General features: G+C 63.8%; 36 protein-coding genes (2 of these 36 cut by a window edge). 18 read left to right on the forward strand and 18 right to left on the reverse strand.

What is annotated here, in order from left to right; all coding sequences use genetic code 11:
- The 3 genes in view from ptsP to CXQ80_RS03700 are tightly spaced (each overlapping or abutting the next) and all read left to right on the forward strand, a layout consistent with a single transcriptional unit that may run on beyond the window.
- On the forward strand, nucleotides 1–1,787 hold the 3' portion of the coding sequence (ptsP, locus tag CXQ80_RS03690) for a phosphoenolpyruvate--protein phosphotransferase (RefSeq protein WP_101316596.1). The gene continues 1,066 nt to the left of window position 1, outside the view; 1,787 of the gene's 2,853 nt are visible here — the last part of the coding sequence; its start codon lies beyond the left edge, outside the window; its stop codon occupies nucleotides 1,785–1,787.
- Nucleotides 1,787–2,734, forward strand: a complete 948-nt coding sequence (pfkB, locus tag CXQ80_RS03695; protein WP_101316598.1) for a 1-phosphofructokinase — start codon at nucleotides 1,787–1,789, stop codon at nucleotides 2,732–2,734. The genes ptsP and pfkB overlap by 1 nt, the downstream gene beginning before the upstream one ends.
- A complete protein-coding gene (locus CXQ80_RS03700) occupies nucleotides 2,731–4,467 on the forward strand; it encodes a PTS fructose-like transporter subunit IIB (protein ID WP_101316600.1) in 1,737 nt (578 codons plus the stop codon). Before pfkB ends, CXQ80_RS03700 begins: the two co-directional genes overlap by 4 nt.
- Before the next feature lie 34 nt (nucleotides 4,468–4,501).
- Here CXQ80_RS03700 and CXQ80_RS03705 read toward each other — a convergent pair whose 3' ends face one another.
- Nucleotides 4,502–4,723 carry a DUF3820 family protein gene (locus tag CXQ80_RS03705; RefSeq protein WP_101316602.1) on the reverse strand — a complete coding sequence of 74 codons (222 nt, stop codon included), beginning with the start codon at nucleotides 4,721–4,723 and terminating at the stop codon, nucleotides 4,502–4,504.
- A gap of 199 nt (nucleotides 4,724–4,922) precedes the next feature.
- Between CXQ80_RS03705 and CXQ80_RS03710 the strand changes: the two genes are divergently transcribed.
- Complete coding sequence (locus CXQ80_RS03710) at nucleotides 4,923–5,399, forward strand: PA2169 family four-helix-bundle protein (RefSeq protein ID WP_101316604.1); 477 nt, start codon at nucleotides 4,923–4,925, stop codon at nucleotides 5,397–5,399.
- Here the strand turns inward: CXQ80_RS03710 and CXQ80_RS03715 are convergent.
- The 15 genes from CXQ80_RS03715 to norR form a co-directional block, all read right to left on the reverse strand.
- A complete protein-coding gene (locus CXQ80_RS03715) occupies nucleotides 5,396–6,892 on the reverse strand; it encodes a sensor domain-containing diguanylate cyclase (RefSeq protein WP_101322943.1) in 1,497 nt (498 codons plus the stop codon). The two genes, CXQ80_RS03710 and CXQ80_RS03715, sit on opposite strands and share 4 nt — an antisense overlap.
- 203 nt (nucleotides 6,893–7,095) lie before the next feature.
- A complete protein-coding gene (locus CXQ80_RS03720; RefSeq protein WP_101316606.1) occupies nucleotides 7,096–8,418 on the reverse strand; it encodes an OprD family porin in 1,323 nt (440 codons plus the stop codon).
- Between the two features lie 205 nt (nucleotides 8,419–8,623).
- Nucleotides 8,624–8,848, reverse strand: a complete 225-nt coding sequence (locus CXQ80_RS03725) for a hypothetical protein (protein ID WP_101316608.1) — start codon at nucleotides 8,846–8,848, stop codon at nucleotides 8,624–8,626.
- A gap of 130 nt (nucleotides 8,849–8,978) precedes the next feature.
- Entirely contained in the window at nucleotides 8,979–10,391 is a 1,413-nt protein-coding gene (locus tag CXQ80_RS03730) for a heavy metal sensor histidine kinase (RefSeq protein ID WP_101316610.1), read from the reverse strand.
- A complete protein-coding gene (locus CXQ80_RS03735; RefSeq protein ID WP_101316612.1) occupies nucleotides 10,366–11,040 on the reverse strand; it encodes a heavy metal response regulator transcription factor in 675 nt (224 codons plus the stop codon). The genes CXQ80_RS03730 and CXQ80_RS03735 overlap by 26 nt, the downstream gene beginning before the upstream one ends.
- A 9-nt stretch (nucleotides 11,041–11,049) precedes the next feature.
- The gene (locus CXQ80_RS03740; protein WP_101316614.1) at nucleotides 11,050–14,142 is read right to left on the reverse strand and encodes a multidrug efflux RND transporter permease subunit; all 3,093 of its coding nucleotides are present in this window, start codon (nucleotides 14,140–14,142) and stop codon (nucleotides 11,050–11,052) included.
- Nucleotides 14,139–15,302, reverse strand: coding sequence for an efflux RND transporter periplasmic adaptor subunit (locus tag CXQ80_RS03745; protein WP_101316616.1), 1,164 nt, complete (start codon nucleotides 15,300–15,302; stop codon nucleotides 14,139–14,141). The genes CXQ80_RS03740 and CXQ80_RS03745 overlap by 4 nt, the downstream gene beginning before the upstream one ends.
- Nucleotides 15,303–15,463: 161 nt before the next feature.
- Nucleotides 15,464–16,198: a YkgJ family cysteine cluster protein gene (locus tag CXQ80_RS03750; RefSeq protein ID WP_101316618.1), complete on the reverse strand. Its 735-nt coding sequence runs from the start codon at nucleotides 16,196–16,198 to the stop codon at nucleotides 15,464–15,466.
- On the reverse strand, nucleotides 16,195–16,506 hold the full coding sequence (locus CXQ80_RS03755; RefSeq protein WP_101316620.1) for a hypothetical protein: 312 nt from the start codon (nucleotides 16,504–16,506) through the stop codon (nucleotides 16,195–16,197). Before CXQ80_RS03755 ends, CXQ80_RS03750 begins: the two co-directional genes overlap by 4 nt.
- A gap of 104 nt (nucleotides 16,507–16,610) precedes the next feature.
- Entirely contained in the window at nucleotides 16,611–17,510 is a 900-nt protein-coding gene (locus CXQ80_RS03760; RefSeq protein WP_101316622.1) for a chemotaxis protein, read from the reverse strand.
- A gap of 246 nt (nucleotides 17,511–17,756) precedes the next feature.
- Nucleotides 17,757–18,941 (reverse strand): HlyD family type I secretion periplasmic adaptor subunit, encoded by a 1,185-nt coding sequence (locus CXQ80_RS03765; RefSeq protein ID WP_101316624.1) that lies wholly within the window; start codon nucleotides 18,939–18,941, stop codon nucleotides 17,757–17,759.
- Nucleotides 18,938–21,130 (reverse strand): type I secretion system permease/ATPase, encoded by a 2,193-nt coding sequence (locus CXQ80_RS03770; RefSeq protein WP_101316626.1) that lies wholly within the window; start codon nucleotides 21,128–21,130, stop codon nucleotides 18,938–18,940. The genes CXQ80_RS03765 and CXQ80_RS03770 overlap by 4 nt, the downstream gene beginning before the upstream one ends.
- A complete protein-coding gene (locus CXQ80_RS03775; RefSeq protein ID WP_101316628.1) occupies nucleotides 21,127–22,560 on the reverse strand; it encodes a TolC family outer membrane protein in 1,434 nt (477 codons plus the stop codon). The genes CXQ80_RS03770 and CXQ80_RS03775 overlap by 4 nt, the downstream gene beginning before the upstream one ends.
- A gap of 58 nt (nucleotides 22,561–22,618) precedes the next feature.
- Nucleotides 22,619–35,152 carry a BapA/Bap/LapF family large adhesin gene (locus CXQ80_RS03780; protein ID WP_101316630.1) on the reverse strand — a complete coding sequence of 4,178 codons (12,534 nt, stop codon included), beginning with the start codon at nucleotides 35,150–35,152 and terminating at the stop codon, nucleotides 22,619–22,621.
- Between the two features lie 168 nt (nucleotides 35,153–35,320).
- A complete protein-coding gene (gene norR / locus CXQ80_RS03785; protein ID WP_101316632.1) occupies nucleotides 35,321–36,871 on the reverse strand; it encodes a nitric oxide reductase transcriptional regulator NorR in 1,551 nt (516 codons plus the stop codon).
- Between the two features lie 150 nt (nucleotides 36,872–37,021).
- On the opposite strand from norR, the gene hmpA reads away from it, so the two are divergent.
- The 12 genes from hmpA to CXQ80_RS03845 all read left to right on the forward strand — a co-directional run bounded on the left by hmpA (nucleotide 37,022) and on the right by CXQ80_RS03845 (nucleotide 48,791).
- Nucleotides 37,022–38,194: an NO-inducible flavohemoprotein gene (hmpA, locus tag CXQ80_RS03790; protein ID WP_101316634.1), complete on the forward strand. Its 1,173-nt coding sequence runs from the start codon at nucleotides 37,022–37,024 to the stop codon at nucleotides 38,192–38,194.
- A gap of 281 nt (nucleotides 38,195–38,475) precedes the next feature.
- Nucleotides 38,476–38,982 carry a disulfide bond formation protein B gene (locus CXQ80_RS03795; RefSeq protein WP_101316636.1) on the forward strand — a complete coding sequence of 169 codons (507 nt, stop codon included), beginning with the start codon at nucleotides 38,476–38,478 and terminating at the stop codon, nucleotides 38,980–38,982.
- A gap of 559 nt (nucleotides 38,983–39,541) precedes the next feature.
- Nucleotides 39,542–40,486 (forward strand): ubiquinol oxidase subunit II, encoded by a 945-nt coding sequence (gene cyoA, locus CXQ80_RS03800; protein ID WP_101316638.1) that lies wholly within the window; start codon nucleotides 39,542–39,544, stop codon nucleotides 40,484–40,486.
- 3 nt (nucleotides 40,487–40,489) lie between these two features.
- Nucleotides 40,490–42,508, forward strand: a complete 2,019-nt coding sequence (cyoB, locus tag CXQ80_RS03805; protein WP_101316640.1) for a cytochrome o ubiquinol oxidase subunit I — start codon at nucleotides 40,490–40,492, stop codon at nucleotides 42,506–42,508.
- A 3-nt stretch (nucleotides 42,509–42,511) separates the two neighbouring features.
- Nucleotides 42,512–43,135, forward strand: coding sequence for a cytochrome o ubiquinol oxidase subunit III (locus CXQ80_RS03810; RefSeq protein WP_101316642.1), 624 nt, complete (start codon nucleotides 42,512–42,514; stop codon nucleotides 43,133–43,135).
- Nucleotides 43,135–43,467: a cytochrome o ubiquinol oxidase subunit IV gene (cyoD, locus tag CXQ80_RS03815; RefSeq protein WP_101316644.1), complete on the forward strand. Its 333-nt coding sequence runs from the start codon at nucleotides 43,135–43,137 to the stop codon at nucleotides 43,465–43,467. The genes CXQ80_RS03810 and cyoD overlap by 1 nt, the downstream gene beginning before the upstream one ends.
- An 11-nt stretch (nucleotides 43,468–43,478) precedes the next feature.
- Nucleotides 43,479–44,366 carry a heme o synthase gene (gene cyoE / locus CXQ80_RS03820; protein ID WP_101316646.1) on the forward strand — a complete coding sequence of 296 codons (888 nt, stop codon included), beginning with the start codon at nucleotides 43,479–43,481 and terminating at the stop codon, nucleotides 44,364–44,366.
- A 134-nt stretch (nucleotides 44,367–44,500) separates the two neighbouring features.
- The gene (locus CXQ80_RS03825; protein ID WP_101316648.1) at nucleotides 44,501–45,625 is read left to right on the forward strand and encodes a hypothetical protein; all 1,125 of its coding nucleotides are present in this window, start codon (nucleotides 44,501–44,503) and stop codon (nucleotides 45,623–45,625) included.
- Between the two features lie 191 nt (nucleotides 45,626–45,816).
- Complete coding sequence (gene alaC, locus CXQ80_RS03830) at nucleotides 45,817–47,025, forward strand: alanine transaminase (protein WP_101316650.1); 1,209 nt, start codon at nucleotides 45,817–45,819, stop codon at nucleotides 47,023–47,025.
- Between the two features lie 149 nt (nucleotides 47,026–47,174).
- Nucleotides 47,175–47,549, forward strand: coding sequence for a YkgJ family cysteine cluster protein (locus CXQ80_RS03835; protein WP_101316652.1), 375 nt, complete (start codon nucleotides 47,175–47,177; stop codon nucleotides 47,547–47,549).
- Between the two features lie 86 nt (nucleotides 47,550–47,635).
- The gene (locus tag CXQ80_RS03840; protein ID WP_101316654.1) at nucleotides 47,636–48,199 is read left to right on the forward strand and encodes a GNAT family N-acetyltransferase; all 564 of its coding nucleotides are present in this window, start codon (nucleotides 47,636–47,638) and stop codon (nucleotides 48,197–48,199) included.
- Between the two features lie 52 nt (nucleotides 48,200–48,251).
- Nucleotides 48,252–48,791 carry a hypothetical protein gene (locus tag CXQ80_RS03845; RefSeq protein WP_101322944.1) on the forward strand — a complete coding sequence of 180 codons (540 nt, stop codon included), beginning with the start codon at nucleotides 48,252–48,254 and terminating at the stop codon, nucleotides 48,789–48,791.
- Nucleotides 48,792–48,802: 11 nt separating this feature from the next.
- Here the strand turns inward: CXQ80_RS03845 and CXQ80_RS03850 are convergent, their stop codons facing one another.
- Entirely contained in the window at nucleotides 48,803–49,276 is a 474-nt protein-coding gene (locus tag CXQ80_RS03850; RefSeq protein WP_101316656.1) for a DMT family transporter, read from the reverse strand.
- Nucleotides 49,277–49,366: 90 nt separating this feature from the next.
- Here CXQ80_RS03850 and CXQ80_RS03855 point away from each other — a divergent pair, with 90 nt between their 5' ends.
- Both CXQ80_RS03855 and CXQ80_RS03860 read left to right on the forward strand, forming a co-directional pair.
- Nucleotides 49,367–50,275, forward strand: coding sequence for a LysR family transcriptional regulator (locus CXQ80_RS03855; RefSeq protein WP_101316658.1), 909 nt, complete (start codon nucleotides 49,367–49,369; stop codon nucleotides 50,273–50,275).
- 95 nt (nucleotides 50,276–50,370) lie between these two features.
- A complete protein-coding gene (locus CXQ80_RS03860; RefSeq protein ID WP_256585688.1) occupies nucleotides 50,371–50,763 on the forward strand; it encodes a lysozyme inhibitor LprI family protein in 393 nt (130 codons plus the stop codon).
- Between the two features lie 14 nt (nucleotides 50,764–50,777).
- Here CXQ80_RS03860 and CXQ80_RS03865 read toward each other — a convergent pair whose 3' ends face one another.
- Nucleotides 50,778–50,791 carry the final stretch of a bestrophin family protein gene (locus tag CXQ80_RS03865; protein WP_101322946.1) on the reverse strand. It continues 880 nt past the right edge of the window, so 14 of the gene's 894 nt are visible here — the last part of the coding sequence; the start codon falls outside the window, past its right edge; its stop codon occupies nucleotides 50,778–50,780.

The raw sequence follows: 50,791 nt of genomic DNA on the forward strand, positions 1-50,791 counted from the left end.
ATGCCCTGCCGGTGTTGCTGGCGGCCATCGCCGACGGCCTTGGTGAAACCGTTGAAGCACTGCCCCAAGCTTGCACCGAAGAGGTCGTAGTGGTTGCCGAACCGCTCTCGGCACCTGTGCCTGGCAGCCTGATTCAAGGCGTGCCTGCGGCCCCGGGGATTGCCTGCGGGCCGGCGCATATCTGCGTCGAACGTGACATCGACTATCCGCTGCGCGGTATCTCGCCAAGCCAGGAGCGAGCGCAATTGCGCGCTGCGCTGGAAACCGTCAATGCAGAATTGCAGGCACTGGTGCAGCGCAGCGACAAAGCCATCGGCGAGATCTTCATCACCCATCAGGAAATGCTCGCCGACCCGGCCCTGATGGACGAAGTCGAGCAACGCCTGGGCCAGGGCGAAAGCGCTGCCGCCGCCTGGATGAGCGTTATCGAGGCCGCCGCGCGCCAGCAGGAAGCCCTGCACGACGCACTGCTCGCCGAGCGCGCCGCCGATCTGCGTGACATTGGTCGGCGCGTGCTGGCGCAACTGTGCGGCGTCATCGATACCCCTGAGCCAACAGAGCCGTATGTGCTGGTGATGACCGAAGTCGGCCCGTCCGACGTCGCCCGGCTCGATCCGCAGCGGGTCGCCGGCATCGTCACCGCCCAAGGTGGCGCTACTGCCCATAGCGCCATCGTTGCGCGTGCGTTGGGCATCCCGGCGGTAGTCGGTGCAGGCGCGGCGATGCTGTTGCTTGCCCCCGGCACGCCGCTGCTGCTCGACGGCCAGCGCGGCCGGGTCAGCGTGGCGCCGGCCGCCGATGAGCTGCAACGCGCGTTGACCGAACGCGACCAGCGTGAACAGCGCCTGCAGCAAGCCTGGGCCAGCCGCCATCAACCCGCCGTCACCCGCGACGGCCATGCCATCGAAGTTTTTGCCAACATCGGCGGCAGCCAAGGCATCGACAAAGTGGTCGAGCAGGGCGCCGAAGGGGTTGGCCTGCTGCGCACCGAGCTGATCTTCATGGCCCACCCGCAGGCGCCCGACGTGGCAACCCAGGAAGCCGAATACCGGCGCGTACTCGATGGCCTCGACGGGCGGCCGCTGGTAGTGCGCACGCTGGATGTCGGCGGCGACAAACCGCTGCCATACTGGCCGATCGCACGCGAAGACAACCCGTTCCTTGGCGTACGCGGTGTGCGCCTGACCTTGCAGCGCCCGCAGATCATGCGCGACCAGTTGCGCGCATTGTTGCAGGCCGCCGACGGCCGCCCCCTACGGATCATGTTCCCGATGGTCGGGCAGATCCACGAGTGGCGCGAAGCCAAGGCCATGGTCGAGCAATTGCGCGAGGAGATCCCGGTCGCCGACCTGCAACTGGGGATCATGGTCGAGGTGCCTTCCGCGGCCTTGCTGGCGCCACAGCTGGCGCGCGAGGTGGACTTCTTCAGCATCGGCACCAACGACCTGACCCAGTACACCCTGGCCATCGACCGCGGCCACCCGAGCTTGTCGGCCCAGGCCGATGGCCTGCACCCGGCAGTGCTGCGCCTGATCGACATGACCGTGCGCGCCGCCCATGCCGAAGGCAAGTGGGTGGGGGTCTGTGGCGAGCTGGCCGCCGACCCGCAAGCGGTAGCCATATTGCTTGGGCTTGAGGTCGACGAGCTCAGCGTGGCCTCGCGCAGCGTCGCCGAAGTCAAGGCGCTGGTGCGCCAGCGTGATTACCAGACGGCCCGTGCGCTTGCGCTCGAGGCCCTGCAACAAGACAGCGCCGCCGCCGTGCGCGCGTTGGTGGAGCACTACTGATGGCCAAGATCCTGACCCTGACCCTGAACCCGGCGCTGGATATCACCGTCAGCCTCGACAGCTTGCGCGCAGGCCAGGTCAACCGCAGCCAGGCGCAGCACAGCCACGCCGCCGGCAAGGGCCTGAATGTCGCCCAGGTGCTGGCCGACCTTGGCCACAGCGTGACCGTCGGCGGGTTTCTTGGCCGCGACAACCTGCAGCTGTTTGAAGCGCTGATCCAGTGGCGCGGTTTTGCCGACTGCTTTGTCCGCGTGGCCGGCGAGACGCGCAGCAACATCAAGCTGGTCGAGGCCAACGGCTGCGTGACCGATGTCAACGGTCAGGGCCCGGAGGTCGATGCCGCTTCACGCAGCGCGCTGATGCGCAAGCTGCTGCAGATTGCGCCAGGCCATGACGCGGTGGTGGTCGCCGGCAGTCTGCCGCGCGGCATCGACCCGCAGTGGTTTGCCGAGCTGCTCGGGCAGCTCAAGGCGCAAGGCTTGAAGATTGCTCTGGACAGCAGCGGCGAGGCCTTGCGCGCCGGCCTTCAGGCAGCGCCCTGGCTGGTCAAGCCGAACACCGACGAGCTTGCTGAGGTACTCGGCCACAGCGTCACCGGCCGGGCCGAACAGCAGCAGGCTGCCAGCCAACTACTGGCAAGCGGCATCGAGCATGTAGTGGTGTCGCAAGGCGAGCACGGCGTCAGCTGGTACCGCGCAGGTGCCGTGCTGCACGCACAACCGCCGCAGGTGCGCGTGGCGAGCACGGTCGGTGCCGGCGACTCGCTGGTGGCCGGCATGGTCCATGGCCTGTTGCAGGGCGAGGCGCCAGCACAGACGCTGCGCCGCGCCACCGCCATCGCCGCCCAGGCGGTGACGCAGGTCGGCTTTGGTATCCGCGACCGCGCGCAGCTGGAGCAACTGCAAGCAGGCGTACACATCACAGAACAACAAGAGGCTTGCCGATGAACATTGCCATTGTCACCGCCTGCCCCAACGGCCAGGTTTCCAGCGTACTCAGCGCGCGCCTGCTGGCGGCTGCAGCGCAGCGTCGCGGCTGGAGCACCAGCGTCGAGGTGCAGGATGCCGAGCACCCCGAGCGCAATTTGAGCGCCACGCAGATCGCCGAGGCCGACTGGGTGCTGGTGATCAGTACCGGCGCGGTCGATCTGTCGCGCTTCGTTGGCAAACGCCTGTACCAGAGCACACCGGCTCAGGCGTTGGCCGATCGCGAGAGTTTTCTCGATGAGGCAGCTGCCCAGGCGCAGGTCCACAGCGCCAGCGCCGTGGTCGATGCACCGGCCGCGCTGGGGCCGCCGAAGATCGTCGCGGTCACGGCCTGTCCAACCGGCGTGGCGCACACCTTCATGGCTGCCGAAGCCTTGCAGCAGGCGGCGCAGCAACTGGGCTACCAGCTCACGGTGGAAACTCAGGGTTCGGTCGGTGCGCGCAATCCGCTGTCGGCGCAGGCCATTGCCGAGGCCGATGTAGTACTGCTGGCGGCCGACATCGAAGTGCCCACTGCGCGCTTTGCCGGCAAGCGGGTATACCGTTGCGGCACCGGCATTGCTCTCAAGCAAGCCAAGGCCACCCTCGACAAGGCCCTGCTCGAAGCCAAGCAGGAAAGCGCTGCCGATGCCGCCGCGGGGGCCACGGCCAGCAGCGAAAAAAGCGGCGTGTACAAGCACCTGCTGACCGGTGTGTCGTTCATGCTGCCCATGGTGGTAGCTGGCGGTTTGCTGATCGCCTTGTCCTTCGTGTTCGGCATCAATGCCCACGAAGTGCCCGGCACCCTGCCGGCGGCGTTAATGCAGATCGGCGCTGAGGCAGCCTTCAAACTGATGGTGCCGCTGCTGGCCGGTTACATCGCCTGGTCGATTGCCGACCGCCCTGGCCTTGCGCCGGGGATGATCGGCGGGATGCTGGCGACCATTCTTGGCGCGGGCTTTATCGGCGGCATCGTAGCCGGCTTTCTGGCCGGCTACAGCGCCAAGGCGATCAGTCGCTGGGTGCGCTTGCCGAGCAGCCTCGAGGCACTCAAGCCGATCCTGATCATCCCGCTGCTGGCCAGCCTGTTCACCGGCCTGGTGATGATCTATGTGGTGGGCCAACCGGTCGCCTCGATGCTTGCGGGCCTGACCCAGTTCCTCGACAACATGGGCACCACCAATGCCATTCTGCTCGGGCTGCTGCTGGGCGGGATGATGTGTGTGGACCTTGGCGGGCCGATCAACAAGGCGGCCTATGCGTTCTCGGTCGGCCTGCTGTCGAACCAGAGCTTTGCACCGATGGCCGCGACCATGGCTGCCGGCATGGTGCCGCCGATCGGCCTGGGAATCGCCAGCCTGATCGCCCGCAGCAAGTTCGCCCAGAGTGAGCGCGAGGCAGGCAAGGCAGCCTTGGCATTAGGCCTGTGCTTTATCTCCGAAGGGGCGATCCCGTTTGCTGCCAAGGACCCGTTGCGGGTGATTCCAGCGAGTGTTATCGGCGGCGCGCTGACCGGGGCGCTGTCGATGTACTTTGGCTGCAAGCTGATGGCGCCGCATGGCGGCCTGTTCGTGTTGCTGATCCCCAATGCGATCAACCATGCGCTGTTGTACTTGCTGGCGATTGCCGCCGGCAGCCTGGTCACGGCGCTGATCTATGCCGTGCTCAAGCGTAAAGAGCAGGTCGAGCTGGCGATAGCGCCGGTCAAGGCCTGAGACCTGAGCGTCAGGCCCCTTCGGGTGAAGGGGCCTAGCGTTTGTGCTTGTGCCGCAATGGCACCAGCAGTTCACCCAGCCCGTTGTGATCAATCTCATGCATCAAAGCCAGCAGCGCCCCTAGCTCACCTGGCGGAAAGCCCTTGCGCGCAAACCAGCCAAGGTAATCGCCAGGCAGATCGGCCAACAGCCGGCCCTGGTACTTGCCGAATGGCATGCTGCGGGTCACCAGCAGTTGCAGGTATTCAGGTTTCATCGCCAGCCGCCTCCGGATAAAGCGCCGACGATACTGCAATCTGCACGAGGGCCCAAGCGGTGATCATGCAGAACGCCGTTTACAAGGGTTAAGCATTAATCCGTAAGCTAATGATTTATAAGTATTTTTTGTTGCTCGATAAATTGGCACGAAGCCTGCTCTGTATATAACCACTTCCCACTGCCAAGGAGTTTGAGCAATGAGCAATCCAAACAAAGATGTAATCGACGTCCTCAACGACCTGATCGAATACAGCAAGGATGGCGAGAAAGGCTTCAAGACCTCTGCCGAGGACGTGAAGAATCCTGAGTTGAAAGCGTTCTTCGTCAAGCGCGCTGCTGGCTGCGCTACCTCGGCTGCCGAGCTGCAGAGCGAAGTGCGTCGTCTGGGCGGCGATCCAGAAACCTCTACCAGCGTCAGTGGTGATCTGCACCGCGGTTGGGTCAATCTGAAGTCGCTGCTGACCGGCAAGGACGACGAAGCGATCCTCAATGAAGTCGAGCGCGGTGAAGACCACGCCCTCAAGGCTTACAAAGAGGCCCGCGAGAAGCTGGTCAAACTCGGCCGTACTGCTACCGATAGCAGCTACAACCTGGTCGAAACCCAGCTACAAGGCGTACAGCGCAATCACGATGAAGTGAAGGTCCTGCGCGACGCAGCACGCGCCCGCTCTTAATCGAGCGGTCCCTCTACCCGGTTACGGCCTTTGGCCTTGGCCCGGTAGAGGGCCTCGTCCGCGGTGCTCAGCAGACTGGCCAAGTCTTGCTGGGTACCGGGGATGTACAGGCCGATGCCTATGCTCACCGTCACCGAGTGGGTATCTGCGCCAAATGGCGCCAAGCCCTCCACCCCCTGCTTGATCCGCTGCGCCAGCAGCAGTGCGCCAGCCTGTTCGGTTTCCGGCAGCACGATCTGAAATTCCTCGCCGCCATAGCGCGCTGCCAAGTCTGAAGGCCTGCGAATACAGCCTTCTATGGTTTTCGCGACCTCTCGCAATGCATGGTCACCACCGGCATGCCCGTGGCGTTGATTGAACGCCTTGAAATGATCGATATCGACCATCAGGATCGCCAACGGCCTGCGGTTGCGCTGTGCCCGTGCCCATTCCAGACGCAGCACCTGATCCAGCCGCCGGCGGTTGGCAAGGCCGGTCAAGCTGTCGGTTGCCGCCAGTTTTTCCAGGCCTAGTTCGAGCTCCTGACGACGGCGCAGCTCGCGTCCGAGCAGCACCGTCAGCCACAGGATGGCGATGCACAGCACGCCCGTGGCGATGCTCACCACAGCGGCGGTACGGCGCCATGACTGGAATACTTCATCGCTCGAGTGCGCTACCACCACAACGAGTGGCTGGTCGGCAACCTGGGCGAAGGTGTACAGGCGCTCGACCCCGGACGCACTGGACTTGGCAGTAAAGCTGCCACTGCGTTGGCTGAGGATGCGCTGGAAGTTGGGCCGGCTGCTGAAGTTGCTGCCGATCAGCGTACTGGGTGCCGCACTGGGATGGCGCGCCAGCAACTGACCGTCGGTGTTGAACAGGCTGATGCTGCTGTCGACACCGATATCCAGGCGCTGGAACAGCTCGCTGACGTAACCCAGGCGCAGTGCGCCGGCAGCAATACCTGCGAACTCACCATTCAGCCCGTTGATACGCCGGCTGAAACTGATGCACCAGTCCAGGTCGCCAAGCCTGGCCTTGAACGGTGGGCCGATCAACATGCCCAGGCTGGGGTCGGCCTGGTGGGCCTTGAATACCTTTGTGTCGGCGAAGTTGGCCTTGCGCGGGACAGCGCTGGTGGAGTCGCCAATCACGTTCCCCTGCGCATCGATCCACAGCACGTCACCGCGCCGGCGGTCGATGAAGGCTTCGTTGAACAGCAGCCGCTGGCGCAGCTCGCTCGGCACGCCAGTCAATTCCTTGCGCCCGACTGCCCAGATCAGCCCTTGCAGGGACTGGTCGTAAAGCTCGATGTTGCGTAGCACATCGCTCTCGATCAGCTGGACGATGTTGCTCGACGAGCGGATTGCCGACTGCTCGACGCTGTCGCGTTCGCGGGCGAGCAAGAACACCACTATCGCCAAAATCGCGAGCACAGCCAGGCAGCTGCCTAGATTGAGCAACAGTTCGGGGTGCGACTTGAGCGGGGCATTCCCCGGTGATCGATTGGGCAACATGAGGCTCGCAACTGCGTAAGTCCCTCGTGTCCTTGAGGGTAGGGCCAGGGCGGGGCGGCGGTAGTGTAGGGAAGCGGTGATTGTCGGACAAGAAGTTATCTGGCCATCCGACGAGTGCGTGCAGCGCTGGCGGGGCTGATACGGGGCGCTCTGCAGCGGCAAAGCCGCATTGCAGAGTGCCCCGTGCTTGCAGGCCGCGATCAGAACAGGTTGAGCGGATAATCCACGATCAGGCGGATTTCATCGTTGTCCTGCTCGGCAGCGTAGGCCTGGTTGGCGCGGTGGCTGGCATAACGCAGGAGTACCGACAGGTCTTTGAAATCGCCCTGCTGGAATACGTACTTGATGTCCAGGTCACGTTCCCAATGGGTGGCGTGCTTGCCGTCGGCATTGTAGTAGTCGTAGTAGGCGTTGTTTTGCGCTGCCTTGGTCAGGTCTGCTTCACCGCGTGAGTACGACAGCTCAGTGCTCAGGCCATCGACGCCTAGGCCGGCAAAATCATAACCGTAGGCCAGCTTCCACGAGCGCTCGTTCGGTGCGTTGAAGTCCGAGTACATCCGCGAGTTGTCGAGGAACACGCTGTCACCCAGATTGATGTAGTCGAACGGCGTGTTGCCGTTGACCCGCTGATAGGCGGCGGTAACGCTGTGATGACCGGCGTTGACCGTGAAGTGCAGGCTGAACGTGTTGTTGTCGATGTCGCCCAGCAGCGCCTGGCCGGTGTCCTGGGTGTGATAGAAGTGCAAACCCGGGTTGAGGCTGACCAGGTCGTTGACTGCATAGGTGTAGTCAAAGTCGAAGTAGTACTGGTTCCAGATGTCCTTCAGCTCGGCTGCATAGAGGTTGCTGGTGATCGCTTCGCTGCCGCTCCAGGAGGCGCCGGCCCAGCTCAGGTGCTGACTGTCGCGGTTGTCCTGCAAGGCGCCGTAGTAAGTGTCGATGCGGCGGTGGCCGCTCTGGTTGTACGGCTTGGTGAAGCTGACCTGGCCGCCTTCGAGGAGCAGGCCGTCGATGCTGTTGTTGCTCAGGCTGACGCCGCGAAAGGTCTGCGGCAGCATGCGCGTTTCGCCGCCGGCGATGACCGGGTTGCTGAGGAACAAGTCACCGGCCTTGAGCTCGGTGTCGAACGCCTTGAGCTTGAGCGCGGCACCGGCAGTGGAGAAGGCGTGCGGCGCAGCGCCCAGCTCGCCGTTGGCCTTGGTGTGTTCAGGCAGGATGCTGGTGCCGGCATAGCCGCCACCGCCATCGAGCTTGAGCCCGAGCATGGCGTGCGCATCCAGGCCGAAGCCGATAGTGCCCGGGGTGTAGCCGGACTCGAAGCGGGCGACGAAACCCTGGCCCCATTCACGGTTGTCGCGCACGCCGCTATTGAGGTTGTTGCGGTTGAAGTAGGCGTTGCGCAGATGCAGGTTGAACGAGGAGCCTGCGACAAAACCTTCAGCGGCTTCGTCGGCGTGGGCAACGCTTGGCATCGTTGCGGCGAATGCAATGAACAGTGGGGTGAAACGGAAAGCGGAAGACACCGGTTAGAGCTCCTTTGGTCTGACGGTGGGGCAATTTTTATTGTCGAAAAACGCAGTGACTGCAGTGAGTCAAGGTATCTGCGTGGTGCAAATTTTGGACATAAAAAAAGCCGCTGATCAGCAGCGGCTTGAAGAGGCTAACATATCGGCGCGCAGGGCGCCCACGTGCAGGCCTTGGGAAGAGGGGCAGATGCAGGCAGCTCGATCAGCTGTCGCTGGCAGCATCCTGGTCAGTCTTGGCAGCTGTCTGCTGCGCATCTTTGCCGGCCTCAGCCGATTGCGCGGCATAGCCTTCGCGGGCTTCTTGATGGGCCGCGGCAAGGGCTGCGTTACGGGCGACAAAGGCCGGCGATTCTTCCGCCATGGCCAGCGGTGACAACAACAGGGAAGAGGCAACGAACAGGCTCGCGATACCCATACTGTTGGACATTTGAAACAACCTTCTTGCGCTGCAAGTGTGAGTGAGGACAGGCGCCAAATTAGTCCTGTTCAGCCCGCAGAAACAGCATCCGCTTGGAGATGCACTGTTGCGAAAAAAGTAATGATAACCGGCGAAACCATCAGCTATCAGCGGCAAACCCGCTGGCTTGAGCGCTCGGCAGGCGTATGCCGAAGGTGTTGCTGCCGTGGTTGCTGCGCACAAATACTTCACCGCCGTGCATCAGCGCGATTGCCTTGACGATCGCCAGGCCCAGGCCATGATTGCCAGCGCCGTTGTTGCTGCGCGCGGCATCGACCCGGTAGAAACGCTCGAACAACAGTTGCAGGTGCTCGTCGGCGATGGCCGGGCCGGGGTTGCTTACGGCAATGCTGACCTGCTCAGGCTGCGCATCGATGCGCACGGTGATCACCTGATGGGCCTGGGTGTGCTGCACGGCGTTGTTCAACAGGTTGATCAGCGCTCGGCGCAACTGCGCGGTTTCGATCGGCGCGATGGCATCGCCGCTGACCCTGACCTGCACCTGGGCGTCTTCGAGGATGTAATCCAGGTAGTCGAGGGTGGTGGCTACTTCAGCGGCCAGCGACGCCTGGGTCAGCGCGGTGGCCTTGCTGCCCTGATCGGCGCTGGCCAGGAACAACATGTCGTTGATGATGCTGCGCAGCCGTTCCAGCTCTTCAAGGTTCGATTGCAGTACTTCAAGGTAGTGCTCGGCGCTGCGTCCGCGGGTCAGTGCCACCTGGGTCTGGCCGATCAGGTTGGTCAGCGGCGAGCGCAGTTCGTGGGCGACATCGGCGTTGAACGCCTCGAGTCGCGAATAGGCGAGGGTGACCCGCTCCAAGGTGGCGTTGAAGGCGCCGGCAAACTGCGCCAGCTCAGGGGCCAGTTGCTCGGTCGGCAGCCGCCCGTCCAGGCGCGGCACGGCCAGCGCCTGGGCTTTGCTGGACAGCGCTGACAGCGGCCGTAAGCCGATGCGTGCCACCCAGTAGCCCAGCAGGGCGGCCAGCAGCACGCCCAGCGCGGCCAGGCTGACGATGGCCACCAGCAAGCTGTGCTGCGCCTGCCAGAAGGTTTCGGTGTCGATGCCGATAATGAAGCGCAGCGCCGGCCGCTGTGCCAAGGGCGGCAGCTCACTGACCAACATCTTGTACGGGTAGGGGCTGCCGTTCAGGCGCAGGTCGCGCATGCCCTCGGCGCCTTCGGCGAAGGCGCGGATCTGTTCGCTGGGCTTGCCGTATTCGAACTGCGGGTCGCTGCTGACCGCCCAGAAGCGGATGCGCCGATCTTCTTCACTGAGCAGATTGAGCTTGTTGCTGACCTTGAGCCAATGCTCGTGGGTGCCGAAGCGCTTCAAGGTCGACTCGAGCACGCTGTAGCGGGCGTCCAGTTCGGCCGCGGGCAGCAGGTCGAGGCTGCGGTCGACCTGGCGATACAGCGCAGCGCCGATCAGCAGGAATACCGCCAGCGCCACCAGCATGAACAAGCCGGCCAGGCGCAGCGCGATGGAATTAACCGGCACGGTTTTCCAGGACATAACCCATGCCTCTGATGGTATGCAGCAGCTTGTTGGCGAACGGCCCGTCGAGTTTGGCCCGCAGGCGCTTGATCGCCACCTCGACGACATTCGCGTCGCTGTCGAAGTTGATGTCCCAGACCAGTTCGGCAATGGCGGTCTTGGAGAGGATTTCGCCCTGGCGTCGGGCCAGCACGCTGAGCAGCGAAAACTCCTTGGCGGTCAGTTCCAGACGCTGCCCGGCGCGGCTGGCCTTGCGGCTGATCAGGTCGATGGAAAGGTCAGCGACCTGCACCTGCAGCGGCTCATGATTGCTGCTGCGACGGGTCAGCGCCTGCAGGCGGGCGACCAGTTCGAGAAACGAAAACGGTTTGCCGAGGTAGTCGTCAGCGCCCTCGCGCAGGCCATGGATACGGTCTTCGACACGCTCGCGGGCAGTCAGCATGATCACCGGCGTCTGCTTGCGTGCGCGCAGGCCACGCAGCACGCCGTAGCCATCCAGGCTGGGGAGCATGACGTCGAGCACGATCACGTCATAGTCGCTGTGCAGGGCCAGGTGCAGGCCGTCGGTGCCATCGCGGGCGACGTCAACGGTGAAGCCTTGCTCGCTCAGGCCCCGATGCAGGTAGTCGGCGGTTTTTTCTTCGTCTTCGACGATCAGTACTCGCATGGTCTGCTCTCAGCTGATACGTGGCGCGGCGGCGTCGGTGCGGTGGCGGCGATGGAACAGGCGCTCCAGCGCCAGGTAGATCACCGGCGTCGTGAACAGGGTCAGCGCCTGGCTGACCAGCAAACCGCCGACCACGGCGATGCCCAGCGGCTGGCGCAGTTCGGCGCCGGTGCCAAAGCCGAACATCAATGGCACCGCGCCCAGCAGCGCGGCCAGGGTGGTCATGATGATCGGCCGAAAGCGCGTCAGGCACGCCTGGTGAATGGCCTGCTCCGGGCTCATGCCGTGTTTGCGCTGAGCCTCCAGGGCAAAGTCGATCAGCAGGATACCGTTCTTCTTGACGATGCCAATCAGCAGCACCACGCCGATCAGGCCCATGATGCTGAAGTCCTGCCCCATCGCCCAGAGCAGAATCAGCGCACCGAGCCCCGCCGAGGGCAGGGTCGAAATGATCGTCAGCGGGTGGACGAAGCTCTCGTAGAGCACGCCGAGGATGATGTACACCGCCACCAGCGCAGCGAGGATCAGCCACGGCTGGCTCGACAACGAACTCTGAAAGGCCTGCGCCGCGCCCTGGAAGTTGCCGCTGATCGAATCGGGCATGCCCAGTTCGCGCTGGGTCTGCTCAAGGATGCGCACGGCATCGCCAAGGGCCACTCCCGGCGCCAGGTTGAATGACAGGTTGGCGGCCGGGAACAGGCCGTCATGGGCGATCGACAGCGGCCCGGTACTCGGCGCAGCGACATGCGCCACCGCTGCCAGTGGCACCATTTCGCCGGTCAGCGGCGAGCGCAGATAGAAGTAGTTGAGGCTTTCGGCCTTGCCACGCTGGCGCGCGTCCAGTTCGAGGATCACCTTGTACTGGTTGGTCTCGGTCTGGAATTCGCTGATCTGCCGCTGGCCGAAGGCGTCGTACAGTGCCTGGTCGATATCGGTGGTGGTCAGGCCGAAGCGTGCCGCCGCCTGACGGTCGATGTCGATGCGGGTGACGCTGGCGCCCAGCTGCAGGTCATTGGACAGGTCACGCAGGGCCGGCACCTCGCGCAGGCGCTCGGTCAGGCGTTGGGTCCAGAGGTTCAGGGCAACGCCGTCGTTGCTCTTGAGCACGTATTGATACTGCGTGCGCGACGGCCCGGAGCTGAGGTTGATGTCCTGGCCGGCGCGCATGTACAGCACCACCCCAGGCACCTTGGCCAGTTGCGGGCGCAGCCGGTCGATCAGTTCGCTGGCGGTGACGTCGCGCTCGCCGCGGGGTTTCAGAGCAATCCAGAAACGGCCGTTGGCGATGGTCTGGTTGTTGCCGGTCACGCCCACTGCGTGGGAGAACGCGCGCACGGCCGGGTCAGCCTCGATGATCTTCGCCAACGCCTCGTGCTTGGCGACCATCGCCGGGTACGACACATCCGCCGCCGCTTCGCTGGTGCCAAGGATGAAACCGGTGTCTTGCAGCGGGAAGAAGCCTTTGGGGATGGCCACGTAACCGACTACCGCCAGCGCCAGGGTCAGGCCGAACACGCCGAGGGTAAGCCGCTGGTGGGCGAGGGCGCGATTCAGGCCCTTTTCGTACCAGCGCAGCAAGCGCTCACCGAAACCGCCATGCTGCTCGGCACTCGGCCTGCGCATGAACAGGGCGCTGAGCGTGGGTGCCAGGGTCAGCGAGACCAGCACCGAAATCAGGATGGTCGCGGTGGCAGTCAGGGCAAATTCCTTGAACAGCCGGCCGACCACACCGCCCATGAACAGCAGCGGGATGAACGCGGCAATCAACGAAAAGCTGATCGAAATCACCGTGAAGCCGATCTCGCCAGCGCCTTTGATCGCCGCTGTACGGCTGTCATCGCCGGCTTCAAGGTGACGGTGAATGTTCTCGACCACGACGATGGCATCGTCGACCACAAAGCCGACCGAAATCACGATCGCGACCAGGGTCAGGTTGTTCAGGCTGAAGCCCATCACGTACATCAGTGCGCAACTGGCAATCAGCGACACGCCAAGCACGCTGGACACCACCAGGGTCGCCGACCACTGGCGCAGGAACAACGCCATCACTCCGATCACCAGCACCACCGCAATCAGCAAGGTCAGCTCGACCTCGTGCAGCGAGGCGCGGATGGTCTGGGTGCGGTCCTGCAGTACTGACACTTCGACCGAGGCCGGCAGCATCTCCTGCAAGCGCGGCACCGCCGCCAGCACGCGGTCGACGGTGTCGACGATATTCGCCCCCGGCTGGCGGAACACCACTAGGTTCAACCCCAACTGATTGCCGGCCCAGGATTTGACGTAAGCGTTCTCGGCGCCCTCGATGACCTTGGCGACATCGCTCAGGTAGACCGGTGCGCCATCGCGATAGGACACGATCAGCCGGGCGTAATCCTCGGGATGAAACAGCTGATCGTTGGCGCTGATGGTCGACACGCTGTGCTCACCGTACAGAGCGCCTTTGGCCAGATTGAGGCTGGTCTGCTGGATGGCCAGGCGGATGTCGGCCAGGGTCAGGCCGATGGCGGCGAGTTTTTCCGGCTGCGCCTGAACCCGGATGGCCGGGCGCAGCTGGCCGGAAATATTGATCAGGCCGACCCCGTCGATCTGGCTCAGCTGGCGCGCGAGCAAGGTCTCGACGTAGTCGCTCAGTTCGTTGCCGGGCATTTGTGCCGAGCTGACGGTAAGCACCAGCACCGGACTGTCGGCCGGGTTGACCTTGCGCCAGGTCGGCGGGTTGGGCAGGTCCTGGGGCAGTTTCGAGGTGGCCGTGTTGATCGCCGCCTGGACCTCCTGGGCGGCGGTGTCGATGTTCTTGTCGAGGCTGAACTGCAGGATCAGGTTGGTCGAACCCAGTGCGCTGCTGCTGGTCATCTGGGCCAGGCCGGGGATGGCGCTGAACTGCACCTCCAGAGGCGTGGCTACCGATGAAGCCATGGTTTCAGGGCTGGCCCCGGGCAGCTGGGTGGTGACCTGAATGGTCGGAAAATCCGCCTCCGGCAGCGGCGCCACTGGCAACCTGGGGAAGGCAATCGCGCCGAGCAGGATCAGCGCGAAGGTCAGCAGCAGGGTTGCCACCGGGTGATCGATGCACCAGGCCGAGAGGCCGTTGCGGCTGTTCATGGCTGTAGCCTGGGCTCGGCCAGCTCAGTGCTGGCGGGTGGATCGCCGAGCACTTCGACGCGCGCGCCAGGTTTGAGCCGCGACTGGCCATCGACTACCAACTGGTCGCCGGCGGCTACCCCGCTGATGATGGTCAGGTCGCTGTCTTGAAACAGCACCTTGACCGGCACGCTGGTGACCTTGTCGCCGTCCAGGCGATAGACGTAGTGGCCATCGATGCCGCGTTGCACCACCGGCGGTGGCACCACCAGCGCGCCGCGATCAAGCCCTGTGCGCAGTTTGACCGTGACCAGTTGGCCGGGCCAGAGCAGGCCGTACTTGTTATCGAACTCGGCCTTGATGCGCAGGGTGCCGGTGTTGGCTGATATCTGGTTGTCGATCAAGGCCAGGCGGCCTTCACCGAGCAGCGTGCGCTGATTGTCGGCATCCATGAACGCTTGCACCAGTGCCGGCTCGGGTGCCTTGAGCAACTGCTGCAAGGTGGGCAGCAGTTGCTGCGGCAGGGCGAACTCGACTGCAATCGGATCGATCTGGGTCACGCTGAACAGGCTCTGGGTATCGCTGCTGCGCACCAGATTGCCGGGGTCGACATTGCGGATACCGACTCGCCCGGTCACCGGCGAGCGGATCTGCGTGTACGACAGCTGCACCTGCGCGTTGACGATGGCCGCCTGATTGCCTTTAGCGGTTGCCTGCAGCTGCTTGACCAGCGCTTGTTGCTGGTCAAAGGTCTGCTTCGATACGCCGTCATCGCTGCTGAGCAAGCGATAGCGTTTGAGATCGACCGCAGCCACCTGCAACTGCGCCTGGCTCTGCTCGAGCAAGGCGCGGGCCTGATCGAGACTGGCGCGGATGGCCCGGTCGTCAATGACCGCGAGCAGATCGCCCTGCTTGACCCACTGACCTTCCTTGACCAGCACCTGGGTGAGAATGCCGTCGACCTGCGGGCGGATCTGCACGTTGTGCAGCGACAGCACGCTGCCGATCGCCGTGGCGAAGCGCGGCACGTCCTGCTGCGCCACCTTGGTCACCCGCACCGGCACTGCGCTGGGCGCGTGATTCTGCGGCGCTGGCTGGCGCTGGCTGAACCACCAGGCAAGCGCGAGCAGGACGATCAGCGCAATACACAGCACAATCACAGAGCGGGACGGACGTCGCATCGGGTCGGGTACCGTAGCCGAAGGGAAGGGGGAAACGCTTTGGTCTACTCACAGCTTATAGCCCGGCAACCGGGTCGCCAGGGTGACAGCCAGCTGTCAGCCCTGACAGTTTTGCCCGGCACAGCGGCGCGCTCAATGCCTGCGCCGCACTGCAGTGTCGTTCAGAAACCGATAAAGGCGTAGTACTGCGGCGTCTCGGCGGTGGTGCGCAGGCCATGTTCGAGCAGCTCGGCGCTCAGCGCCGGGTCGATCACATGCACGCTCCAGGCAGCACGCTCAGCGCTGGCGACCTGCTCCAGCGCTGTGCTGAATGCGCCCATGTCCGGCAGGTACGCAGTGAAGCCGTTGCCTTTCAGGGCACTGGTGTTCATCCCCAGCGCTTCGCAGATGGCCACCTTGGTGGCGATGTCATCGCGGTCGGCCTGGCGTGACGCGGCGATCAGTGCGACCAACTGCGGATCGGCCAGCACCTGCCCATGGATCAACTCAGGGCCTTGTTGCCATGCCTCGGGCGGGCAGTCCTTGTTCTCCGGCCGCAGCGGCAGATGCGGATTGATCTCGGCGGGATAGATCCGGCACACCAGCGGCCGTGTTTCATAGATGCGGCACAGGTCGTGTTCATCGAGGTTGCGGCAGCGGCCAGGGTTGAACGCGGCAAAGGTCACCGACACGCGCAGCTCAGCTGCGCCGCAACTGACCGGATATGAACGCCCCAGCACATGTTCGCGCTGGTCCAGCGGCATGCCTGGGCCATCGCTGACGAAGCCTTCGATCAACACCACTACCTGCCCCTCTGCGGCCACCCATTGGCGGGCCTCGGCGAGGGTCAGTGGCACATGGTGGCCGGTGCAGCATTTGCCACAGCCGGTGCAGGCAAAACGAATGGGTGGATTCACTTGGCGCTGGGGTTCCACTCGCTGACGTAGGCCTGCTTGTGCGCACGGTCATACAGGCACAGCTCGGTGCCGGTGCGCTTTTTCATGTGCTTCTGCGGGTAGATGCCTTCGATCAGCAGGGCGCTGTAGCCGACCCGATCATCGAACTCGGTGGGTTTGCCGCGGGCGTGGGCGTCTTTCAGTTGGCTGGCGGCCAGGCAGTCCTTGAGCATCTGCTGGCGATATTCGTTCCAGGCTTCACTGCTGGAAGCCTGGGCGACACCGCTGCTCAGGGCGCAGACAGCGAGGAGGTAGCGCAAACACTTCATACAGGGTACCGGTAACAATTGCCCAGGGAGCGCCGATTATGCCTGACTCGTCACCCGCTGGGCATGCAGCTGGCGGTGTGCGCCGGGCAAATGGCAACCAGGTGTTACCGTTCGGCGAATACCACGGTGCGCGCTGCGGTGACCAGGCACTCGGTGAGGTCGGGCGAGGAGAACTTGGTGAGGATCGCATTGGCGCCGGCATTCTTCGCCTTCTCGCTGCTCATGGCGCTATCCAGCGAGGTGTGCAGGAGGATGTACAGGTGCTGGAAGTCGGGCGTCTCGCGCAGGGTACGGGTGAAGGCGTAGCCGTCCATCTCGGACATCTCGATATCCGAGACGATGATGTTGATCTCGCGTTCGGTGCCTTGCAGCTCGAGCAGGACGTTGATCGCATCCTTGGCACTGCGCGCGGTGTGGCACTCGATACCGAGGCCGCGCAGGGTGTGCACCGACTGCTGCAGGGCAACCTGGCTGTCATCGACCACCAGGATGTTGGCGGCCGCGAGCAGGCTGGCGTCTTCCTCGCCGAGTTCGCCCGGCAGCGGCTCGGCTGGCGCCGGGGCGATGGCGTGGATGACCTTTTCGATATCCAGTACCTGCACCAGGGTGTTGTCGACCCGGGTCACGCCGGTGATGAACGAACGGTTGCCCGAGCCGAATGGCGGCGGTTTGATGTCGGTGCTCAGGCAATGCACGATGCGGCTGACGGCCTGTACATGCAGGCCTTGGCGCGAGCGGCTGATCTCGGTGACGATCAGGCAGCCGCCATCGGGGTCGGCCAGCGGCCGTTCGCCGATGGCCAGCGACAGGTCGATCACCGACAGCGAGTTGCCGCGCAGAGTGGCCACGCCTTTGACGTGCGGGTGCGACTCGGGCAGCTTGGTCAGCTGTGGACAGGTGATGATTTCACTGACCTTGAGCAGGTTGATCGCCATCAGCTTGCCGCTGCGCAGGGTGAACAGCAGCAGCGACAACGAGTCCGCGCGGGCATTTTGGGTGGCCATGGGCAACCTTCGGCTAAGTCAGAATAGGGAGGATGCCGGGTTATCGGCCTGCCCGGCCCAGGCTTTAGCACCATCCTTTATCAACTGCGCACGCGTACTACTGTAGGAGCGGCCTTGTGTCGCGAAAGGGCTGCGTAGCGGCCCCAGGATCTGCGCAACACCACATAATCGCCGGGCCCGCTTTGCGGGCCTTTCGCGACGCAAGGCCGCTCCTACGGGGACCGTGTTGGTCTTGGGGCAACCGGTTCAACGTTCGCGCAGGGCCTCCTTGGCTCGATTGAGTGGCTTGATCAGGTAATCGAGGATGGTTTTTTCGCCGCTGCGGATGTCCACCGTAGCGATCATGCCCGGGACAATGGCGAAATGTTTGCCGGCCTTGTTCTGCAGGCTGTCCTGTTCGGTGCGGATGAACACCCGGTAGTAATAGATCTCGGGTTTGAATTCGTCCTGCAGGGTATCTGGCGAGATACCCACCACCTTGCCTTCGAGGCCGCCATAGATTGAGTAGTCGTAGGCGCTGATCTTGACCTTGGCCGCCTGATCGGGGTGGATGAAGGCGATATCGCGCGGGGCAATGCGTGTTTCGATCAGCAGGCGCTCGTCCATCGGTACGATTTTCATCACCTGGCCGCCTGGCTGGACCACCCCGCCAAGGGTATTCACTTCGATATCCTTGACGATGCCGCGTACCGGCGAGCGCAGGGTCAGGCGGGACAGCGAGTCGTTGCGGCCGCGGATCACCTGCTCGAGGCTGTCGGCTTCGGCGCTGGCCCTGGCCAGGTCTTCGCGGGCGCGCACCAGGTAGTCCGAGCGCGCTTCGTTGGCCTTGAGTTCGAGCTCCGAGCGCTGGCGGTTGAGGCGGATCACTTCGACCCGGCTGGAGGCGCCCATCTTGGCCAGGTTTTCGGTGATTTTCAGTTCGCTGCGCACCAGCCGCAGCGAGTCCTCGATGCCGGCCAGGGTCTGCTCGAGGCCGCGGCGGCGGGTCTGGTACAGCGCGGTTTCGGTCTCGATCAGCTCCGGCGACTTGCTCAGGCTGGGCGGGAAGTTCAGCGGCTTGCCGGTGACCTCGGCGCGCAGCCGGGCGACGCTGGCCAGCGCTGCCCAGTACTTGGCCTCGCTCTCGCCGACGCTGGATGAGGTCTTGGTTGGATCGAGCTGGGCCAGCACCTGGTCGCGCTCGACCAGATCGCCTTCGGCGACGTTCATCTGCGCGACGATGCCGCCTTCAAACGACTGGATCACCTGCTCGCGCGAACTGGGGATGACCTTGCCGGTGCCGGTCGACACCTCGACCACCTCGAACCACGCCGCCCAGGCCAGAAACGCCGCCAGCATCAAGGCGCAGACCATGATGATGCGCCCGGCGCGCAGCACGGCGTGGTCGTCTTCTCCATCCAGGTATGATGCCGGAAGTTCGTGGCTGCTCATGCTTTGCCTCCCTGGCTTGGCTGACCGCCCTGACTCAAACGTGACAGGGCAGCGTCACGTTTGTCGTCGATGATGATCCGCCCGCCATCGAGCACCAGCACCCGATCGACCCGTTGCAGGACGCTCATGCGGTGGGTGGCGATGATCAGCGTGCGGCCCTGGCAGAAGCGCTCGAGGTTATCCAGCAGGCGCCGTTCGCTGATGTCATCCAGCGATGCGGTCGGCTCATCGAGCAGCAGCACCTGTGGCTGGCGCACCAGCAGCCGCGCCAGGACCAGGGCTTGGCGTTGCCCGCCGGACAAGCCTGCGCCGCCTTCGAGCACCAGGTGGTCCATGCCCTTGGGCAATTGCCGGACGAATTCCAGCGCGCCACTGGCAGCCAGGGCGGCGAGCAGTTCCTGGTCGCTGGCCTGGCCGGCGCCGAGGGTGAGGTTTTCCCGCAGGGTGCCGTGGAACAGCCGCGAGTACTGCGCCAGCAGGCCGACGTCGCGGCGCAGGTCGGCCGGGTCGAGGTGGGCCATGGCGATGCCATCGAGCGTGACCTCGCCCTCGACCAGATCCATCGCCCCGCCCAGTGCCTGCAGCAGGGTCGACTTGCCAGCACCATTGCGGCCCAGAATCGCGATGCGTTCGCCAGGCTGAATGTTCAGCTTGCTGATGCTCAGGGCCGGCGGTGCTTCAGGGCTGTAGCGGAAAGTGGCCTGGCGCAGCTGATATTCGCCACGAATTGCCGGCAGGTGCACGCGTGCTTCGCTTTCGGGGTGATCGACTGGTGACTGCATCAATTTGTCCAGCCCTTGCAGGGCGACCTTGGCCTGTTGCCAGCGGGTCAGCACGTGGGTCAGTTGGGCCATGGGCGCCATCATCCGCGACGACAGCATGGATGCCGCGACCAGGCTGCCGGTGGTCAGGTCACCCGCAATCACCATCGGCGCGCCGACCACGATGACCACGGCAAACACCGCGCCCTGGACGTTCTGGGTCCAGGTCACCAGGCCATTGGTCAGCGTGCGCAGTCTCAGGTTGCTGTGGGCGCAGGCGGCGTTGTACTGGTTCCATTGGCGCTCGAAGCGGGCCTCGGCCTGCAGCGCCTTGATCTCGTCCATGCCCTGGATGCTCTCGACCAGCATGGCGTTGCGCAGCGCCGACTCGCGCATCGACGCATTCGCCAGGCGTGCCAGCCGCCGTTGCGCGAGCAGGCCGGGCAGGAGCATGGCCACCAGCGCTGCCAACGGGATCACCACCAGCACGCCGCCGATCAGCCAGAACACCAGCAGGAACAACAGGAAGAACGGCAAATCGGCCAGCGCCGTGGTAGTGCTCGAGGTGATCAGGTCGCGGATCTGTTCCAGTTCGCGCAACTGTGAGATGAACGAGCCGGTAGATTTTGGCCGCACCGAGTTGCGCAGGCGCAGGGCATGGCCGAAGACCAGGTCGGAGATGCGCAGGTCGGCGCGCTTGCCGAGCAGGTCGGTGACCTTCAGGCGCAGCAGGCGCATGCTGAAGTCGAACACCAGCGCCAGCACTACGCCGCCGAACAACACGTACAGGGTCGGCAGCGATTCGGCCGGGATCACCCGGTCGTATACCTGCATCGAGAACAGCACCCCGGCCAATGCCAGCACGTTGGCCACCAGTGAGGCGAGCATGACCTGGCCATACGGGCGCAGGTCGCGCAGGACGATGCGGGCGAACCAGTGGCGGTCATACGGCGCGGTGTAGTCGTCGGTGCGCACATCGCGCAACGGCCGCGCCGGACGCAGCAGGGCCACCCGCACGATGCGGCCGGTCAGCGCCTCACGGGGCAGCCGTGAGGTCAGCCCCTGATCACCGGCGAACACCACTGCCAGATCGTTTTCTTCGGTAACCGCCTCGACCGTGGCTAACTGGCCGTCGTCGAGTTCCAGCACCATCGGCGTGCGCCACTGGCGCAGGCCTTTGGCATCGAAGCGCACGAAACGCAGGGTCAGCCCGGCCTGCCGCGCCATGTGCCGCAGGATCTCGTCCAGCGGCCGCGCATCCTCGATGGCGGCCAAGCGGATGCGCTGCGGCGAGACGTCCAGGCGGTAGTGGTGGGCGACCTGCAGCATCACCTCCAGCCACGGTCCGAGGTCAGCCCGGGGCGGTGCGTCCGGCGCAGCCGCGGCCTGTTGCGTCTGCTGCAGATCAAGGTTGACGGTGTCGCTCATGGTTGAATCTCCACGCCTTGCAGGCTGCGGCCTTCAAGAGCGAAGGCCGAGCGCAGCGCACTGCTGTTGTAGAGGCAGTCGATATCCAGTCGGAGCAGGTCCGAGCGAGTGCCGGCCAGTTCGAAGCGTGACTGGTAGATCTCCTGCTCGGCGTTGAGCAGGTCGAGCAGCGGTCGCGTGCCGAGGTCCAGGTACTGCCGGCCATAGAGCATGCGCGCCTCCTGGATGCTGACCTGGCGCGCTTCCAGAGAGTGCAGCCGCCGCGCCAGGCCGGCGGTCTGCGCCTGCGCCTCAGCCAGGCCGCGGCGGGCCTGCAGGCGAGCGGCGTCTTCAGCAGCGTCGGCCGAGGTCAGCGCATATCCCGCGGCGCGGCTGCGGGCACTGACGGCGCCGCCTTGATAAATCGGCACTTCGAGGTTGAGGTAAATGCCGGCCTGGGTGCGGTCGAGGCGCGAATTGTCGCGGTCGTATTCGTTGTCCAGGTAGTGATTGACCTGCGGCTGCAACGACAGGGTCGGGTAGGCTTCAGCCTTGGCCTGGGCCAACTCGGCCTGAGACTGCGCACGCAATGCCAAGGCCATCAGCACCGCTGGCAAACGCTCGTCGCCGTCTTGGGTGCGGCTGCAGGCACCCTCCAGTTGGCGCGGTGACTCCTCGGCCAGCGCCGGTGGCGAGATGCGCCCGAGCAGCGCCGCCAGGGTCGAGCGCCAGCGTTGGTGCTGCGCTTGATATTCAGCGAAGGTGGCCCGCGCGCTTTCGACCCGTGACTCGGCCTGCACCGTGTCGGAACGGGCGCTGGCGCCCATGTCGCTGCGTTGCCGGGCGAGCTCGACGATGTCGCCGACGCCGCGGATCTGCTCGCGGGCGATCAATGTCAGTTGCTCGTAGCGGCGGGTTTCGATCCAGGCATAGGCGGTGTCGCGGGCAAGGTCATCGAGCACCAGCAGGATGTTGGCCTGGGCCCGGGCGGCAGCGGCGCGGGCGGCGCTGACGGCGTTGTCGACCTTGCCGAAGTCATACAGCATCTGCTTGAGCGACAGGTTTAGTGCCTGGCTGCTGCGGTCGGCGCCGTTGCCGGTGTCGTAGCCGCCGCGCAGGCCGCCGGAAATCTGCGGGTAATAACCAGCGCGGGCGACGTTGATGCCTTCGCCCTGTTTGTACAGGTTGCCTACCGCTTCGGCGATGCTGGGGTGCCATTGCGCGGCCATCAGCACCGCCTCGTCGATGCCGAGGCGGTCGCCAGCTATTGCCGACTGGCCGACCGGCGCGCGCGCCGGTACGGCATCCGGAGCATCGCGCAACAACGACGGGCCGATCTGGCGCAGTTGCGGGTCTATGTCATCGGCCGCCATGGCGACCGGGTAGAGGTTGCACGCGAGGAGCCCGAGGGCTCCCAGTAACAGCGGTGACAGCTGACAGCCTCGCTTCACAGGTTTCCCTTACTGCTGGTCGTCCTTGCCGCCGGTTGCCCGGCGGGATTCATCAGCTTCAAACAACGTGGATGCCGTTCTGTACCCACAAGTGGTGGCTTGGATCCTCCTGAGCGGTGTACTGGGTATAGTCGATACCGTCGGCATTCTGCTGGCCGGTCAGGGTCCAGTTGTCGCTGAGCTGCACGGTATCGTTGCTGTCACCCTTGATCAGCAGAGTGTCGTTGGCGCTTTCGGTCACCGCCACCACGTCGGCCAGGCTCAGGCTCAAGGTCACCGAACTGCTGTCATTGAGGTCGATCACCTCGATGTCGTGCAGGCGCCCAACCAGGCTGCCGAGGTCGATACTGGCATCGCCGCCGGCCCACAACAGGGTGTCGGTACCGCTGCCGCCGTCGACGTTGGTGAACTGCTGATCGACGATCACCAGGGTGTCGTCACCGGCGCCGCCGGTCAGGCTGATTGCCCCACCCTGACTGCCGTCGAGGTGGTCGTTGCCATCGCCGCCGTGCAGCCCTTCGACCGCAGTGGCGGCGGCCACACTGAACAGCGCGCCGGCGTCATCGTCGCCGCCGGCCAGCAGTGCCGAGGTAGCGGCAAAGGCCCCGGCATTGTTCAAACCGATGGTCAGGGTGGCGGTGTCGGTGGTGCCGTTGGGGTGGGTCAGTTCGTAGGTGAAGGTGTCCTGCTGGCCAATCACGGCAGCGCTCAGGCCGGGCTTGAGGGTATAGCTGTAGCTGCCATCTGCCTGCACCAGCAGCGTGCCGTAGGTGCCGGTGACACTGATGCCGTTGTAGCCGGGGATGGCATAGGTGTTGGCCGCCACCAGCACGCTGAGCACGGTCAGGCTGGAGCCGAGGGTATCGCTGCCGGTACCGGTGGTGTCGTTGAGCAGGTTGCCGCTGACCGGGGTGTAGCCACTGACTACGAATTCCTTGGTGTAGGTGGTGGTGGTGTTGATCGTGGTGGCAATCGAAGCGGCCAGGCCAATGCCGCCGGCGCTGACGCGAATTTGATACGAACCTGGCCCCTTGTCCTGGAAGGTGTACGCCGCGCCGCCGCCGAGCAGGCTGACCAGTGAGCCGCCATTAACGGTTTGCTCAACTACATACAGACCTGTTGCCGGATTGAGCTTGAGCAGCTCGATCTTGGTGCCGTTGAGCAGCCCGAGCAGATTGCTCGAGTTGAGCACTACCTGCAGATCGGCAGTGGTGTCGACCGCAACCGTATTGGTTGCCGACGTCACCGAGCGGCTGCCAATCAGCGGCAAGCTCAGGTTGGCCAGGTTGGCGCTGCCGCTGGTTTCACGGTTGACCAGGCTGATACCGGTGCTGTCGAGGTCGTTGACCGCGTCGACCACGGTGGCTGGCGCGCTGTAGTTGTTGTCGTTCCAGATCTCGGTGGCTTGTGGGCTGTCGATGCGCACGTAGAGATTGGCGGTGTCTTTGAGGCCGTTGGCATGCAGCAGCTGATAGCTGAACACATCGACCTTGCCCACACTCGACGGGCTGCCGTTGGGGGTATAGCTGTAGCTGCCATCGGCGCGGATCAGCAAGGTGCCGTACAGACCCTGCACTTCGGTGGCGGCGCCGGCGGAGACGTAGCTGCCGTTTTTCAGGACCTGCACCACCGCGCCGTTGTCCGGACCGGTCTGGTCGACGCTGCCGTCGGTGCCAGGGTCGCTGAGGACGTTGCCGGTGGTCGGCGTGCCGGTGCCGGTGAACTGGGTCAGGCTGGTGGACTGCACGTCCAGACTGGTGGTGACTGTGGTCAGCAGACCGATACCGCTGCTGTTGACCGTTAGCCGATAGTCACCCGCCAGCAGTTCGCCGATATTGACCTGCAGACCCTGGCCCAGCGGCAGCAGGATCAGGTCGAGCAGCCCCTGGCTGTTGCCGGTGGCGAGGGTGACCCAGGCGCCGGCAGCATTCTTGACCTGCAGGGTGTAGGTCGCGCCGTCGAGCAAGGCCAGGGCGCTGCTGGTGTTGAGGGTCAGGGTCGGATCGGCAGTAGTGCCGGCGGCGACCGTCCAGGTGAAGGTTTTCGAGAAGCCGGACACCACCGTCAGGAAGCTGTCGGCGAATGTCTTGGTGGTGACGACCGGGGCCAGGTTCACCGTGGCTACCGCCAGGTTGTCGCTGGCCGAGACTGGCGCGTTGGCGTCGACGTCCGGCGCGATCAGCGCAACCCCGGCGGAGACATTATTGCGCGGGTCGGTAAGGGTGATCGAAAGGGCTTGGCCGTTATCCTGGGCAGGGCTCAGGGTGACCGTGAAGGTGCCGTCCGGATTGACCGTGGCAGGCTGCGAAACGACCCCGCTGGGACCGCGCACCGTCACCGTCGCGCCAGGCTCGCCGCGCCCGGTGATGACGCTGCCGTCGGCATTGATCACCAGATTGCTGGCGATGGCGGGTGGGGTGATGTCCGGGGCAGTCAGGGCCACCCCGGAGGTATTGCCCGCGGCATCGCTCTGGTTGACCGTCAAGGCCTGGTTGTCGACCTGCGCCGCCAGCAAGCTGACCACGAACAGGCCGTTGGCGCCGACGATGGCGCTGCCCAGCACTACGCCGCCGGCGCCGAGCACGGTGATCTTGTTGCCGGCGATGCCGGCGCCGCTGACCAAGGTACCAGCAGCATTGATGGTGGCGGTGGGGGCGGGCGGTGGCGTGGTGTCCGGCGCGCCGGTGGTGGTGGTGCCGGAGATATTGCCAGCGGCGTCGGCCTGGCGCACGGTCAGCACCTGGCCGTCGTTCTGGGTAGCGGTGAGGTTGACGGTAAATTGCCCGTTGGGGCCGACCACGGCGGTGCCCAGCGGTGTGCCTGTAGCCGAGAACACGCTAACGGTGGCACCGATTTCGCCGGTGCCACTGAGCTGGGTGCCCAAGCCATTGACCAGCAAGTTGCCTGGCGGGTTGGGCGCCTGCACGTCAGGGGCGATGAAGCCCACGTTGTCGGACAGATTGAGGGCAGCGTCGCGCTGGCTGACCTCAAGGATCTGACCGTTGAGCTGTGGCGCATTGAGATTGATGCTGAAGGCGCCGCCAGCGTTGACCTGGCCACTGCCGAGCAGATTGCCCTGGGTATCCCGTACGAACACGGTGGCTCCCGCCTCACCGGTGCCGGTCAGGACCAGACCGTTGCTGGACAGTGCGCTGACTACCGGTATCGCAGGTGGAGTGGTATCACCGGCCTGGACAATGACCGGGGCCGATTCGCCGGCGTCGGCCGCGTCGGCGGTTACCGAGAGCACCTCGCCGTTGCGTTGCGGTGGGTTCAGCGTAACGCTGAAACTACCGTTGGCTTGAACGACCAAGGCCTCGCCGATGACCTGACCGGCCGCGTTGTAGACGGTGATGCTGGCGCCGAGGATCGAGGTACCTGTCAGGGTTTCGCCATTGGCAATCAGCGCGACATTGAGCGGCGCGGCGGTCAGCGGTACCAGCGGCGGGGTGTAGTCGGCCGGCAGCGAAGGGTTCTGCGCGGCATCGGTCTGCACCACGCTGAGTTCTATACCTGGCAGGGCCAGGGTATCGAGTTCGATCTGGAACGTGCCGTTGGCGAGCACAGTGCCCTCGCCGATCTGCACGCCGTTCTGGCTGACGATCACACTGGCGCCGGCTTCGCCGCGGCCGCTGAGTACGCTGTAGGTCGCATCGATCACCAGGTTGCTGACCGGTGCCGGTGGGCTGGTGTCTTCAGCCGTGACAGTCACCGCCAGCGCGGCGTTGCCGGCAGCGTCAGTAGCAACCACGTCGAGTATCTGGCCGTTGTTTTGTGGCGGGTCGAGGGGCACGCTGAAGTTACCGCCTGGGGGGACCTGGATGGAACCGACCACGGTGTTGTCCGGGGCGCGTACGGTGATGAAGCTGCCGGGCTCGCCAGTGCCGATGAGCAGTGTGCCCTCAGGGTTGATGGAGAGGGCAGTGGGTTGCGCTGGCGGGGTCAGGTCAGGTGCCGTGACGGCAAAGGCCGGCGACGGATTGCCGGTAGCATCCTGGGCAACGATGCTCAGCACCTGGCCGTCAAGTTGCGCCGGTGACAGGTTGAGGACGAAGGTGCCATCGGCGGCGATGCTGCCCTGACCGACCAGGTCGCCCTTGTCGTTGAGCACGGTCAGCCGTGCGCCGGCCTCACCGGAGCCTTTGAGCTGGGTGCCGCTGGCGTTGATGGTAGCGTCGACGGCAGGCGGTGGAGTGGTGTCCGGCGCGGTCGCCGGGGTGCTTGGCGACAGGTTGCCTTTGGCATCCTCAAGGGTCACCTGCAGTTGCTGGCCGTTGTTCTGCGGCGGGTTCAATGCCACCACGAACCTGCCATCGGCGCCAACCTGCACGGTGCCGATCTGGCTGCTGCCAAGGTAGACCCTGGCGGTACTGCCTGGCTCGCCGACGCCGCTGAGTTGGCTGCCATCGGCATTCAGTTGCAGTTGCGCAGGTGCCTCAGGTGGGGTCAGGTCAGGTGCCTCGACGTTGACCGGCTGGCTGATGTTGCCGGGCGGGTCGGCCTGTTGCACCGCGAGCACTTGCTGGTTGATCTGCGCGGGCGTGAGCATGACCTCGAAGCTGCCGTCGGCAAGCACTTTGGTAGTGCCCAGCAACGTGCCGTTGGCATCGGTCACGGTGACGGTTGCGCCGGCTTCACCACGGCCGGCGATCATGCTGCCGTCGGTACTGATAGTCACCGCAGTGAGCTGCGCCGGCGGGGTGAAGTCAGGCGTATCGAGAGTTGCTGGCGCAGAGACGTTGCCGGCCAGGTCGGTCTGGGTCAGGCTGAGCCGTTCGGCATTGCCCAGGGCAGGGTTGAGGGTGAGGGTAAAGAAGCCGTTGGCATCGACCAGTGCTTCGCCCAGCGGCGCGCCATCCGGGCCGCTGACCTTGACCGTGGCCCCGGCCTCGCCGCGACCAGTCAGGGTCGCGCCGTCGCTGGCAATCGCCAGCGCCGTCAGCGCATCCGGTGCGGTGATATCGGCCGCGGTGGTGCTGGCCGCCGGCGATTGGTTGCCGGCGTTGTCAGTGAGCACGACCTGCAGGCTTTGGCCGTTGGCCTGGATCGGATTGAGCGAGACCTGGAAACTGCCGTCATCACGCACGATGCCGCTGCCGATGACGCTGCCGTCAGCGGCCAGCACAGTGACTTTGCTGCCAGCTTCGCCGGTGCCGTCGAGCAGGGTGCCGCCGCCGGTGACGGCGAGGTTGCCTGGTGCGTTCGGGGCGAGCAGATCGGGTGCGGTCAGGCTGACGCTGTTGGATTCGTTGCCGGCGGCATCGGTCTGGCTGGCGTTGAGCGCCTCGCCATTGCGCTGCGGAGCAGTCAGTTGCAGGCTGAACCGGCCGTCGGCGCCGACCACCCCTTCGCCCAGATCGACGCCTCCAGGGCCGCTGATGCTGACCCGGGCGCCGGGTTCGCCACGGCCGGTCAAGGTCAGCCCATCACTGGCCAGTTGCAGTTCGCTGAGCGGCTGCGGCGCAGTGGTATCCGGCGCCTGCAGGGTGGCCGGCAGCGAAGCGCTGCCGTCGGTGCCGACTGCGCCGACCTGCAGGGTTTCACCGTTGGCCTGGACGCTGTTGAGCGCCACCGTGAAGGTGCCGCCTGCCGCTACCACCGCAGTGCCAAGCACTACGCCGCCTGGGCCGTACACCGTGACCGTGCTGCCGGGAGTGCCGCTGCCGGTCACGCTGAGGCCATCTGCGGCCAGCAGCAGATTACCGGGGATATCCGGCGCCAGGCTGCCTGGGGCAGTGACGGTTTCGGCGGGCGAGGCGTTGCCGCTGGCGTCGCTCTGGACCACGCTGAGATTGCTGCCGACGATTGCCGCCGGGCTCAGATTGACCGTAAAACGGCCGTCCGCAGCCACTGTAACGGTCCCCAGCAAGGTGCCATCGGCTGCCCGCACTGCCACCGTTGCGCCAGCTTCGCCGGTGCCGGCCAGGCTGGCGCCATTGGCGGCCACGGCGAGGTTGGCGACGGCGGCGGGCGGGGTAGTGTCAGGTGCGGTGAAGTTACCGGGTTGGGACACGTTGCCGGCGGCGTCGGTGGCGGTCACTTGCAGGGTTTGACCGTTGGCCTGGACGCTGTTGAGGGTGACCTGGAAGGTGCCATTGCTGGCCGCGACCACGCTACCGAGAACATTGCCGGCACTGTCGCGGACAGTGACCGTACTGCCCGCCTCGGCGGTGCCGCTCAGTTGCACGCCGTTACTGGCCAACAGCAGATTGGCAGGCTCTGCGGGAGGGGTCAGGTCCGGAGCTGTCACGGCCACAGGCGCTGAGATGTTGTTGCTGGCGTCGCTCTGGGTCACGCTCAGGCGCTGGGCGTTGAGTTGTGCGTTATCCAGGGTCAGGGTAAAGCTGCCGTTGGCGGCGACGTTGCCGCTGCCAATGATGGTGCCGTCCGGGCCGCGCACCGTGACGCTGGCGCCGGGCTCGCCCAGGCCGGTCAAGGTCAGGCCATTGTTGTTGAGCATCAGGTTGGTCAGCGGTGCCGGTGGGGTCAGGTCAGGCGTGTTGACCGAGGTCGCGGGTGAGGTATTGCCCGCGGCGTCCTGCTGGGTCACGCCGATCGGCTGGCCGCTGGCCTGTGGGCTGTCGAACGTCACGCTGAAGCGTCCGTCGGCACCCACTGTGGCTGTGCCAAGCAAGGTGCCGGCACTGTTGCGCACCTCGACACTGGCACCGGCTTCGCCCAGACCGGAAAGCTGACGGCCGTCGGCGCTGAGCACGGTTTGGGTGACCGCCGCAGGTGGCGTGCGATCGGGTGTGGCCAGGCTGGCGGGAGCAGAAACATTGCCAGCCGCATCGCTCAGGGTGACCTGCAGGGGCGCGCCGCTGGTTTGCGCTGCCGGCAGGGTGATCTGGAACTGGCCGGACGGGTTGACGGTACCGCTAGCCAGCACCGCGCCACTGGCGTCGCGCACGGTGACGATGGCCCCGACTTCGCCCTGGCCGCTGACCACGGTAGCTGCGCTATTGAGGCTGACGCCGCTGGCCGCCAGGGGCGCCTGCAGGTCTGGCGCAGTGGTCGTCGCTGCCAGCGAAACGTTGTTGCTGGCGTCGCTCTGGGTGACGGTCAACAACTGCGCATTGGCTTGTGGCGGAGTGAGGCTGATGCTGAACAGGCCGGTACTGCCGACCGTCGCCGAACCGAGCAGGGTGCCATTGGCATCCACTACCGAAACGGTCGCGCCGACCTCGCCGCGACCCGTCAGCAGGCTGCCGCTGCGGTCAATCGCCAGTTGTGTTGGCGCATCAGGCGCCGTGGTGTCCTCAGCCGTGACGATAGCCGGTACCGAAGGTTTGCCTGCGCCAAAGCGCGCGTTGACCTGCAGGGTCTGGGCGTTGAGTTGAGCGTTGCTGAAGAACACCCGGAAGATACCATCGCTGCCCACCGTCGCAGTGCCCAGGGTGGCGCCGGCGGAGGTCACAGTGATCAGTGCACCGACTGTGCCCATGCCGGTCAGGACGAAGCCGTCAGCGCTGAGGTCGAGGTCGGTCGGTGTTGCGACTTCGCTGCCATCCGGGCCGGCCAGCGGTGTGCTGGCTTCGCCGCCCGGGTCCTTGACCACTACAGTGGCGCTGTCGCCGCTGGCCAGCGGCGGGTTGATCGGCACCACGAAGCTGCCGTCCGGGCCTGCCACCACGCTGCCTATGTCATTGCCGTCAGCGTCACGCACGATCACCGTGCTGCCGGGCTCGGCGTTGCCGCTGACGCTGGTGCCATCAGGGCTGACGCTGATATCGGTCGCTTCTGCGGGTATGGTGGTGTCAGGGGCGGTGATCGGCAGCACCGGGCTGGTGTTGGTGGCCGCATCGACAGCCTCCAACAGCAGCGGTTGACCGTTGTTCTGGCTGCCTGGCAGCTGCACGCTGAAGCTACCGTCTGCCTCGACATCCCCTCTGATCAACTCGATGCCGTTGGCATCGCGAATGATCACCTCGGTGGCACCTGGAGCAGTGCCGGTGACCGTGCCGTCATTGGCCACGCTGACGCCGTTGGGCAGGGCTGGCGGGGTCAGGTCGGGCGCGGTGACTGGCACCACATCGGATTCATTGCGGCCATCGGTGGCGACCACGCTCAAGCCCTGGCCGTCTTTCTGCGCTGGGTCGAGAATGACGCTGAAATCGCCGCTTGGCGGCACGGTGGTGCTGCCGATCACAGTGCCGGCAGCGTCACGCACTTCGACCGTGCTGCCCGCTTCGCCCCTGCCACTGACCTGGGTGCCATCGGCGTTGACCTGCACGCCGGTTGGCAGGATCGGGGCAGTAGTGTCGATGGCGTTGATCGGCACGCTCGGGGAGGTCTGCCCTTGCAGGTCGGTGACGGTTACCGACAACTGCTCGCCCGCGACCGGCACGGGGTTGAGCGGGAGGCTGAAGCTGCCGTTGTCAGGCACCACCACACTGCCGATGAGGTCCCCGTTCGGGTCGCGCACCTGAACCGTCGTGCCGGGTTCGGCCTGACCGCTGATCAGGTTGCCGCCCGCATTGAGTTGCACCCCTTGAGCAGCTTCAGGAGCTTGCAGGTCTGGCGCGGTCAGGGTGTCCGGCTCGGAGATGTTGCCAGCCTGGTCCTTTTGCGTGGCGGTCAGGGTCTGGCCGTTGAGCTGGACGGGGTTGAGGGCGACCTGGAAGCTGCCATCGCCCTGCACGGTTGCGCTGCCAAGGATGACGCCGCCAGTGCCGGTCACGGTGACGACGCTGCCTGGCTCACCGCGTCCACTGAGCACACTGCCGTCCGCCGCCAATACCAGGCCGGTGGGCGCATCGGGGGCCTGGCCGTCAGGGGCGGTGACGGGCACTGTGGTGGAGATATTGCCCGCCGGATCGCGCTGCTCGACGGTCAGTGCCTGGCCGTTGTTCTGGGCTGGGCTGAGGGGAATCGTGAAGCCGCCGTTGGCTTGCACTACCGCGCTGCCGAGCACTGTACCGTCAGCGGCGCGTACGGTTACGGTAGCGCCGGGTTCGCCAAGGCCTGTGATCTGGCTACCGGTGCCATTGATCGCCTCATTGCTGATCGGCTCCGGTGCCTGAGTGTCGGGCGCAGTGAAGTCGACCGGACCGGCACTGTTGCCGCGGCTGTCGGTGGCTTCGACGGTCAGTTTCTCGCCGTTGCGCTGGGGCTGGTTGAGGGTCACGCTGAAGTTGCCGTCGGCGCCTACCGTGCTACTGCCCAGCACGGTACCGTCGGCAGCCCGCACGGTGACCAGCGAGCCGGCCTGACCGACACCGGTCAGTTGGGTGCCGGCGATATCCAGTGCCATCTGCGCCGGTTGCAACGGGCCGTCGAGGTCCGGCGCCGTTGCGCTGGCGCTGGACTCGTTGCCCGCCGCATCGCGCAGCTCGACGTCGAGCACCTGGCCATCGGTCTGGGCGGGGACGAGGGTGACGGTGAATACGCCATTGGCGCCTACCAGCGCAGTGCCCAGCAGATTGCCCTGAGCGTTGCGCACTTCTACTGTGGCGCCGGCTTCGCCGCGGCCGGTCAGGGTCACGCCGTTGGCGCTGATCTGCAGGTCGCTGGCTTCGCCTGGGGGGGTGATATCCGGGGCAGTGATCTGCGCTGGCAGCGAACTGCTGGCGCCATCCACCGCAACCACGTCGAGCAATTCGCCGTTGGCTTGCGCCGGGTTCAGCGGCAGGGTGAAGGTACCGCCGGCGCCAACCACCGTGCTGGCCAGGACATTGCCTTGGGCATCACGAACGTCGATCCGCGTACCCGGGGTAGCACTGCCGCTGATCGAGCTGCCGTCCGCGGCCAGGTTGAGATTGCTCGGGGTCGCCGGGATAGGTGTAGTGGGTACGGTCAGGTCGAGTTCCAGCGAGGTGTTGCCGGCGGCATCCTTCTGCACCAGGCTGATCGCCTGGCCCGCAGCGGCGGGGGTATCCAGATCGAACAGGAAGGTGCCGTTGGCGCCGACTGTGCCAGTGCCGAGCAGGGCGCCATTGGCATCCCGCACCTCGACGATGGCACCTGCTTCACCACGACCGGCAATGGTCAGACCGCCATTGCCCACGGTCACGCCGCTGATGATCGTTGGCGCAGTGATGTCCGGGGCGTCGTAGGCCAGCGGCGTCGATGCGTTGCCGGCCAGGTCGATGACGCGGATATCGAGCACTTCACCATTGGCCTGAGGTGGGTTGAGGGTCAGGGTGAAGGTGCCGTTGGCAGCTACGATGGCGCTGCCGAGCAAGTCGCCATTGGCGTCGCGCACCTCCACCCGGGCGCCTGGTTCGGCGCTGCCGCTGAGGGTCTCGCCAGCGCTGAGGCTGATGTTTGTAGGCTGGGCGGGGGCCTGCAGGTCAGGGCTGAGCAGCGTAGCTGGGGCCGAGGCATTGCCAGCGGCGTCGGTCAGGGTAACTTGCAGGCTTGAGCCATTGGTAACTGCAGCAGGCAGTTGCAGGTTGAAGCTGCCATCGGCCAGGACGGTGCCGATCGCGAGCAGGTTGCCTTGAGCGTCAAGCACCTTGACCGTGCTGCCCGGCTCGCCGCGACCCGAGACCGTACGCCCGTCTCCGCTGATGGCCAGCCCGCTGGCCGGGTTTGGTGCGGTGGTGTCGGGGCTGTCCAGATCAGGTGCGTTGACACTGCCGGGCGCAGACAGATTGCCTTTGGCATCGGTGGCGGTAACCTGCAGTGCTTCGCCATCGACCTGGGCCGGATTCAGGGCGATGGTGAACACGCCGGTTGGGCCGACCACAGCTGTGCCGAGTTCAACGCCATTGGCGCCCACCACTCGCACCGTGCTGCCAGGCTCGGCGCGGCCGCTGAGCTGGCTGCCATCAGCGCTGACCACAAGCTGGCTGGGGGCAGCGGGCGCGGTGATATCCGGTGCGCTGATCTGCACTGGCAGGGACACGCCGCCGTTGCCATCAAGGGCAACTACGTCGAGTAACTGACCGTTGGCCTGAGCAGGATTGAGCACCACGATAAAGGTGCCTTCGGCGCCGACCACGACGCTGCCGATCACGTTGCCATTGGCATCACGCACCTGAATGCGGCTGCCAGGCGGGGCGGTGCCGCTGAGCGAGCTGCCATTGGCGGCGATGCTCAGGTCACTCGGGCTGACTGGCGTAGTGGTAAGGGGCACATCGAACGGCAGCGGCACTGACGCATTGCCGCTGGCGTCGGTCTGCACCACGTTCAGGCGCTCGCCTGGCTGCACGGCGCCGCTGAGCTCGATCAGGAAGGTCCCGTTGGCAGCTACTGTGCCGCTGCCGAGCAGCACACCATTGCTGTCGCGTACTTCGACCGTGGCACCGGGCTCACCGCGGCCGCCCAATACTTGCCGATCCGGACCGACAACCAGGCCACTGACTGCGGCTGGGGCGGTGGTGTCGGGGGCATTGAACTGGAGTGGCGCCGAGGTGTTCTGGGCGGCGTCGACCAGGCGCACGTCCAGCGCTTCACCGTTGGCCTGGGGCGGATTCAACGTCAGGCTGAAACTGCCGTCGGCAGCCACAACGCCGCTGCCGATCAGGGTGCCTGAGGCGTCGCGGACCTGCACCGTGGTGCCTGGCTCGCCTTTACCGGTCAGGGTGACACCGTTGCTCAACTGCAGGTCGGTGGGCTGCGCAGGTGCAAGCAGGTCGCGCGACACCACGCTGCCGGCGGCGGAGACGTTGCCGGCCGCATCGGTGAGGGTGACCTGCAACGTGCTGCCGTCGAGCACGGCAGGGTCGAGGGTGATCTGGAAGGTGCCGTCGGCGCCGACGGTGCCGCTGCCCAGCAGGTTGCCGTCAGCATCGCGCACTTGCACGGTGGTGCCCACTTCGCCGCGACCGCTCAGTTGTTTGCCGGTGCCGGCGATGACCAGATCGGTTGGCGCATTTGGCGCTGTGGTGTCGACCGGCGGCGTATCGATGTCCGGGGCCGTGGTGTTGCCAGGCGCTGAGGTGTTACCGGCAGCATCGGTAAGGGTCACCTCGAGCGCCTGGCCGTTGGTTTGTGGCGGGCTCAGGGTGACATCGAAACGGCCGTCGGCACCGACTGTGCCGGTGCCGATCAGGTTGCCCGCCGCGTCACGGATGTTGACCGTGGTGCCGGCTTCGCCCCGGCCGCTCAGGCGCAGGCCATCAGGCGAGACCAATAGATCGATCGGGCTGGCGGGTGCGGTGGTGTCGCCAGGGTTCGGTGAGCTGCCACCGCTGCTGCCACCGCCGCCGCCACCACCACCACCGCCGATTGCCGCCGCAGCACCACCGGCGCCCAGCAAGCCCAGGGCCGCGATGGCAAAGGTGTTGGTCCCGCTGCCGGCAACGCCGACCCCGGCCATCAGCTCATCCAGCGAGGCGATGTCCTCGAAGGTGAAACCGGTAAAGGCCTCTGCGTTGTACTGGGCGTGCCAGAGCGTGCCGTCTTCGCCGACGAAGACCATGTCGCTCTGCTCGCCCGCCGCGTCGACTACAAAGAAGTTGCCGATGGTGACCTTTTCGCCCGACTTGAGCGTGACGATCAGGTCCTGGCCGCTGCGAGTGACGGTGGCCACTTCGCCGGGCGGCACAGGCATCTGCACCAGGCCCGGCCCTTTCAGGCTCAGATTGCCCCAGGCGTTCTGGGTAACGGCGGCGGTTTGCTTGTCGGCAACGACGATGTTGTCCATAGGTGCTCCCTGCTGATGGACCGGCGGTGAACACAGACCAGAGGGCCGGCGCAGACATGCGCAGCAGCCGTCTAGAGCGGTCCTTGTTCACCGGTAGTAAGGGAGATATAGCAGCCGTGCGGGAGCCAACCAGAGGCTTTCTGGGTTAATCCTTTTGTACAGTCGCCCTCATTTGAGGCCTAGCCGACGACATAAACGGCTGAGGTTTGCCCGGTCCAGGCCGAGCTCGCGAGCCGCGCTCGCCCAGTTGTTCTGGTGCTTTTGCAGGCAGGCCTCGATCAGCTGGCGTTGATAACTATCGACGGCCGTACGCAGGTCGCCGTTCGTCGTCTGAATCGCATCGGCGGGCAGCGGCAGCGCCGCGGCTGGCATGGGCGCTACGCTGCGCAGGTCGAGGTCAGCGGCCTGCAGGGTGAGAATGCGCGGGCGCTGTGCTTGCTGGCCAAGCGCCTTGAGCGCTGAACGGCCAATGAGGTGTTCCAGCTCGCGCACGTTCCCTGGCCAGTCGTACGCCAGCAAGGCAGCCTGGGCTTCGCTGCTCAGACGCAGGCTGTTCAAGCCCAGGCGCGAGCGGTTTTGTTCGAGGAAGTAACCGGCCAGCAGGAGCACGTCGCGGCCGCGCTCGCGCAGCGGCGGCACCTGCAAGGGGTACACACTCAAGCGATGATAGAAGTCGGCGCGGTAACGGCCGTTGCGCACTTCGTCGGCGAGGTCGCGGTTGGTCGCGGCGATCAGGCGCACGTCGACATGGTGCTCGCGGTCCGAGCCGAGCCGTTGCAATTGGCCGCTTTGCAGCACTCGCAGCAGCTTGGCCTGGACCGTCAGCGACAGCTCGCCGACCTCATCCAGGAACAAGGTACCGCCGTTGGCCAGTTCGAACTTGCCGCGACGCTCGCCATGGGCGCCGGTGAAGGCGCCGCGGACATGGCCGAACAGCTCGCTCTCGACCAGGGTGTCCGGCAGCGCTGCGCAGTTGAGGCTGATCAGCGGCTTGTTGGCGCGGCTGCTGGCCTGGTGCAGGGCCTGGGCGACCAGCTCCTTGCCAACGCCGGTTTCGCCGGTGATCAACACGGTCAGGTCGCTGCTGCCGACCAGGCGGATTTCTTCGAGCAGATGGGTGTGGGCCTGGCTCTGGCCGATCAGCTCCTTGTCCTGGCCACTGGCCTGGCGATAGACCTCGGCTCGCTGGTGCTCGTCCTCGGCGCGCAGGGCCAGGTGCTGAATCCGCTCGGCGACGGTGACCGTGGCGGCGGCGAGGCTGGCGAAGGCCTGCAAAGCTTCCAGTTCCAGGCTCTGAAACTGCCCCGGGGTCAGTGCATCGAGGGTCAGCAGACCCCACGGCTGCTCGTCGACCAGCAACGGACAGCCCATGCAGTCATGGACCTCCAGGTTGGCGCCAGGGGCATTGACCAGACCGTCGTACGGGTCGGGCAGGTCGCTGTCACTGGCGAAGCGGGTCGGTTCGCTGTGGCTGAGCAGAATCTTGAAGCGCGGATGCTCGCTGACCCGAAAGCGCCGGCCAAGGGTATCCGGGGCAAGCCCGTCGACCGCCAGCGGCACCAGCCATTCGCCATCCAACCGGAGCAACGCAGCCGCGTCGCAAGGCAGCAGGCTGCGCATGGCTTGCAGCAAGCGCCGGTAGCGTTCCTGGTCGGGCAGATCGCGGGACAGGTCGCTGACCAGCGGAAGAAGGGCAGTGAGCAGTGGCTTTGTGGTCATAAAGACTCCTTTTGGTCTTTATGACTATAGTCCGGGATTGGTCATTTTGACATTGCTTGCTTGAATGTCCCGGTTTTGCTGGGGCGGATAGTTGGCATGATTGCTGTAACAGCATCTGCATCCATTTGAAGCCCCTCAGGAGTTGCTGCAATGCTCAATGCCGACCAACGTGCAATCGTCAAAGCCACCGTGCCGTTGCTGGAAAGCGGCGGGGAAGCGCTGACCACCCATTTCTATAAAATGATGCTCAGTGAATACCCAGAGGTACGTCCGCTGTTCAACCAGGCTCACCAGGCCAGCGGCGATCAACCGCGGGCGCTGGCCAATGGCGTACTGATGTATGCCCGCCATATCGACCAGCTCGAGCAACTGGGCGGTTTGGTCGGGCAGATCATCAACAAGCATGTCGCCTTGCAGATCCTGCCTGAGCACTACCCGATCGTCGGTCGCTGCTTGCTGCGCGCCATCGAGGAGGTATTGGGCAAAGACATCGCCACACCTGCGGTGATCGAGGCCTGGGCCGGTGCCTACGGCCAGCTGGCCGACATCCTCATCGGCGCTGAAGAAGGCCTGTATCAGCAGAAGGAGCAGGCCACTGGCGGCTGGCGTGGCGCGCGTGAGTTTCGCTTGGTACGCCGCGAGCAGGAAAGCAGCGAGATCGTCTCGTTCTATTTTGCCGCGCAGGACGGCCAGCCGGTGCTCAAGGCCGAGCCTGGTCAGTACATCGGCCTGCAGCTGTTCATCGATGGCATCGAGCAGCGCCGCAACTATTCGCTGTCGGCACTGAGCGATGGCCAGCAGTACCGCATCAGCGTCAAGCGGGAGGCGGGCGGCAAGGTCTCCAACTATCTGCATGAGCAGCTGATGGTGGGCGATACGCTCAATCTGTTCCCACCGTCAGGCGACTTCACCCTGGCGGCTAGCGACAAGCCGTTGGTGCTGATCAGCGGTGGGGTCGGCATCACGCCGACCCTGGCCATGCTCGAAGCCGCCCTGACGACGCAGCGTCCGGTGCATTTCATTCATTGCGCACGTAATGGCGCAGTGCATGCCTTCCGCGACTGGGTAGACGCGCTGGCTGAGCGTCATCCGCAGCTCAAACGCTTTTACTGCTACGCCGAAGCGGGGCAGGGCGCAGACGCAGTGGGCTTGTTGAGCGAGCAGCAATTGGCCGCTTGGTTGCCGCAGGAGCGGGATGTCGATGCTTACTTCCTGGGGCCGAAGGCATTCATGGCGGCGGTCAAACGCCAGCTCAAAGGGTTGGGCGTGCCCGAGGCGCAGAGCCGTTACGAGTTCTTCGGGCCGGCTGCTGCGCTGGAGTAAACCCGTTGTAACAGCCGGCTCGCGCGATCACGGGCCGGCTGCAGCTTAATCTCGCTTTAATCCCGCTATCCTTCACTTGCGTGTGTCGAGGCGCCTGCGCCTGCCCGGCATTCGCCCGCCTATATACAGGGCCGTCGTTGAACTGAAGAGGTTTGGCTCGGTCCTAGTGTCTCCGGAGAGTGGCGCTTGCCGTTGTCTCGACGCATCCATGCTCATGGCCAGCGTGTAAACTGCCCAGCGGCTGGCCTGCGTGCTGTCACTCTCCCTCGAAGGAATCGGCAATGAACGAACAACTCTCGCGCCTGAACCGTGAACGGCGCTTTCTGGCCCTGCTGGGCCTGATCTGCCTGGCGCTGATTGGCGGCGCGCTGTATATGCAGATTGTCCTCGGCGAGGCGCCATGCCCGCTGTGCATCCTGCAACGCTATGCATTGCTGCTGATCGCGCTGTTTGCCTTCATCGGCGCGGCAATGCCCAACCGCCGGGGCCTGACCCTGTTCGAAGGGCTGGTGGTACTCAGTGCCATTGGCGGAATCGTTGCGGCTGGGCGCCATGTGTATATACTCGCCAACCCTGCGGTCAGTTGCGGTATCGATACCCTGCAACCGATCGTCGATGACTTGCCACTGGCCAAGGTCTGGCCACTGGCGTTCCAGGTCGAGGGTTTCTGCAGCACGCCATACCCTCCGCTGCTGGGTCTGTCGCTGGCACAATGGGCGCTGCTGGCGTTCGTGCTGACCGCGATTCTGGTGCCGGTAGGCATCTATCGCAACCGCAAACGGGCTTAGACCAAAGTACCGTTTGAGCGCAAGTCTGTTGCACGGCGAGAGAAGCCCCTTTTCTCGCCATTCGCTTGATCCAGATCAATGACAAAGCCTTGCAGGATAAGTGTTTCAGGCCTGTAGGATGGGGTGCGACAAACTGTCGCGAACCTGATTTTCCCTACTCCATTGTTACCGAATCTGCAAAAGACTGTTGCTCAATAAGTCATAGTCAAGGGTGGGCGACCTATCTACAATCGCCCCCAATTTCCGTTCGGCACTGCTTGCGAGTCGCAGGATTTGAAGGAAGCCACGGCCTCCTTTTTGCTGACTTCGTCAAGTTTCGCCCAACGGCGATACCGGGCGGACACCCCTCCGCGTTAACCCGCACCAAATGGACTTGGTACAGCTGTACGGGCCGTTTGCCTACACCATAAATACCGTTAAGCCCGCTAACCGCCCAGGTCCACGTTGAGGACCCCAGGCAGGAGCGAATTCGAGCCAAAATTGCTGACGCTTGGCAGGACGAAGTGTTGGTGACCAAAACACAAATTGCATTGAAGCAAGCTGATCTAGAGGTCGTGAGATGAGTAAAAAGCGTTACCCCAGACTGTTTGGCATATTGCCCTTTTTAGGCATGCTTTTACTCAGTGGGTGCAACTGGACCCTGCTCGACCCGAAGGGTCAGGTCGGCATTGAGCAAAAGAACCTTATCCTGATCGCTACCGGCCTGATGCTGCTGGTGGTTGTGCCGGTCATCATCATGACTTTGGCATTTGCCTGGAAGTATCGTGCTTCCAACAAGGCAGCCACCTACACCCCAGACTGGTCGCACTCGACCAAGATCGAACTGGCCGTGTGGATCATCCCGGTCATCATCATCGTTGCCTTGGGCTACGTAACCTACGTGTCCACGCACAAGCTGGATCCGTATCGTCCGCTGGATTCCGACGTGAAGCCGGTGCAGGTCGATGTGGTCGCGCTGGACTGGAAATGGCTGTTCATCTATCCGGAACAGGGCATTGCCACCGTCAACACGCTGGTCTTCCCGGCCAACACGCCGGTGAACTTCCGTGTGACCTCGGACGCTGTGATGAACTCGTTCTTCATCCCGGGTCTGGGCGGCCAGATCTACGCGATGGCGGGCATGACCACCAAACTGCACCTGATCGCCAACGAGAACGGTGTGTTTGACGGTATCAGCGCCAACTACAGCGGTGCTGGTTTCACCGGCATGAAGTTCAAGGCTACTGCCACTTCCCAGGCCGACTTCGAGAAGTGGGTTGCTGAAGTCAAGCAGTCGCCAAAAACGCTGAGCAAGGCTGAATACGAAGCCTTGGCCAAACCAAGCGAAAACCACCCAGTCACGCTGTACAGCGTGGCCTCGCCTGACCAGTTCCAGACCATCGTCGACAAGTACGAAGGCATGAACCGCGGTCGGCCGAACCACGAAGAACAAGGCAGCAAAGACCTGGCCACAACCCAGGGTGTGGAGTCGAGTAAGCAACCAGCTGCCGGGGCAGAGGAGTAAGAGATGTTCGGTAAATTAAGTCTGGAGGCGATCCCGTATCACGAGCCGATAGTCATGGTGACACTTGCCATGATCGCGCTGGGTGGTATCGCTGTAGTAGGTCTGATCACCTACTTCCGCAAGTGGACCTACTTGTGGACCGAGTGGCTGACGACTGTCGACCACAAGAAAATCGGCGTGATGTACATCATCGTCGCCATGATCATGCTGATCCGCGGCTTTGCCGACGCCATCATGATGCGTACCCAGCTGGCCGTGGCCACGGGTGGCGACACCGGCTATCTGCCGCCTGAACACTATGACCAGATCTTCACCGCGCACGGTGTGATCATGATCATCTTCATGGCGATGCCGTTCTTCACTGGTCTGATGAACCTTGCGGTTCCGCTGCAGATCGGTGCACGTGACGTGGCCTTCCCGTTCCTCAACTCCCTGAGCTTCTACCTGCTGCTGGCAGGCGTGCTGCTGGTCAACATCTCCCTGGGTGTTGGTGAGTTCGCCAAGACTGGCTGGGTTGCGTATCCGCCGCTTGCGGGTATTCAGTACAGTCCGGGCGTGGGTGTCGACTACTACATCTGGGCACTGCAGCTATCGGGGCTGGGGACAACGCTGACCGGCGTCAACTTCCTCGTCACCGTGATGAAAATGCGCGCGCCTGGCATGAAGCTGATGGACATGCCGATCTTCACCTGGACCTGCACCTGGGCCAACGTGCTGATCGTGGCTTCGTTCCCGATCCTGACCGCTGCACTCGCTCTGCTGACTGTTGACCGTTATCTGGACTTCCATATCTTCACCAACGAGCTTGGTGGGAACCCGATGATGTACGTCAACCTGTTCTGGGCGTGGGGTCACCCTGAGGTTTACATTCTGATTCTGCCGGCCTTCGGCGTGTTCTCGGAAGTTACCTCGACGTTCTCTGGCAAACGCCTGTTCGGCCACCACTCGATGATCTATGCATCGGGCGCGATCGCCATTCTCGGCTTTGCAGTTTGGCTGCACCACTTCTTCACCATGGGTGCCGGCGCGAGCGTCAACACCTTCTTCGGCCTGGCGACGATGTTGATCTCCATCCCGACCGGTGTGAAGTTGTTCAACTGGCTGTTCACCATGTATCAAGGCCGCGTGCGCTTCACCGCGCCGATGCTGTGGACCCTGGGCTTCATGGTCACCTTCTCGATCGGTGGCATGACTGGCGTTCTGCTGGCTGTTCCAGGTGCTGACTTCGTGCTGCACAACAGCCTGTTCGTTATCGCTCACTTCCACAACGTGATCATCGGTGGTGCGGTATTCGGCTACATTGCCGGCTTCGCCTTCTGGTTCCCGAAAGCCTTTGGTTTCACCCTGAACGAGAAGTGGGGCAAAGCTGCCTTCTGGTTCTGGATCTCGGGCTTCTACGTTGCGTTCATGCCGCTGTACGCCCTGGGCTTCATGGGCATGACCCGTCGTCTGAACCACACCGAAAACCCACTGTGGGAACCCTACCTGTGGGTAGCGGTAGTCGGCGCCGTGCTGATCCTGTTCGGTATCGCTTGCCAGCTGATCCAGCTGTTCGTGTCGATCCGCGATCGCAACCAGAACCTGGACGTCACTGGCGATCCATGGGGTGGTCGTACGCTGGAGTGGTCGACTTCTTCGCCGCCGCCGTTCTACAACTTCGCTCACATGCCTGAGAAAGTTGGTCTGGACGCCTGGCACGAAGCCAAGGAAGCCGAAGTTGCGTACAAGGTTCCGGCCAAGTACGAAGCGATCCACATGCCAAGCAACACCTCTACCGGTCTGTTCATGGGCCTGTTGTTGACCGTCTTCGGCTTTGCCTTCATCTGGCATATCTGGTGGCTGGTTGGCGCAAGCCTGGTAGCAACCATCGCAGTCTTCGTTCGCCACGCTGCACGTGACGACCAGGGCTACATGGTGCCGGCTGAAGAAGTGGCGCGCATCGAAGGCGAGCGCATGCAAGCGTTGGCCAAAGCAGGTGCTCTGCCTGCCGGCGCACGTGTCGAATCGTTTGAACGGGTGTAATCAATGTCCAGTCAAGTAATCCACGGTGACGCTCATGGTCATGACCATGGGCACGACGATCACCACCACGACTCGGGCCAGATGACCGTACTTGGTTTCTGGCTGTACCTGATGACCGACTGCATTCTGTTTGCGTCGCTCTTCGCCACCTACGCGGTGCTGTCCGGCGGTTTCGCCGGCGGCCCGTCGGGTCACGACATCTTCCAGCTCGACTTCGTGCTGGTTGAAACCGCGTTTCTGCTGCTGTCCTCGATCACCTTCGGCTTCGCCATGCTGAAGATGTTCGACGGCAACAAGGCAGGTGTACTGGGCTGGTTGGCTGTGACCTTCCTGTTCGGTGCTGGCTTCATCGCGATGGAAATCTATGAGTTCCATCACCTGATCTCTGAGGGTTACGGCCCGCAGCGCAGTGGCTTCCTGTCGGCGTTCTTCGCGCTGGTCGGTACCCACGGTCTGCACGTGACTGCCGGTCTGATCTGGATGGCGATCATGATGTATCAGATCAACAAGCACGGCATCACGCCGACTGCCAAGACCCGCATGAGCTGCCTGAGCCTGTTCTGGCACTTCCTCGACGTGGTCTGGATCTGCGTATTCACCGTCGTTTACCTGTTGGGGGTTCTGTAATGGCTAACGCACACGACACTCATCACGAAGGTAGCCACGGCAGCGTCAAGTCGTACATGGTCGGTTTCGTACTGTCGATCATCCTGACTGCGATCCCGTTCGGCCTGGTCATGTTCCCGACCTTTCCGAAGAACCTGACCGTCCTGATCGTGGTGGCCATGGCCGTCATTCAGGTAGTGGTACACCTGGTGTACTTCCTGCACATGGACCGCTCGAAAGAGCAGCGTTCCAATGTGTCGACGTTCCTGTTCACCGTTCTGGTAATCGCGCTGCTGGTCGGCCTGTCGCTGTGGATCATGTTCAGCATCCACTTCGAAATGATGGCCAAGTGAGGTAAGACTGCATGTCACTGAAGCACTTTATCCAAATCACCAAACCGGGGATCATTTTCGGTAACGTGCTTTCCGTGGCAGGCGGTTTCTTCCTTGCCTCCAGCGGGCATGTGGATTTCGTCCTGTTCCTGGCGGTGGTTCTCGGTACCTCGATGGTGGTGGCGTCCGGTTGCGTGTTAAACAACTGCATCGACCGTGACATCGACATCAAGATGGAGCGCACCAAGAACCGCGTGATGGTCCAGGGCGGCATGTCGCTGCCGCTGGCGCTGATTTACGCCACTCTGCTTGGGCTGGGTGGTTTCAGCTTGCTGTACGTGCAGGCCAACCCGTTGGCGGCGTACTGCGCCCTGATCGGGTTCGTCGTCTACGTCGGTTTCTACAGCCTCTGGCTGAAGCGCAAATCGGTGCACGGCACCTTGGTTGGCAGCCTGTCCGGTGCCATGCCTCCGGTGATCGGCTACTGCGCCGTGAGCAATAGCTTCGACCTGGCTGCAGTGACCCTGCTGGTGATGTTCAGCCTGTGGCAGATGCCGCACAGCTTTGCCATCGCGATCTTCCGCTTCAAGGATTACAGCGCTGCCAATATTCCGGTTCTGCCGGTGGCGCGCGGTATCCTCGCTGCGAAAAAGCAGATCGTGCTGTACGTGCTGGCATTCGTCCTCGCTACCCTGATGCTGACCCTCGGCGGTTACGCCGGGCTCGGCTACATGGCGGTTGCCGCCGGTATGGGCCTGTACTGGTTGTACATGGCCTGGGGCGGCTACAAGGCTGAAGATGACAGCAAGTGGGCGCGCAAGGTATTCGGCTTCTCTATCCTCACCGTGACCGCCTTGAGCGTGATGATGTCGGTAGACAGCCAGACTGCTGCTGACGTGTTGATGACTTACGCCCGCTGAAGACATCTGTTGTGAAGAAGCCCTGGCCGTGTGTCGGGGCTTTTTTTTGCCTTGTGCATGGCAGTTCTTCCGCCTGCTCGGCACCGCCTCACACGCCATATGGTGTGCCTCCCTAGTCCCCAGGAGACATCCAGATGAGTGTATTTACGGCCTATTTCTGTGGCACCGGTTCCACCCGCTATGACACCGCCAACCCTGATTTCTGGAACGGCGAACTGGTCTCGACGTTGGCCCACAACGACCAAGGCCGGCTCTGGGCTGAGCAAATTGCTGTCGATGGCCCAGGCAGCGGCAACCTGCAGGACGATGACCTGTTCGTCAAGCCGGGCAGTTATTTCAACTGGACCGGTCAGCTGTTTGGCCGCGGCTGGGAAGAAAACGTCGCCCACGTAGTGCAGGTGATCAAGGGCAAAACCAACTGGCAGCGCACCAAGCTCAGCAAAGAAGAGTACGAAGACCTGAAGAAACGCGGGGTTGAGGTCCCGGATGCCGAGGCTGGCTCTTCGTGGTTCTGGCGTATGTACGACTATGGCGACAGCTTTGCCAAGCAAGAGCTCTATCAGGAGATCATTACTCGCTTCCGCAAACCGCTGATTCCGACCCAGATCAATCTGGTCGGCTGGAGTCGCGGCGGCATCAGCTGCCATATGCTTGCCAATGCCTTGGCCAGCGACCCGGAACTCAAGCACATTCCGGTCAACATCTTTGCCATCGACCCCGTACCCGGGGTAGGCAATATCGACAAGCGCCGCGTACAGCTGGCCAGCAATGTGAAGGAGTACGTCGGCTTCTACTCGCGTGACGAGCGTTCAAAAGGCTTTGCCTGCGTTATACCGAGTGTGGCCGCGGCTACTCGCATCCACGTCTTCCCTATGCACGGTCGGCATGCCACGTTGGTCGGTAACGCTTCGGTCGATGGTGCCGGCGGTGGCAAGCAGCTCGATGAGCCGGGCTTGCTGGTGCGCCATTTTGCCGAAGTCTGCCTGACCCGTTGGGGCGTGAAGCTCAACAACCGGCTGCAGCTCAGCGACATCCAGTTGATGCAGTATCACAAGGAAATGATCGCAGAGAACGAGCGCTACATAGCGATGCGCGAGAAGTCCTACACGGTGGTGACAGAGGGCAGTGCAGCAGACCGCTTTGTTCACTTCGGCACCGATGAAACGTCCTTCAGCAAGGTTACCGGCAGTGCATTCAACCCCAGTGAAGGCTTGGCATTGGAGCAGGTAACCGTAGACAGCTACAAGGTACTACGCTGATCGAGCTGGCTGTTCAGCGCGCGCCACTGAGCAGCCGCTTCTGAGGAATTGTTTAATACGCCTGAAAATATATAAAAAAACAGAAAATTATCCTTTGCAGATAAATCATTTCGGCATTATTGTCTGATCTGGCCGCTACAGCGGCCAACGTCGCTCGGACGGTTCCGGGCGCTTACGTCTTCGAGGTACACATGGCCGACCAAGGTTCGCCGCGCCGCTTTGCGCGCATAGATCGTCTCCCGCCCTATGTTTTCAACATCACTGCCGAGCTGAAGATGGCTGCCCGCCGTCGTGGCGAGGACATCATTGATCTGAGCATGGGCAACCCCGATGGCGCCACGCCGCCGCACATCGTCGAGAAGCTGGTGCAGGTTGCCCAGCGTGACGACACTCATGGTTACTCCACCTCGCGCGGCATTCCGCGCCTGCGCCGGGCGATTTCGCGCTGGTATCAGGACCGCTATCAGGTCGATATCGATCCTGAGAGCGAGGCCATCGTCACCATTGGCTCGAAAGAGGGCTTGGCGCACTTGATGCTGGCCACCCTTGATCATGGCGACACGGTTCTGGTGCCCAACCCCAGTTATCCAATCCACATCTACGGTGCCGTGATCGCCGGTGCACAGGTGCGTTCGGTGCCGTTGGTGCCGGGGGTGGATTTCTTCACCGAGCTTGAGCGGGCGATCCGCGAGTCGATCCCCAAGCCGAAAATGATGATCCTCGGCTTCCCGTCCAACCCGACTGCGCAGTGTGTCGAGCTGGATTTCTTCGAGCGTGTGGTAGCGCTGGCCAAGCAATACGATGTGCTGGTCATCCACGATCTGGCCTATGCCGACATTGTCTACGACGGCTGGAAGGCCCCTTCGATCATGCAGGTGCCCGGTGCCAAGGACATCGCGGTGGAGTTCTTCACCCTGTCCAAAAGCTACAACATGGCCGGCTGGCGGATTGGTTTCATGGTCGGCAATCCTGAGCTGGTCAGCGCCTTGGGCCGGATCAAGAGCTATCACGATTACGGCACCTTCACCCCGCTGCAGGTAGCGGCCATTGCCGCCCTTGAGGGTGATCAGCAATGTGTGCGCGACATCGCCGAGCAATACCGCCAGCGCCGCAACCTGTTGGTCAAGGGCTTGCACGAGCTGGGCTGGATGGTCGAGAACCCCAAGGCCTCGATGTACATCTGGGCGAAGATACCCGAGGCGTACGCGCACCTGGGCTCGCTGGAGTTCGCGAAGAAGCTGCTGGCCGAGGCCAAGGTCTGCGTATCGCCAGGGATTGGTTTCGGCGATTACGGCGATGACCATGTGCGCTTTGCCCTGATCGAAAACCAGGACCGCATCCGTCAGGCGATCCGTGGCATTCGCCAGATGTTCCGGGCGGATGGGCTGACCGCCAAGTAACCGCTTCGTACGCTCAACAGCCAACCGACATGCCGCCGATCAGCGGCATGTTTTTTTTCATATACCCTCTTCTCAGCCACCCCCGGTTGGATCAACAATGGCGCCGCGGGCCAAGCCCCGATAACAACAACTCTCCCTCCCTGGCGATCATGTCCGAATATAACCCTTGCCTTGACTGCGGCGCGTGCTGCGGGTACTTCCGTGTGTCCTTCTTCTGGGGCGAATGCCAGTCATCGGGCGGTGTCGTGCCGGACGATCTGGTGGTGCAGATCACCCCAAGCCGGGTCGCCATGATCGGCACCGACGCCAAGCCGTGCCGCTGCATCAGCCTCGATGGCGAGATTGGCAAGCAGGTGGGGTGCAGCATCTACGCCAACCGTTCCACGCCCTGTCGCGAGTTCGAGGCGTCCTGGGTAAATGGCGTGCACAATCCCAGTTGCGACGCAGCCCGTGCTGCCTATGGGTTACCGCCGCTGGAGGCCAACGAGCCGCACTGGCCAGATGAAGGCGCCGAGGTGGCGTGATTGCACTGGGTTGAAAATGCCCGGTGACCCTGGGGTCCGACTGACGCTAGACTGTCATCTTTCCAGCGATGGACAGGAGGTCCGGCGTGACCCAGCCCCGCAGTTTCCCCTCTGACTTGCTCCTTGAAAGCCCGCGCCTGCAACTGCGCCCGATGCGTCATGCCGACGCCGCGCAGTGGTTGGAGATGATGGCCGACCCGCAGGTCATGCGTTACTGGCACCACGCCCCGTGGCAGGACCTGGCCGAGGCGCAAAGCGCTCTGGCGGCAGACCGCGAAGCGTACGCCAAGGGCGAGCAACTCAAGCTTGGCATGTACCGGCGCGACACCGGCGCGCTGATCGGCATGGTCCAGCTGTTCAACATCGACGACGTCTCCCGCCGTGGCGAAATCGGCTATTGCCTAGCCAGCAGCGTACAGGGCCGCGGCTACATGGACGAAGCACTGACCTGCTTTATCGATTACCTTGCGCACACGCTGCACCTGCGCCGCCTGGAAGGTGAAATCGACCCGCGCAATCAGGGCTCGGCACGTACCCTCGAGCGTCAGGGCTTTGTCCTTGAAGGCACCCTGCGGGCACGTTGGTGCGTGGCGGGGGAGTTGTCCGATTCGGGTATCTACGGCTTGTTGCTGGAGCCACCGGTTGCCTGATATGACGGTGAATGACGGTCGGATGAACGCCAGTCGCCCTTGGTTCCTCCAGTTGCCCACGTTCTATATCGCCCTGAGCCTGTTGCTGTTCCTCTGCAGTCTGGCGTTTGACGGTGTCTACCTGAGCGCGGGGCGGCATATGCCCGCCTTGCAGATCCTGCTATACGGGCCTTGGGGGATTCCGTTCGAGCACTACCAGTGGTTTGCCAATCCTTTGTTGGCTCTGGCCGTGCTCAGCCACCGGCGCTTTCGTCGGCTGGCACTGGTGCTGGGCCTCGCCGCGCTGTATCTGGCGGCGAGCAGCCTGGGCATCGATCGCCTGCCGGACAATCGCAGCTATGCCTTCCAGGACCTGATTGGTTTTGGCGCGGGCTTTTACCTGTGGCTGGCGGCAATCGCGTTGTTCTGCGCGGGCCAGGCCTGGTGGTGCTGGAGGGCCCGCAGTGCCGCGCAAATGCCAGGATGGCGCTGGCTCGACGTGGCTTTGATCGCCGCGTTGGGGGTGACGGTGTACGTGGCCACCGAAATGCCCTCGCTGCGCTTTCAAGTGGAAAGAGTGCTGGACCCGCCCATTCAACCGCAGGCCTTCTGACCGGTCTGTTGTCAGCGCGCAGTGCCCCACTGCACCAGCAGCATGCCGAGCACGATCATGCCCACGCCGGCCAGCCTGAGACTGTTGACGGGTTTTTCCGGCAGGCCCATCAAGCCCCACTGATCGATCAGCAATGAGGACAGTACCTGCCCGGCGATCACGCAGACGATAAACCCGGCCGCACCCAAGCGCGGTGTGAGGATCAGCGCAGCAGTGATGTACAACACGCCTGCCAATCCTCCCAGCCAGGCCCACCACGGCGCCTGGGTCAGATTCTGCAGCTGCGGCAGCGGTGCCCGCAGCACCAGCAATGCCGGTATCAGCAGCATCAGGCTGACCAATAGCGAAACCCCCGCGGCCCATAACGGATGCCCCAGCAGTCGGCCGAGGGCGGCGTTGCTGCCTGCCTGGAACGGCACAGCTGCGCCGGCCAGCAGGGCGATCAGCATGGGAAGCAGGACAGACAAGGTAAGTGCATGCGGCATTGGGATGCTCCTGAATAAATGACTGGCTGCAGTCTGTGTTATCCATTTCAATGATGGAAATTCGAACTCCGCACAGTTGGTATTCGCTAGATGGATGATCTGCGCCGCATCGACCTCAATCTGTTGCTGACCCTAAACGCGCTGCTCAGTGAGCAGCACGTGTCCCGCGCTGCATTGCGCCTGCATCGCAGTCAGCCTGCGGTGAGCCATGCGCTGGCTCAGTTGCGAGAGATCTTTGCCGATCCGCTGTTGGTGCGGCGTGGCGGCAGGCTGCAGCTGAGCCCTCGTGCGCAATCCCTGCGCGAGCCTTTGCAGCATGCGTTGCAGCAGTTGGACGGTCTGCTGGGCAGTCCTGGCTTTGAGGCCGGCAAATCGCGTCGTACTTTTCGCCTGTCGATGTCGGACTATGGCGCCAGGGTGTTGCTACCCGGCCTGTTACGGCAGGTCCGCGAAGAGGCGCCCGGGGTCGACCTGGTGGTCTCGCAGGGCAGCCGGGAAGCCATGCTGGGGCAGTTGATCGACGGAGAAGTGGATCTGGCGCTCGGCGTGTTCCCCGATTGGCCGGCTGAAGTGCAGCGCCAGGTGCTGTTCGAAGAAAGTTTTGTCTGTGTGGCCGACCGCAGGAACCTGCCGCAGCGCGCAGGGCTGAGCTTGAGTCAGTGGTTGCAGCGCCCCCACGTGCTGGTTGCGGTGCGGCCGGGCATCGACAATGAGATCGATCGCGCCCTGCAGCAGGTGGGCGAGCAACGGCGGATTGCCTTGACGCTGCCGCACTGGGGCGTAGCGCAGACACTGTTGGTTGGCACCGATCTGATACTTACGGTGGCGCGGCGCAGCCTCAGCGGGGCTCGTCTGGACCCGGCGCTGCGTATCTTCGCCCCGCCATTGGCGATCGCACCTTTTGCTTTTGCCCAGGCGTGGCATGCGCGCCGGGAAGGCGACGCCGGCCATGCCTGGTTGCGTTCGCGGGTGGCGAGCATCTGTCAGAACACGGAGTGAGCCGAGTGGGTTTGGTCTGATTGTCGCCGTTGGTAGCCGGCCTTGGGTGGGGAAGTGCTAGGCTGGTCGCCGTCACTCATCCGCGAGACTTGCTCATGCGTAACCGCACTACTATCGTCATGACCTTGATCCTGGGTTGCTCGAGCGCAGCCGCGAGCGCCGACGACTTTTCCACCCGTTATACCGAGTGTATGGACAAGGCCTCCAGTACTGTTGCCATGAGCAGCTGTATCCAAAGCGAGAGCAGCCTGCAGGATCAGCGTCTGAACCGTGTCTACAAGCAGTTGCAGGCCAAGCTTGCAGGCGATGCGCAGAAGGCCTTGCGCACGGCGCAGCGCAGCTGGATCAAGTATCGCGATGACAACTGCGCCCTCCATAGCCAGGCCAGCGGCGGCACCCTGCGCCAGATCGAGGCCGGCACATGTGTGATGGGCATGACCCGCGACCGTGCCGCGGAGCTTGAGCGGATACTCAGCCCGGGGCAATGACTGGCTGGCCTTGATTAGTCTGTGGTTA

The sequence above is a fragment of the Pseudomonas sp. 02C 26 genome (genome assembly GCF_002843585.1).
Lineage (GTDB): Bacteria > Pseudomonadota > Gammaproteobacteria > Pseudomonadales > Pseudomonadaceae > Aquipseudomonas > Aquipseudomonas shirazensis.

Coding starts and splice junctions, on each gene's coding strand:
- hmpA (WP_101316634.1), top strand. CDS start 37,022: ATGCTCAATGCCGACCAACGTGCAATCGTCAAAGCCACCGTGCCGTTG.
- CXQ80_RS03780 (WP_101316630.1), bottom strand. CDS start 35,152: ATGGACAACATCGTCGTTGCCGACAAGCAAACCGCCGCCGTTACCCAG.
- CXQ80_RS03740 (WP_101316614.1), bottom strand. CDS start 14,142: ATGAACAGCCGCAACGGCCTCTCGGCCTGGTGCATCGATCACCCGGTG.
- CXQ80_RS03760 (WP_101316622.1), bottom strand. CDS start 17,510: ATGGCCACCCAAAATGCCCGCGCGGACTCGTTGTCGCTGCTGCTGTTC.
- CXQ80_RS03855 (WP_101316658.1), top strand. CDS start 49,367: ATGGATGATCTGCGCCGCATCGACCTCAATCTGTTGCTGACCCTAAAC.
- CXQ80_RS03755 (WP_101316620.1), bottom strand. CDS start 16,506: ATGAAGTGTTTGCGCTACCTCCTCGCTGTCTGCGCCCTGAGCAGCGGT.
- pfkB (WP_101316598.1), top strand. CDS start 1,787: ATGGCCAAGATCCTGACCCTGACCCTGAACCCGGCGCTGGATATCACC.
- CXQ80_RS03745 (WP_101316616.1), bottom strand. CDS start 15,302: ATGCGACGTCCGTCCCGCTCTGTGATTGTGCTGTGTATTGCGCTGATC.
- CXQ80_RS03735 (WP_101316612.1), bottom strand. CDS start 11,040: ATGCGAGTACTGATCGTCGAAGACGAAGAAAAAACCGCCGACTACCTG.
- CXQ80_RS03810 (WP_101316642.1), top strand. CDS start 42,512: ATGTCCAGTCAAGTAATCCACGGTGACGCTCATGGTCATGACCATGGG.
- CXQ80_RS03850 (WP_101316656.1), bottom strand. CDS start 49,276: ATGCCGCATGCACTTACCTTGTCTGTCCTGCTTCCCATGCTGATCGCC.
- CXQ80_RS03705 (WP_101316602.1), bottom strand. CDS start 4,723: ATGAAACCTGAATACCTGCAACTGCTGGTGACCCGCAGCATGCCATTC.
- CXQ80_RS03765 (WP_101316624.1), bottom strand. CDS start 18,941: ATGAGCAGCCACGAACTTCCGGCATCATACCTGGATGGAGAAGACGAC.
- CXQ80_RS03835 (WP_101316652.1), top strand. CDS start 47,175: ATGTCCGAATATAACCCTTGCCTTGACTGCGGCGCGTGCTGCGGGTAC.
- CXQ80_RS03725 (WP_101316608.1), bottom strand. CDS start 8,848: ATGTCCAACAGTATGGGTATCGCGAGCCTGTTCGTTGCCTCTTCCCTG.
- CXQ80_RS03710 (WP_101316604.1), top strand. CDS start 4,923: ATGAGCAATCCAAACAAAGATGTAATCGACGTCCTCAACGACCTGATC.
- cyoD (WP_101316644.1), top strand. CDS start 43,135: ATGGCTAACGCACACGACACTCATCACGAAGGTAGCCACGGCAGCGTC.
- CXQ80_RS03730 (WP_101316610.1), bottom strand. CDS start 10,391: ATGTCCTGGAAAACCGTGCCGGTTAATTCCATCGCGCTGCGCCTGGCC.
- cyoB (WP_101316640.1), top strand. CDS start 40,490: ATGTTCGGTAAATTAAGTCTGGAGGCGATCCCGTATCACGAGCCGATA.
- CXQ80_RS03825 (WP_101316648.1), top strand. CDS start 44,501: ATGAGTGTATTTACGGCCTATTTCTGTGGCACCGGTTCCACCCGCTAT.
- cyoA (WP_101316638.1), top strand. CDS start 39,542: ATGAGTAAAAAGCGTTACCCCAGACTGTTTGGCATATTGCCCTTTTTA.
- CXQ80_RS03700 (WP_101316600.1), top strand. CDS start 2,731: ATGAACATTGCCATTGTCACCGCCTGCCCCAACGGCCAGGTTTCCAGC.
- norR (WP_101316632.1), bottom strand. CDS start 36,871: ATGACCACAAAGCCACTGCTCACTGCCCTTCTTCCGCTGGTCAGCGAC.
- alaC (WP_101316650.1), top strand. CDS start 45,817: ATGGCCGACCAAGGTTCGCCGCGCCGCTTTGCGCGCATAGATCGTCTC.
- CXQ80_RS03770 (WP_101316626.1), bottom strand. CDS start 21,130: ATGAGCGACACCGTCAACCTTGATCTGCAGCAGACGCAACAGGCCGCG.
- cyoE (WP_101316646.1), top strand. CDS start 43,479: ATGTCACTGAAGCACTTTATCCAAATCACCAAACCGGGGATCATTTTC.
- CXQ80_RS03795 (WP_101316636.1), top strand. CDS start 38,476: ATGAACGAACAACTCTCGCGCCTGAACCGTGAACGGCGCTTTCTGGCC.
- CXQ80_RS03860 (WP_256585688.1), top strand. CDS start 50,371: ATGCGTAACCGCACTACTATCGTCATGACCTTGATCCTGGGTTGCTCG.